The following is a 56,600-nucleotide window of genomic DNA, read 5'->3' as shown; positions in this document are numbered from 1 at the left end:
GTTGTCGTGCAGGCGAATTGAACCGCGGCGGCCGCATGTCGATAGCTGCAGACGCGCGACCCGGACGCTCGGCGCCCGGGCCGCACAGTCGCATAGCTAGAGCCGGAACGTCTTCACCGCATTGCCACGCTCCAACTGCTTGCTGGCTACGAACAAGGCTGCTTTTTCCTGCTCTTCGTGATCGGCGGCTATGAGCTCCAGAATGCTCTGAATCCTGCGGATTGCGGTTGCCTTGTTGCGATGCTGCGATCGCTCCTCCCGGCAGACAACGGTGATACCGCTTGGCACATGCGTCGCCCGCACCGCGCTGTCGGTGGTGTTTTGATGCTGGCCACCAGGTCCACCGGCCCGCAATGTCTCGAAGCGCAAGTCCTTGTGCTCGATCGTCGGCACCACGGCCGCATCGGCGCAAGGATCGAGGCGCCGAACGCCGACAAACCAGTTCTGACGTTGGTGGCCCTTGCGCACCGGGCTCTTGAAGACAAACCGGACCGTACCGCAATAGGCCTCGGCCATTTGCTCCGCCATCTTGCCGGACACCGTCACCACGGCCGACTTCGGACCGAACGCATCGGGTTGATCGCCACGGGTCTCCTCGAAGCTGCAGCCGCTCGTCTTTGCTTCCCTGGAAAGGATATCGATGAGCGCGGCGGCGGGCGATGCGGCACTCGACTGGACCGTTGCCCGCAGTCAGAAAGAGCATCACCTCACCCACGGCGCATCCTCCTCATCGTCATCCGCTCCCGTTTTGCCTTGTCCCAGTCGATCGCCTGCCGCTGGACGTTCTTGTAGGTTACCAGCGGCTTCATGGCGGCGAGCGGTTCTACGAGCCCGAATGCCTGGAGATCGCCGACGACTTTCGCGGCATCCTTGTAGGCACTCGCGGCTTCCTCGATCAGCAGGTCGCGATCGTCACAGATGGCAACGCCGCCCCAGCCGTTGAGACGAAGGGCATCACGCTCGGAGCGGTTCGCGCCGGCGCGGCCATGCATGGCCTTCCGGTCATACTTGCGCCCGGCGCCGTGCGAAATTCCCCAATGGGAGGCCTCTGCGCCGGCCAGCGCCCGCACGAGATAACTTCTCGTGGCGCGCGAGCCGGCGATCGGAGCAACGGTGCCTTCGCCGATGGCCGCCGTACCCTTGTAGTGCAGAAAGCCGGCCGATGTGCTTCGCACCAGATTGTGCGGCACGTCGGCAACAAGCGTCACGTCGGCACGCAAGGCCTGGGCCGCACGCTCGGCGACCATCTGCCTGTTGAGCGACGCCCATCGCACGCAGTCGGCGCTTCGTGCCAGCCACTGCCTGGCGGCAAGCGAATCTGCAGCCAGGCCGTCGCGCAGCGTTGTGGCTGCATCGAGCGTTTGGCCGAAGAGATCCGCTCCCGCCGAACGCGAGCCGGAATGAACCAGGAGATAGAGCTTCTGGCGATCGATGAGACCTCCGGTATCGTCATTCAGCATTTCGTCGACAGCCTGTATCTCGCAGAAATGATTGCCTCCGCCGATCGTGCCGAGTGAATGCGGGCACATATCTGACGAGAGATCATGTTCCGCGAGCCGTCCGGCCAGGTCGCCCGGATCGATCTGCTCCATTCCGCGCAACTGTTCGATCGCCCTCTCGACCTTGAACTTGCGCAGCGGCAGGGAAAGCTCAAAGAACGACATGCCGCAACCGATATCGTTGCCGATCAATTGCGGGTAAAGCCGCTCACAAAGAGCGACCATGCCGACCGGCCCGTATTTGCCAGGATGAAGGTCCGGAAAGCCGGCGACGGAAATCATACCTGCGAGCGCCGAGACTTCTCGCAGTTGATGAATTGCCGCGCCTTCTATCCAGCTGCCGGCGGTGAAATAGTGTGTGACGGTCGCATTGCGCGCGCCGCCTTCGGGGACGGTGTCCCCAAGATGAGTGCCCATGAAAATAAATCCAGAACAGGGTCAAGCAACCGGCGCGATGGCCGGCAGGACGGGTCTCACCAGCGCATCAACGCTGATCAGCCACGAAGCCCCAAGGGGCGTAAGGAAATGCTCTGCGTCATTTTCCGCTCCCGTTCTGAACAAATGGCCATGTCATGCATGGCCAACACCTGCCCGCCCGACAATATGCCGTGCGAACGGTGTGCGTCATGAACCGTTGGCCCGCACTTTGCAACCAGGAAATGTCAAGGCGATACTGAAGACGCCTTTCCGTTGCGCGACGGCAACAGCGTGAGCCGTTGCCGCTTTTTGCGCCTCACGCCTTGCCGTTGATCGCTGCCTGCGCCGCCGCCAGCCGGGCGATCGGCACGCGGAAGGGCGAACAGGAGACGTAATCGAGGCCGGCATCCTCGCAGAAGCGGATCGAGGCCGGATCGCCGCCGTGCTCGCCGCAGATCCCGAGTTTCAGGCCATTCTTGGTCCGGCGTCCACGCTCGGCCGCGATCTGGATCAGTTCACCGACACCATCGAAATCGAGCGAGACGAAGGGGTCCTGCTCGATGATGCCTTTCTGCTGATAGGTCGCCAGGAACTGCGAGGCGTCGTCGCGCGAAATGCCGAAGGTCGTCTGGGTCAGATCGTTGGTGCCGAACGAGAAGAAGTCTGCCGCTTCCGCGATCACATGGGCGCGGAGGGCCGCGCGCGGCAGTTCGATCATCGTGCCGACGAGATAGTCGATCTCGATGCCGGCTTCGCCGATCACCGCCTTTGCCACCGCATCGATGCGCGCCTTGACGTAGTCGAGCTCGGCACGCAGGCCGACGAGCGGCACCATGATTTCAGGCACGACCGGAGCACCGGTTTCGCGTGCGGCTTCGACCGCCGCCTCGAAGATGGCGCGGGCCTGCATCTCGGCGATCTCCGGATAGGAGATGGCAAGCCGGCAGCCACGATGGCCGAGCATCGGATTGAACTCATGCAGCTGGTCGACACGCTCGCGCAGGGCTGACGGATCGAGCGACAGGACGCCGGCGACGTCGGCGATCTCTTCATCCGTCTTCGGCAGGAATTCGTGCAGCGGCGGGTCGAGCAGGCGGATCGTCACCGGCAGGCCGTGCATGATGGAGAACAGCTCGACGAAGTCCGATCGCTGCATCGGCAAGAGCTTGGCAAGCGCGAGGCGTCGGCCGGCCTCGTCTTCCGCCAGGATCATCTCACGCATGACATTGATGCGGCCGTCCTCGAAGAACATGTGCTCGGTGCGGCAAAGGCCGATGCCCTCGGCGCCGAAGGAGCGGGCAGCGCGCGCATCGGCCGGCGTTTCGGCATTGGTGCGCACCGTCATGCGGCGGCTGGCGTCGGCCCAGGCCATGATCTTTCCAAAGTCACCCGAAAGCTCCGGCTGGAGCATGGCGATCGCGCCTTTGAGCACCTGGCCGGAAGAGCCGTCGATGGTGATGATGTCGCCCTTCTTAAGGGTCACACTCGGCGTGATCAGCAATTCGTTGCGCAGATCGACGCGGATGCCGCCGGCACCCGAAACGCAAGGCGTGCCCATGCCGCGTGCCACCACCGCGGCATGGCTGGTCATGCCGCCACGGGTGGTCAAGATGCCCTCGGCGGCGTGCATGCCGTGAATGTCTTCCGGGCTGGTCTCGATGCGCACGAGGATGACCTTGCGACCTTCCTTGTCGGCCTGAACGGCCTCTTCCGAGGTGAAGACCATCTCGCCTGTCGCAGCGCCCGGCGACGCCGGCAGGCCGGAGCCGATGATATCGCGGCGCGCGTGCGGGTCGATCGTCGGGTGCAGCAACTGGTCGAGCGAGGCGGGATCGATGCGCGCAACCGCTTCGTTCTTCGAGATCATCCCCTCCTCGGCCATATCGACGGCAATCTTCAGCGCAGCCTTGGCCGTGCGCTTGCCGGATCGCGTCTGCAGCATCCAGAGCGTACCGCGCTCAATGGTGAATTCGAGATCCTGCATGTCGCGATAGTGGCGCTCGAGCTTGTCGCAGATCGCGCGGAACTCGGCGAATGCCTCCGGCATCAGCTTTTCCAGCGACGGTTTGTCGGAGCCGGAGGCAATACGGGCAGCCTCGGTGATGTTCTGCGGCGTGCGGATGCCGGCAACGACATCCTCGCCCTGCGCATTGACGAGGAACTCGCCGTAGAGCTCGTTCTCGCCGGTCGACGGGTTACGGGTAAAGGCGACACCGGTTGCCGACGAATTGCCGAGATTGCCGAAAACCATCGCCTGAACGTTGACCGCTGTTCCCCAAGCCGCCGGGATCGAGTGCAGGTGGCGGTAGGTGATGGCGCGCGGGTTCATCCAGCTGGAGAAGACGGCACCGATGGCGCCCCAGAGCTGAATTTCCGGGTCCTGCGGAAACGGCTCACCGAGGGCTTCCTCGATCGCTTCCTTGTAGCGGGCAATGACATGCTGCCATTCGACCGCCGATAGCTCGGTATCCTGCTCGTGGCCGAGGCGCGCCTTCTCGTCTTCGAGGATCTCTTCGAAAACATCGTGGTCGACGCCCATGACGACGTCGCCATACATCTGGATGAAGCGACGGTAGCTGTCCCAGGCAAAACGCGCGTCGCCGGCGTCGTGACCGAGCGCGTGTACGGACTGGTCGTTGAGGCCAAGATTGAGAACAGTATCCATCATGCCCGGCATCGAGGCGCGAGCGCCGGAACGCACCGAAAGCAGCAGCGGACGGTTGGTATCGCCGAAGATCCGCCCGGTCACTTCCTCCATCCGGCGAATGCCTTCGCGGACCTGATCGTGCAAGCCCGCGGGTATTTCGCGGCCATTGTCGAAATAGCTGTTGCAGGCATCGGTGATAATGGTCAGCCCCGGCGGCACCGGCAGGCCGAGGCTGCACATCTCGGCAAGGTTCGCACCCTTGCCACCCAGCCGATCACGATCGCCCGCCCGCCCTTCGGCCTTGCCTCCACCGAAGGTGTAAACCCATTTCGTCATGCCTGCTCTCCACCCAGAAACAGTCTTTTGTGACGATTTACAGTATATGCTTCGGCCTGGAAATGCACCCGCCGAAGATTTATGCTGCAGCGCATCATTTTTGCGACAATCGAGTGCAAGGCGTCGCGAGCCGCGGCTCAGCGGATCGTCGCTCGTACCATCTCCCCCTTGATGCGAACCTGTGGCTTGGCGCCGGGGATAGCCGTTCGCGAACTGTCGACCCAGGACGCCGTCGCCGTCACCTGATAATCGATCAAACTTGCCGCATCGAAGCCAAGATGAATATCGAGCGCCTTTCCGGAGATCTCGACTGTCTCTGATTGCCGGGTCGTCTCGTAAATGAGCCGCGCCCGCAGGGCCTCCACGTCGAGCCTGACCTGTCCGACGTGCCCGTCGATCGAAACATCCGCCGCCTTGCCCTTGAGCGCGACACGCGAAAACTCCCCCTCAAGCTTGGCTTGAAACGCCGGTTGCTCGATAGAGACCGATGCTCCCTGTTTGAGGTTGGCGCGAAGCTGGGTCTTGCACTCCTCCAGTTCCGGCCAGGACGGGGCAGCCACGTCGACGTAGAGGGTGGTGCCTTCGACACGCATCCGGGTTTGCGATACGCAGTCGCTGTAAAACCAGCTGGAATAGAAAGGCGCAAACCAGCCGGAACGGCGGCTCTCGACCGACGCGCTGTAGGGCAAGCTCTCGTCGCTGGTGAGTTCGATTGCGCTTGCCTCGCCACGCGCGACAATTGCCGTGACACCGGTGATATCGATGTCGGTCGCCGATGTCTCGGCGGTGCTCGCCATGGCGACGAGAAGGATGGGGGCAAGGACCATTGCAGGCAGTGCGATCGACATGTGACGCTCCGTTCGTTGGATCCGGCACCATCGCCGGACGGGAACAGCTCGCCTGAAATCGACCCCAGCCGCGACCTTGATCGCGTTTCGGGTCGACCACGAACGCAATCGAGGGCATCATCGCAGCGTCAACACCTCCTCCGAAGAATTCATCCGCCCATGCTCTTTGTACCGCTACCCTTCATCGTCTCCCTCCTGTTGACGATCGTGATCGTCCGCATGCTGTCGCAACGGGACGAGACCATGACGTTCGAGCAACGCCTGTTCCTCCTGCTCGTCTGCGCCTATGCGCTGCAATCCGTGCTGATCGGCATCCGGTGGGGCTACGACATCCGCGCCATCCTGCCGGCTCAGGCGATGCTTGCGACGTTCAACGCGGCGCTCGCCTGGGTCTGTTTCAGCAGCCTTGCAAGCGACAGCCAGCCACGCCTGAGGCACATCGGCTGGCATCTCCTGCCGGCGTTCATCGTCGGGGTGATGATGTTTGCCTGGCGAGATGCAGTCGGCACCGCGATTATCCTGTTCTTTCTCGGTTACGGCACTGCTTTGCTGTGGCTTGCGCGGCTTGGACCGAACGCATTGGTCACGTCCCGCCTCGACGGTGTGCTTCGATCATACCGCTCGCTGCAGATCACCGGATGGGCGCTCGTCGCGTCAGCCCTCAGCGACGTCGCTATCGGTTTTGACCAGACACGCAACGGCGGCGCCTATTCCGGCGCGATCGTTGCGGCCGGCAACGTGCTCGCCCTGCTCATTCTTGGGTCCGCCGCCTCAATCGCCAGCCTCGACACGTCCACAGACAGCGAACGGCAGGAGGAAGAGCCGTTGCCCGAAGAGCGCGGCGCAAGCGAAGAGGACGCACAAATCGTGCAGAGCATCGACGCGTTGATGCACAAGAAGGCGCTCTACAAGGATCTCGAACTCAACCTCTCGCGGATCGCGCGCAAGCTCGGCGTACCGGCGCGGCGTATTTCCAACGCCATCAACCGCATCCACGGCATCAGCGTCTCGCAATACGTCAACAACTATCGGGTCGAGGAAGCCTGCCGGCTGCTTCAGACGACAAATGAGGCGATCACGCAGATCGCCTTCGAGGCGGGCTTCCTGACGAAATCCAACTTCAACCGCGAGTTCCTGCGCGTCACCGGCAAGAGCCCTTCCTCCTGGCGCGAAGAACATCGCATCAGCGAGCTTAGAAAAGCGGCATGAAGTGGAATGTATGCTTGCGTTGAAAGCTGAGCCCATCGCGCATCGCCGAGGGAAAGTCGACACCAAGTCCATTTACGTCGACACTTGGAATGACACAGGGGCAACCGAAGGAACGGGCGGCCTCATTTCTCGAATTCGAGCGACCGCCTAAACCACTTCCCTCAGCCGCTCTGCCGTCTGCAGGTCGACGGACACGAGTTGGGATACGCCTTGCTCCGCCATGGTGACGCCGAACAGGCGGTTCATGCGGGCCATGGTGATCGGGTTGTGGGTGATGATGACGAAGCGAGTTTCGGTCGAAGCCGCCATCTCGTCCATCAGGTTGCAATAGCGCTCGACATTGTGGTCGTCGAGCGGCGCATCGACTTCGTCGAGCACGCAGATCGGCGCCGGATTGGTGAGGAAGACGGCGAAGATCAGCGCCATCGCCGTCAGCGCCTGCTCGCCACCCGACAGCAGCGTCATCGTCTGCGGCTTCTTGCCCGGCGGGCGAGCGAGGATTTCGAGACCCGCTTCGAGCGGGTCGTCGCTCTCGATCAATTGCAGTTCGGCCGTGCCGCCGCCGAAGAGATGGGTGAAAAGCCTCTGGAACTGGGCGTTGACCACGTCGAAGGCAACGATCAGCCGCTCGCGCCCCTCGCGGTTGAGGTTCTGGATGGCGCTGCGCAGCTTGCGGATCGCCTCGATGACGTCGTCGCGCTCCTTCAGGAGCAGAGCGAGCCGGTCGGAAAGCTCCTTCTGTTCCTCTTCGGCCCGAAGGTTGACGGCGCCCAGGCGCTCGCGTTCGATCTTCAGCCGTTCCAGTTCGCGCTCGACATTGCGCATGTCCGGCAACGCCTCGTCGACGGCAAGTCCGGTCAGGCGCATCACCTCGTGCGGGGCGCAGGACAGCGCCTCCTGGATGCGGGCCTCGATCTCGACGCGACGCTCGCGAGCCGACACCAGTCGCTCCTCGGCGCGGCCGCGCTTTTCGCGCGACTCCGCCAACTCCGAAAGTGCGGTTGCGGCCATGCGGTCGGCCTCGCGCTGGCGGCCTTCTGCCTCGGCCAGGATGTCGGCCGCCTCGCGACGTGAAGCCTCGGACTTCTGCAGTTCGCTCATCAGCGCGCGCCGCTTGTCCTCGAACTCGTCGGGCGCGTCCATCAGGTCTTCGACCTCTTCGCGGGCTTCGGCCTCACGGTCCCTGAGTGTGGCGATATGTTCGTCGGCGCTGGCGGCTCTCGCCTTCCAGGTCTGGCGCTCACCTGCAATCGCCGCGATCCGGCGCTGGCGCGCCTCGTTCTCGCGCGCAAGACCATCGTGAGCGGCGCGCCTTTCGGCAACCGCTGCGCGGTCGGTTGCGACATCTGCCGTCTGCGTGCGCAGTTTCAGTTCGAGTTCGGAGAGATCGGGCGCATCGGCAAGCGCGTCGTTGGCCGTCTCAATCTGTTCGGCAACTTCTTCGAGCTGGTTTTCGAGCTGGCTCTTGGTTTCAGCAACAACGGCGCGGCGGCGCGAGAGATCGCCGGATGCGCGCTCGGCGGCGGCCAGCGCATCGCGGGCTTCGCCCAGCTGGCGGGTGATCATGCGCTGGGCGTCGCGGGCAAGCCGCAACCGTTCGTCCTCGGCGCGGATGCGCGAGCCGGCTGCGGCAAGATCAGCCTCGGCACGGCGCAGCGCCTCGCCGGCGTCGTCCGCTTCGGCATCGAGTTCGGCGAGGCGGTTCTTCTGGGCGAGTCTGAGCGCCGCAGCGCTCGGCGCCTCGGATCCGGTCACATGGCCGTCCCACCGCCAGACCGAACCTTGCTTCGTCACCAGGCTCTGGCCGGGCTTCAACAGCGGCATCAGCCGCTCGGCCTCGGCCTCGCTGTCGACGATGCCGATCTGGCTCAGGGCGCGTGTCAGTGCCTGCGGCGCGCGAACGTGCTCGATCAGCAAGCGTACGCCCGGCGGCAATGCGGCGTCATCGGATTGGTCGCCCGGGGTGCGCCAATGGGCGGGAGCGGCGCTATCGAGCGGCGAATCGAGATCGTCGCCAAGGGCTGCTCCCAGCGCCGTCTCGAAACCGCGATCGACCTTCATCTCCTCGACGACACCAGGGTAGTCGCCACCGCCGGCCGCTTCGAGCATGCGGCGGATGGTGCGCGCCTCGGTCTCGATACCGTTGAGAACGGCCCTTGCCCGATCGACCGGCGGGCGGGCTTCCGCCTCGGCGCGACGGGTTTCGGCAAGCGCCTCTTCGATATCGGCGACATTCGCCTCGGCCTCTTCAAGCGCAGCCTCGGCCACTTCCACCTGACCCTGCTTTTCGTGCGGGTCGGGCAGCGTCGACATCTGCCGGTCGAGTTCGTCGAGATCGCGGGCCTGGTCGGAAAGCTGGCGCGCCAGCCGCGCCTGCCGCTCCGAGAGATCGCGCAGCGCACGCTCTAGCTGGTTGCGGCCGGCCTGTGCCTCTGCACGCTCCGCCGTCAGCCGACTGAGGTCGGCTTCACTTGCGGACAGCTTTTCATTCGCCTCTTCCAGCCGCTCCCTGGCTTCGCTTGCCCGGTCGTCCGCCTCGGCCAAGAGTTCGCGCAATTCCTCGTCCTCTTCGTCGAGGCGAGCGATGATGCCGGCATTGTCGGCGACCAGGCGCTCCTCGCGGGCGATATCTTCGGCCAGTTGCGCCAGACGGCGCTGCAGCTCGTCGCGGCGGCGCAGGATACGACCGGCATCCTCCTCCAGCTGCGACCGGGCGATCTGCAGACGCTGCAAAGCGGCGGCAAGCTTCGCCTCGTTCTCACGCAGTTCCGGCAGCTTCAGGCTGGAAATCGCCTGATCCTTGGCCGCCTGCATCTGCGCCTGCGCCTTTTCGGCGACGAGGGCCGTCACCTGGTTGAGCTGGCTGGTCGCCTCGGCCTCGGCCTCCTTGGCCTGGACCCAGCGGATGTGGAACAGGATCGCCTCATGCTTGCGAATGTCGGCAGACAGCATCTTGAAGCGATTGGCCTGTCGGGCCTGGCGTTTCAGGCTCTCGATCTGGCTTTCCAGCTGCGAGGTCACATCATCGAGGCGCTCGAGATTGGTCTCGGCAGCCTTCAGCCGCAGCTCGGCCTCGTGCCGACGCGAATGCAGACCGGAAATACCGGCCGCTTCTTCGAGAAGCTGGCGGCGCGCCTGCGGCTTTGCCGAAATCAGTTCGCCGATGCGGCCCTGGCCGACCATCGACGGCGAACGGGCGCCGGTGGAAGCATCGGCAAACAACAGCTGCACATCCTTGGCGCGCGCTTCCTTGCCGTTGATCCTGTAGACCGATCCCTGCTCGCGCTCGATGCGGCGCGTCACCTGGATTTCGTCGCTGTCGTTGAAGGCGGCAGGTGCGGTGCGATCGCTATTGTCGAGGAAGAGACCGACCTCGGCGGTGTTGCGCGCCGGGCGATTGCCGGAGCCCGAAAAGATCACATCGTCCATGCCGGACGCACGCATGTTCTTGTAGGAGTTTTCCCCCATCACCCAGCGCAGGGCCTCGACGAGGTTCGACTTGCCGCAGCCGTTCGGGCCGACGATGCCGGTCAGTCCACGCTCGATAATGAATTCGCTGGGTTCGACGAAGGATTTGAAGCCGAGCAGGCGAAGCTTGTTGAACTTCATGCGGCCGACGCTGGCGCGAAACGCCCCTCGTCAGCTGACCATCGGGCATAAAAAACGGGCGCACGGCTGCTGCCGTCGCCCGTTTTCAGGAAAAGCGAAGGATCAGAGCTTGCTGTCGATGAGGGCCGACATAACGTCAACCGACATATCCCCAGAATAGTGCTCTCCATTGACGAAGAAGGTCGGCGTCGATTGTACGCCAAAGTCCTTTGCGCCCTTCTGCATAACTGCGTTCACATCATCCAGAAGTTTCTGGTTCGTCAAGCAGGACTCGAAGCTCTCCTGTGTAAAACCGGCAAGCTTGGACATCTGCAGCAATGCATCGCGGCCGTTCTGGGCGGCAGCCCACTGTTGCTGCTGCTTGAACAGCATCGAGATCATCGGGAAGTACTGGCCTTCCGGTGCGCAGCGCGCCAGCATGAAAGCGGCAGCCGCGCGCGGATCGAACGGGAATTCGCGCAGGACGAAGCGAACCTTGCCGCTGTCGACATACTTCGTCTTGATCGCTTCGAAGGTGTTGTTGTGGAAGGCAGCGCAATGCGGGCAGGTCATCGACATGTACTCGACGATCGTGACCGGCGCGTTGGCATCGCCGATCGCCATTTCCGGCAGCGCGCCCGGTTCCATCAGCTTGGCAGCGTCGACCGAACCTTCCGACGTCGGAAGCTCGACCTTGGCGGCCGGAGCGGCCGTCGTCTGAGCGACTTCGGTGCCGGCAGGCTTGGCTTCGGTCGTCGCCGGTGCAGTCGCCGTCGTCGACGCGGTGGTCATGGTATCGGCAGGCTTGGCATCAGCAGGCTTGGCATCGGTCTTGGCAGCCGTTTCCGTGGTTTCGGTCGGGGTCGCCGAAGCCTGCTCCTTCTTGTCGTCGCTGCAGGCGGCAAGCACGAGAGCAACGGTCGCGATGGCAACACCGCTAAGCAGGCGTTTGGAAAGGTTCATTGCGGAAGCGGACATGAATTTTACCCGTGTTCGGAGGGAATTGCAGTGCGGATTCGATATCTTGCCGCGCGCAGGGCGGCAAGGGGCAGCTTCTCAACAGAATTCAAAGAATTGTGACCGGCTGATGGTGCGGCCCTAAAGCTCGTCGCGCAAAAGTGCGGGACGGTTTTGCGATAACGCCATGCTCAAGAACAAGTGCCCTGGGCGCAGGCAGCGAATCCCGGAGAGCGCGTCAGCGCCGGCGTGGCGACATTACCGCGGTGCCCAGCCGCCGCAGTGCCGCCTTCAGTTCCTCGCTTTCGATGCCCTCGACCATGGTTTCGAGTTTGCGGGCAGGCTCGCCGGTCAGCGGGCGCGGGGTGCGATTGCGTTTGGGCGGCGGCGAGACCGGCTTTTGCACGATCCGCAGCTGGCCAATCGCATAAAAGCCGAAGAAGCCGTTGATGCGCTGGATCAGCTCGCCTTGGGCATGGGTCAGGAACAGCGCCCGAGCGCCCTCGCAAGCGACCGTGAGGACGCCGGGCTGGTGCCCGCCCTCGCCGGCAATTTCCGATGCGCGGCGCGGCCAAGCGATCTTTTCCGGCCGGGTGCAGTCAGCGAAATCAGCGCCGGCGATCTCGTCCCAGGAGCCGAGCAACATGGTGTTGATGCCGGCGCGCTTGGCGAGCACCGGATCGATCAGCCCATTTGCCACCTCTGCGATCTGGATCACACCCCGGCGGAACTTCTGTTCACTCACGAACGCGACTTTCTGTATGCAATGTCGATTGAGCCTTGATGCGCCGGCTCGCCTTCGCCAAGTATATGCCTGAAAAGGAACCTCCGGCAAATCATGGACAATACGATCACGGCGGCGAAGGCCGCCCCGCTCCTTCTTGAATGGTACGACCGGCACCACCGCGAGCTTCCGTGGCGGGTTTCGCCGTCGATGGCGCGACACGGCGTGGTTGCCAATCCCTACCATATCTGGATGTCGGAGGTCATGCTGCAGCAGACGACTGTGCAGGCGGTGAAGGCTTATTTCGAAAAGTTCCTCACCCTGTGGCCGACGGTCGAACATCTCGCCGCCGCCGACAATGAGGACGTGATGAAGGCCTGGGCGGGGCTTGGCTATTACGCCCGCGCCCGCAACCTCAAGAAATGCGCCGAGGCCGTGGCGCGCGATCATGGAGGTCGCTTCCCCGAAACAGAGGAAGGGCTGAAGGCCCTGCCCGGCATCGGCGACTATACCGCCGCAGCAGTTGCCGCCATCGCCTTCAACCGCCAGAGCGCTGTGCTCGACGGCAATGTTGAACGGGTGATCTCGCGGCTCTATGCGATCGAGACGCCGCTGCCAGCGGCAAAGCCGGAAATGCGCGGTCTCGTCGCCGCCCTGACGCCTGCCGACCGGCCCGGCGACTTTGCCCAGGCGATGATGGATCTCGGCGCAACGATCTGCACGCCGAAGCGCCCGGCCTGTTCGCTCTGTCCGTTCCGGCCACACTGTCTGGCGCTTTCTGTTGCCGATCCCGAGACCTTTCCACGCAAGGCGAAGAAGAAGGACAAGCCGCTCCGGCTCGGCGCCGCCTTCGTGGCGATCGATGCCCGCGACACGGTCTATCTGCGCAAGCGCGGCGAAACCGGCCTTCTCGGCGGCATGACCGAAGTGCCCGGCACCGCCTGGACCGCGCGGCAGGATGGCGACACGTCGGTCGCAGCGCAGCCCTTTGCGGCTACCTGGGAAGACTGCGGCACGATCACCCATGTCTTCACGCATTTCGAGTTGCGCCTGTCGGTTTACCGGGCCAATGTCGCGCGCGCCGAAACCGGAAACGACGGCTGGTGGGAGCCGGTCTCGTCGCTGAAAGCCCAGGCATTGCCGACGGTTATGAAAAAAGCGATCGCCCAGGCGATCCCGGATGCCTTCAAAGCCGAGCGCTGAGACGTTTAAAGAGGAACAGGTCGTGAGCAGCATCGAAATCCGCCACATCGTCTTCGACATCGGCAAGGTGCTGATCCACTACGACCCGAACCTGCCCTTCAGCCGCATCATTCCCGACGAGGCAGAGCGGCAGTGGTTCTTCGCCAATGTCTGCACCCACGACTGGAACATCGAGCAGGACCGCGGCCGTTCCTGGGAGGAAGCGGAAGCGCTGCTGATCAAGGACCATCCCGAACGCGAAGAGCATATCCGCGCCTTCCGCAAGCATTGGCAGGAGATGGTGCCGCACGCCTATGTCGAAACGGTTTCCCTGATGGAAAACCTGATTGCCGAAGGGCGCGACGTGACGATGCTGACCAACTTCGCATCCGACACGTTCCGCGAGGCGCAGCAGCTCTATCCGTTCCTGACGATGCCGCGCGGCGTCACCGTGTCGGGCGACGTCGGCCTGATCAAGCCGGATGTGGCGATCTACGAGACCCACGCCCGCGCCTTCGATCTCGATCCGCCGGCGACGTTGTTCATCGACGACAGTATGCCCAATGTCGAGGGCGCGCGTCTGGCCGGCTGGCATGCAGTGCATTTCACCGACCCGGAAAAGCTGAAAGCCGATCTCGCCGCCTATGGCATTCAGCGCTGATCCCTGGTCGTCGCAATGTCCCTCGATCCCTCCGCGTTGACCGCACGCTACCATGCGGCGATCAACGCGCTCGACTTTCAGTCGATAGGCGACGCTTTCGCCGCGAATGCGCGTTATGTCTCAAACGGCGTCGGCGCCCTTTCCGGACGAGCCGCAATCGTCTCCGCCTTTCGCGACTATTTTCTGGTTTATCCGGATCAGGTGGCTGAAGACAGCGTGATCGAAACGCTTTCGCCCTCGTCGGCGCGGGCCAAGTGGCATCTGACGGCAACGAGCGCCAAGACCGGCGAGAAGGTAGAGCGTTCAGGTGTCGAGCTTCTTCATTTCGACAGTGAAGGACGGATCGTCGCGATCGAGGTTTTCGACGACGACTGACAAATCCAAAAATACAAACGCCCGGAAACCTTTCGGCTTCCGGGCGTTTTAAAGCGTTCCTTCCGGGACTGAAGGTACAAAAACCGGTCAGAGCGCTTTCGAAGGACCTGGCGGAACTGGTTGATCAGTTCAGTTTTGCCAGGTCATTTCGAATGACGGTTCTGAGTTCGTCGATGGGCTTCAGGGTGTTCCCTTCTTCGAAATGCCAGAATGTCCATCCGTTGCAGGCATCGAGACCCTGGACCTTGGCGCCCAGGCGATGAATGGAGCCGGCCTCGCCGCCGGAAGCGAGCGTGCCGTCGGCGCGCACGATGGCGCTGTGACGCCGCTTGGCGTCGGTGAGCACGGTGCCGGGCTTGATCAATCCGCTTTCGATCAGCGTATTGAAGGCCACACGCGGTTCGGCCTTCTTGCCGGTCAGGACCGACAGCATGGCCTTGCCGAGCGGCTCGACGGCGTCGATGCGCGCCGATGCCGCGTCGATGTAATCCTGTTCGCGCTCGATACCGACGAAGTGACGGCCGAGACGCTTGGCAACGGCGCCTGTCGTGCCGGAGCCGAAGAAGGGATCGAGGACGACGTCGCCCGGCTTGGTGGACGCCATCATGATGCGGGCAAGCAGCGCTTCCGGCTTCTGGGTCGGATGCACCTTCTTGCCGTCGTCGCCTTTCAGGCGCTCGTGGCCCGAGCAGATCGGGAACAGCCAGTCGGAGCGCATCTGCACATCGTCATTGGCCGCCTTCATGGCATCGTAGTTGAAGGTGTAGCCCTTGGCGTTGGCGTTCGGCGTCGCCCAGATCAGCGTTTCATGGGCGTTCTGGAACCGGCGGCCCTTGAAGTTCGGCATCGGGTTGGTCTTGCGCCAGATGATATCGTTGAGGATCCAGAAATGCAGGTCCTGCAGGATGGCGCCAACGCGGAAGATGTTGTGGTAGGAGCCGATGACCCAGAGCGTTCCGGTCGGCTTCAGCACGCGGCGGCAGGCCAAGAGCCAGGCGCGGGTGAAGGCATCGTAGGCTTCGAAGGAAGCGAACTGGTCCCATTCGTCATCGACGGCGTCGACGACCGACTGGTCTGGGCGGGTCAGCATGCCGCCGAGCTGGAGGTTGTAGGGCGGGTCGGCGAAAACGACATCGACCGAATTGTCGGGAAGCGCATTGAGCGCGGCCACGCAGTCACCCTTGATGATGGAATCGAGCCAGCCCAGCGGGCGGGCGGCACGGGAGACTTCGGCAAGCGAAACAACTGATGACATGGACAACTCGCAAATACGCTTACTCGGGACGGACTATGGAGCTTATGGTTACCGAAGATGGTTACCAAAGCCTGAAGGCCGCCAGAAAAAATCCGAATTAACGATGCGGTGCCAATCGCTTCGCCTGCCGAGGGCCGTCAAGCGGCGTGGAAGGCGCGACTGTCGCTCGGCGCCTGATGCCGCTCGTTCAGGCCGTAGTCGCGCACGACCGATGCGATGCGCAGACGGTAGTCGGCAAAGACGCCATTGCGACCCGCCTCCTGGGCGGCGCGATGCTCGGCACCGTTGCGCCATTCCTTAACAGCGTCCTCATCGCGCCAAAACGACAGCGACAGCACCTTGTCGGGATTGGCGAGGCTTTGAAAGCGCTCGATCGAGATGAATCCGTCGATGCCATCGAGCAGCGGGCGCAGGTCGGCGGCGATGCCGAGATAGGTCTCGCGACAGCCTTCGGCCGGCAGCACTTCGAAAATGACGGCGATCATAAGCTCATTCCCCTCCAACGGGCGACGAAACGTTCTTCAGAAAAATGCGGTTCTCATTGAGGATAAACCGTTCCTTGTGCGCGAAGGCATAGTTTTCGCGGCCCAAGGGGTCGGCAAGGAGCCGGGCGCGATAGGCCTCGTAGGCCGCAAGGCTTTCGACATTGTAGACGCCGTAGGCCGTTGTCGCCGATCCTTCGTGCGGGCCGAAGTAGCCGATGAGATCGGCGCCACAGCGTGGGATGACCTCGCCCCAAGTGCGGGAATAGGCAGCGAACTCCTCTTTTTTGAAGGGGTCGATTTCGTAACGGATGAAACAGGTGATCATTTGCGGCTCCTCGTTGACGCGTTTCGATGAGCCACTATGCCCGCTTGCCGACCCTCAATGCTTCGACTACCATCGAAGTATGAAAGAAGGTCCAGACATCGCTCTCATCGGTTCGCTGATCGGCGATCCCGCGCGCGCCAACATGCTGACCGCCCTGATTGGCGGGCGGGCATTGACGCCGACCGAGCTTGCCGGACATGCGGGCATCACGCTGCAGACGGCGAGCTCCCATCTTTCCAAGCTCGAGAGCGGCGGGCTTTTGACCCAGCGCAAGCAGGGCCGTCACCGTTACTACCAACTCGCCGAAGACGAGGTCGGGCTGATGCTCGAAAACCTCATGGGATTTGCCGCCAGCCTCGGCATGAACCGTCATCGTCCCGGACCCAAGGACCCGGCTCTGCGCAAGGCCCGTGTCTGCTACAATCACCTCGCCGGTGACTACGGCGTGCGCATGCTCGACAGCCTGATCTCCGCCAAGCAGATCGAGATTGCAGGCGACGACCTCGCCTTGACCGATGCGGGCCAGATCCGCATCGAAGCGCTCGGCATCAACTACGCGTCCTTGAAAAAATCCCGCCGGCCGATCTGCCGGACCTGCCTCGACTGGAGCGAACGACGGTCGCATCTTGCAGGCTCGCTCGGCGAGGCGCTGCTGACGCTGTTCATCGACAAGGGCTGGGCAAAGCGCGAGAACAACAGCCGCGCCATCCGCTTCACCGATAGCGGCGAGAAAGCCTTTTCAGAGCTCTTCCCGCAGTAAAGACGGGTCCTCGGCTGCATGCACGAGGGCATTCCCGAAACCACCATCGGCAACGCTGCGGCAGAGGCCGGCCCATTCGCATTCGGCACAGGCCGCCGCAGTTCTCCCCTCGGCGAAGGCCGATCGCAACCGCCGCAGTCTGTCGGCATCGAGCACCAGCACCGAACCAGACTCGACGGACCTGTCGAGGACGTCCGCGACCGCCGCGAGCGCAAGACTGTCCCGTCGCGTGATGCTGTCTTCCCGGCAATGGGCGCCGGCTTCGCACAGCATTGGCGCACAAACATCGTCCGGGCCATCGACGACGGTTATGCTTTCACCGGCGGACAGGCGCTTGGCAATGCCGACATAGTTGCGGGTGAACGAGGGCGTATAGCCCTCGCCCACGAACGTCAGCAGACACAGCAGATGGTGCCCGCGCAGCCGGACGGTCAAATGAGGTCCTTCGGCTTCTGCGCATAGCGCTGGACGGCCTTCAGCACAGCTGCAGCAAGCGCCGACTTCAGCGCAGCGCCGAGCACGAAGGGCGCGGCACCGAGGGCGATTGCCTGCTCGAAACCGATCAACGTCGCAAGCCAGGCAGCGCCAAGAACAAGGCACAGCATGTTGGCGGCGAAATGGGCAGAGAAGCTCAACACGAGGCGATCACCGGTCCACCCGCGTTGCGCCAGCCAGCCGGCAAGGCCGGCGACCAGCGGGAAGGCCGCGAGATAACCGGCGGTGGGGCCTGCAAAATGCGCAAGACCGCCGGCGCCATTGGCCAGGACCGGCAAGCCCATCATGCCCTCGGCGAGCCAGGCAAGGACTGTGGCCATGCCAAGCCGCCAGCCATAGACGACGCCGATCATCGTCACGGCAAAAGTCTGCATGGTCACCGGCACCGGGACCATCGGCACGCTGATCTGCGAGGAGAGAGCAAGAAAACCCGTTCCAAGCAGCACGAACAGGGCCTTTACCGGCCAGGTTTTACCATCGAGGCGGAGCGGATCGAAGAGGGGCGCGTGGGCGGAAGCGAGATTGGGCATCTGGGTCTCCGTGGTTGTTTTCAAATTATAGATAATTTTTGATTCTATCTATAATATGACTCCCACTAGCGTCAGAAGGCGGGGCGGTCAATCCGCAGGCCGCGCGAAAACGGCGCACGAACTCGCACCAGCAAGCTCGCAACAGACTGCAGAATAGAGAAAAACAAAATTATAGATAATTTTCCAAAGGAGACCGCAGCCGGAACGTAACGGCTGCGCTGGAAGCCTATCCGACGATGGAAAACGCCTCTCGCGTCTCGCCCGTAGCGGTCTTGACCGGCGTTTTGCCGATCCAGCCGACATGGCGCTCGAGGATTTTCGCCGCCTCGTCGCCTCGACCTTCGCGCAAGGCGGCAAGGATCGCGCGATGATCGTGATCGGTGCGCGCTTCCCAGCTGCTCCGCCATGCCGAAAACAGAAAGCGGGCGCTCGCCGCATGCAGATCGTCGATCGAGGCCAGCAGCCGCGGCATGCCGCAGGGCGTAAGGAGCAACCGATGGAAAGCGCGATTGGCAGCCTCCCAGGAGCGGACGTCGCGCGACGTATCGGCCGCGACCGTGGCCGCCTCCGCCCGATCGAGGATGGCGGCCGTCAGATGCGGGATCGCATGGCGCAGCGCCAGCACTTCGAGAACCGCCCGCATTTCGGCGACCTCGCGGACCTCCTTCAGATCGAACGCTGCCACTCGAAAACCGCGACGCGGTTCGCTGACAGCAAGCCCTTGCGCCTCCAGCAGCCTGAACGCTTCGCGTACCGGCACGTGGCTTGCGCCGAATTCCTCAGCGATGTGGTCCTGGCGCAAACGCTCGCCCGGCGTCAGCGCACCCGAGATGATCCTCTCGGCCAGTGCCCGGCTGATGCGGCTTGCGATCGTATCGTCCCGTTGCTTGTCCATCGGCTACATCTAGAGGGGCCGGCAGGGCCTGTCGAGCAAGCGACAGCGGCCTTTCGACGATTTCCAAAGGTTGAGATTTCGGCCGCCATCGTATAAGCATTCCGCGTACAAAAGCACGCGCCGCGAAAGAGACCCTCCCCCTGCCTGCGGCGCCTCCTTCTCCCAGGGAACTGACTTAAATGAACGGTATCGATCTCATCATCTTCGATTGCGACGGCGTTCTCGTCGATTCGGAAATCATCGCCTCGGAAGTCGAAGCGGCCCTCTTGACCGAAGCCGGTTATCCGATCAGCGTCGAGGAAATGGCAGAGCGCTTCGCCGGCATGACCTGGCAGAACACGCTGCTGCAGATCGAAAAGGAAGCGAGCGTCCCGCTTTCGGCCCAGCTCATCAGCAAGGTTGACGCCATCCTCGACGAGCGTCTTGCGCGCGACCTCAACATCATCGACGGCGTCAAGCCGATGCTGGCGCAGCTCAAGCTGCCGCACTGCATCTGCTCCAACTCGACCTCGGCGCGGCTTGCCATGATGCTCGGCAAGGTCGGCATCAAGGACCACTTCGGCCGCCACATCTACTCCGCCCGCGATCTGGGAGCGGACCGGGTCAAGCCGAAGCCGGATATCTTCCTGCACGGCGCCAAGCAGATGGGCGTCGCCCCTTCCCGGGTCCTGGTCATCGAGGATTCGGTGCACGGCATTCATGGTGCGCGCGCGGCCGGCATGCGGGTCGTCGGCTTTACCGGCGGCTCGCACACCCACCCATCGCATGCCGACCAGCTGACTGAAGCAGGCGCCGAAACGGTGATTTCGCGCATGTCGGCACTGCCGGGCGTGATCGCCGCTCTTTCCGAATGGTCGGAATCGATGACGGCCTGAACCGGCACACGCGGGCGCAAGCCGCCTGCAGATCCCTTTCGCCCCGGACTATTTCACCGGGGCGGGAAAAAGCTCTCGGCCATCACGGCGGGCGTCGGATTGGGCGCCGAGGGACACGATGTCACATTGATGTGTGATCACTGTCCCTCCGAAGATCTCCCCGGTTTTCGCACCGCGCACGAGGGCCATATCAGCCAAGCCCCACAAGGGGTATTTCTAGGAGGAAACACCATGCGTCTTTCACTGTTGACGGGCCTGACCCTGGCAGCCAGCGTTGCCTTCGGGCCGCTCGCCTTTGCCGATATCACCGTTGGCGTCATCACGCCGCTGACCGGCCCGGTCGCGGCCTATGGCGAGCAGGTCAAGAACGGCGCGGAAGCGGCCGCAGAAGAGATCAACAAGGCCGGTGGCATCAACGGCGAAAAGATCGTCCTGAAGATGATGGACGACGCTGGCGACCCCAAGCAGGCCGTGTCGGTGGCAAACCAGGCAGCGGGTGAAGGCATCCGCTTCGTTGTCGGCCCGGTGCTTTCGGGCACGTCGATGGCAGCTTCCGACGTTCTCGCCGAAAACGGCATCCTGATGGTGACGCCGACGGCCACCACACCTGACCTGACCACCCGCGGTCTCTGGAACGTGCTGCGCACCTGCGGTCGCGACGACCAGCAGGCCGAGGTCGCAGCCGCTTATGTGGTCAAGAACCTCAAGGACAAGAAGGTCGCCGTGCTGCACGACAAGGCGCCCTATGGCAAGGGGCTGGCCGACGGCTTCAAGAAGGGCATCAACGCCGGTGGCATCACCGAAGTCGTCTATGAAGGCCTCAACCCTGGTGACAAGGACTTCAGCGCCATCGTCACCCGCCTGAAGGCCGAAAAGGTCGATGTCGTCTATTTCGGCGGCTACCATCCGGAAGGCGGCTTGCTCGCACGCCAGATGCGCGACCAGGGCGTGACCGCACAGATCTTCGGCGGCGACGGCCTGTCGAACACCGAGTTCTGGGCAATCGGCGGCGAAGCTGCTGCAGGCACGATCTACACCAATGCCAGCGACGCCACCCGCAACCCGGCGTCGGCTCCGGCCGTCGAGGCGCTGAAGGTCAAGAACATTCCGGCCGAAGCGTTTACCCTCAACGCCTATGCCGCCGTGCAGGTGCTGAAGGCCGGCATCGAGAAGGCTGGTTCCGCCGAGGATGCGACTGCGGTTGCGACCGCGATCAAGTCCGGCGAGGCGATCGACACGGTGCTGGGCAAGCTCACCTACGGCGAAGCCGGTGACCTGACCTCGCAGGCCTTCTCCCTCTACAAGTGGGAAGGCGGCAAGAGCGTCGCGGCCGAGTGATCGCTTAGCATCAAGACATGAAAACGCCGGGGCATGCCCCGGCGTTTTTCGTTTCAGGCAGTGGATACAGCCGCTTACTTCTTGCGCTTGGCCGGCGGACCTTCATCGAAGCCGACGTAGACCTTGGCATTGGAACCGGAACCAGCCGGCAGTGCGACGTCCGTCTTGGTGAAGACGAACTGGGTCGAACCGCTTGCGGGGACCTCGACCACGTGCTGGACCAACTCGGAATAGAGCGTCTTTTCTTCATCCGTTGCCGCTACGCGGATCGGCATGGTGACCTTGCCGGGGCCGCCGGCCGGACCGCTGACGACACGGCCTTGAACCACAACGGTGACCGTCATGGCAGTCTCACTCAGCACGCATTGCCGCGTCGTATCGGCAAGCGACACCTGATAGATGACCTTGGTTGGGTCGTCCTTACCGCCCTTTGCATAGGTCCGGAACGACGAGGTGCCGTCTCTCAGGATTACCTGCGGGCATGCGGCCTGGACAACGGCCGGTGTCGGGGCGGCGGCGCTGCCGCCCGCATCGATTGCTCCACCGGATTGCGTCTTGTTACAGCCGGCGAGGATCGCGAGAAATGATATTGCGAGGACAGGCCGGGATACTTTGCCAAACACGTTGAACAACCTCTACTGAACCGGTTGAAACTCCTTGACCGAAATCTCGGCCGGAAGGCCTTTCATGGCCTTCGGGCATCGTCTATAGCAGCGGCGAATTGAAAAATCGATTGGGTCAAACGCCTCGATCGGAATTTTCCGAAACGACGCTTGAGACCGGAAATTGCACGGGTGACAAGAATGCGTGGGGACTTTGTCAAGGACTGACGCAATAAGACAGACGCACCGCGGCCGGTTCGCATAGGGTCGCCGCGATCCGAAGGCAAGACGAAGGACTAGGATGGTGAAGTATATCTCGACGCGCGGCGAGGCCGCCCCCCTCGGCTTTTGCGATGCACTGCTTGCGGGCCTTGCGCGCGATGGCGGTCTCTACCTTCCCAAGGAATGGCCGACCCTATCCAAGAAAGAGATCCGGGCGCTGCGCGGCAAATCCTATCAGGACATCGCTTTCGCCGTCCTCGAGCCTTTCATCCACGGTGAAATCCCCTCGGCCAAATTTCGCGAGATGATCGACGAGGCCTATGCCACGTTCCGTCATCCGGCGATCGCCCCCCTCGTCCAGACCGGTCCCAATGCCTTCGTCATGGAACTGTTTCACGGCTCGACGCTCGCCTTCAAGGACGTGGCGATGCAACTGCTCGCCCGCCTGATGGACTATGTGCTTGCCGAGCGCGGCGAACGGGCAACCATCGTCGGCGCAACCTCGGGCGATACCGGTGGTGCGGCCATCGACGCCTTTGCCGGGCGCGAGCGCACCGATATCTTCATCCTCTTCCCGCATGGCAAGGTTTCGCCGGTCCAGCAGCGGCAGATGACGACCTCGAAGGCAGGCAACGTCCACGCCATCGCCGTCAAAGGCAATTTCGACGACTGCCAGGACCTCGTCAAAGGCATGTTCAACGATGTCGCCTTCCGCGACCGCGTCAAGCTTTCAGGCGTCAACTCGATCAACTGGGCGCGGATCATGGCCCAGATCGTCTATTATTTCACCACCGCCATTGCGCTCGGAGGGCCGGACCGCAAAATCTCCTTCACCGTGCCGACCGGCAACTTCGGCGATATCTTCGCCGGCTACGTCGCCAAGCGCATGGGCCTGCCGATCGACAAGCTTGTCGTCGCCACCAACGAAAACGACATCCTCGCCCGCACGCTGAAGACCGGCCGCTACGAAATGCGTGGTGTCAGGGCGACCACGTCGCCGTCGATGGACATCCAGATCTCGTCGAACTTCGAGCGGTTGCTGTTCGAAGCCAACGATCGCGACCCGGCTGAAGTCCGCTCCGCCATGGACAGCCTCAAGCAGTCCGGCTCCTTTGCCATCCGCGAAAAGGCGCTGAAGGCGATCCGCAAAGAGTTCCGCGCCGGCCGCGCCTCCGAGAAAGAGGTCGCCAAGACCATCGCCAAGACCTTGGAAGAGACCGGCTACCTGCTCGATCCGCACAGCGCCATCGGCGTCTTCGTGGCGGCCAAGCACGAGAAGGCTTCGGCCCCGATGGTGACGCTCGCGACCGCCCATCCCGCCAAATTCCCCGACGCCGTAAAATCGGCAAGTGGTATTGACCCGGCGCTTCCGACGTGGCTTGCTGACCTGATGAACAGGGAGGAGCGTTTCGATATCCTGGAAGCGGATCTGAAGAGCGTCGAGACCTTTATCGGCGAGCACACCCGCCTCCAGGGGTAAGAACGAGAAGAAACGTATGATGAAAGTTGAGTGCACCCGGCTCCCTTCCGGGTTGACGGTGGTAACCGAGCATATGCCGCATCTCGAAAGCGTGGCGCTCGGCGTGTGGATCAAATCGGGTTCACGCAACGAAACCGTGGGCGAACATGGCATCGCCATCTGCTTGAGCACATGGCTTTCAAAGGCACCGGCCGGCGCACCGCGCGCCAGATCGCCGAGGAAATCGAGAATGTCGGCGGCGAAGTCAACGCCGCGACCTCGACCGAAACGACCTCCTATTATGCGCGTGTTCTCAAGGACCATGTGCCGCTGGCGGTCGATATTCTTGCCGACATCCTCACCGAATCGAGCTTCGACGAGGAAGAGCTGCGCCGCGAAAAGCAGGTGATCCTACAGGAGATCGGTGCTGCCGACGACACGCCCGATGACGTCGTCTTCGACCGTTTCGCCGAAACCGCCTATCGCAACCAGACGGTCGGACGCCCGATCCTCGGCACGCCCGACACGGTGATGTCGTTCTCGGCAAACCAGATCCGCCAGTATCTCGGCCGCAACTACACCACCGACCGGATGTTCGTCGTTGCCGCCGGGGCCGTCGAGCACGAGGCTTTCGTGCGCCAGGTCGAGGAACGCTTTTCGACCCTGCCGCGCACACCGCTGGCAACGCCGGTTCTCGAGACGGCGATCTATACCGGCGGCGAGAGCCGCGAAACCCGCGACCTGATGGACGCGCAGATCCTGCTCGGCTTCGAAGGCAAGGCCTATCACGCCCGTGACTTCTACTGTTCGCAGATTCTCGCCAACATTCTGGGTGGCGGCATGTCTTCGCGCCTGTTCCAGGAAGTGCGCGAGCACCGCGGCCTCTGCTATTCGGTCTATGCCTTCCACTGGGGCTTCTCCGATACCGGCATCTTCGGTGTGCATGCGGCGACCGGCGGAGAAAACCTGCCGGAACTGATGCCTGTCATCGTCGACGAGCTGCGCAAGTCGTCGATGAACATCGAGCAGCAGGAAATCGAGCGCGCCCGCGCCCAGATCCGCGCCCAGCTGCTGATGGGCCAGGAAAGTCCGGCCGCACGCGCAGGCCAGATCGCCCGACAGATGATGCTCTACGGCCGTCCGATCCCGAACGACGAGCTGATGGAACGCCTCTCCGGCATCACCATCGAACGCCTGACCGACTTGGCAGGTCGATTGTTCTTCGACACCACCCCGACGCTGTCGGCGATCGGGCCGCTCGAACAGCTGGCGCCGATCAACGATATCCTGTCGTCACTGACAGGAAAGCCCACGGTCGCACACGCCGTCGCAAGCTGAACCGGCCACCGGGTTTCGACCGGGCGAACGATAGCGCCCGGTCGGCGAAGTGTTTGCGACTTTTCGTAAAATCGGATTCGATTTGTGCGCAAAGTTGTGCAACGCTTGGATTTGCGACAGCGCGAGGGGCACTGTGCGCCGGGCGGTCAGGAAACTCCGCGCGTTCAACTGGAAGGCCTCGGAGGCACATATGACACGATCGGTTTTTCGGTTCCTGTCGCGGCAGCCCGAGACGGTCGAGATCGCCAATCAGGATTACCTGCTCCGCCTCCCCCGTTACGCCGACTATCGCCAATGGTACCAGCTGAGAAGCGAGAGCCGCAGCTTTCTCGAGCCGTGGGAACCGAGCTGGCGCGCCGATGAGATGACGGAAAGCGCCTTTCGCAGCCGCGTCATCCGCAACGAGCAGGAATTCGCCTCCGGCCAGGCCGTGCCGCTCTTTCTTTTCCACAAGCCTGCCGAAACCCTGCTCGGCGGGCTCACCATCGGCCACATCCGCCGCGGCGCCGGGCAAAACTGCATGATCGGCTACTGGATGGGCGAGCGCCACGCCGGCCACGGTCACATGTTTGCCGCCCTCAAGCTTGCAATTCCCTACATCTTTTCGAGCCTTGAGTTGCACCGTATTGAAGCAGCCTGTATTCCGGAGAACTCAAGAAGCATCCGGCTCCTTGAAAAGGCCGGTTTTGAGCGTGAAGGCTACTTAAGACAGTACTTGAGGATAAACGGGCAATGGCGTGACCATGTGCTTTTCTCCCTCCTGTCCGATGATGCCGTACCGAACAGGAAATTGCCCCTTTGATGCCTCTAACCCGCTCGCCCTTCGCATGGTCAGCCTCGAAGCTGGCAGCGTTTCTGATCGCTCTCACGACACTTTTCGGCGCCTTTGGCGGCGTTGCCCATGCACTTGAGCCCGTCAAGATTTCGCGCGAAGACACCGCACTCGACCTGACCGCGACGACCGAGATCTATAGCGGTCGCAGCGAAGCCTTCCAGGTTTCGACGGCGCCGGGTGCCGACGGCATTGTCCGTCGCATCGAGGTGCGCTCCAGCACCGAGAACCACCAGGGCGACTGGGCCGTGTTCGCGCTCGCCAATGTTTCCGGCGAACAGCTCGACCGGGTGATCGTCGCGCCGCATTTCCGGCTGGTGAACTCCAAGCTCTTCTGGCCCGACCTCGGCTCGCAGCGCATCCTGTCGATCACGCCAAGCGAGGGTTTCGCACTCGAACGGTTGCCGAGCGACGATTCGGACGTGTTCCAGATCACCCTCAACCCGGGCGCCGTCATCACCTTCGTCGCGGAACTGGCGACGCCGGAACTGCCGCAGATCTATCTCTGGCAGCCGGACGCCTACAAGGACACGGTCAACGCGTTTACGCTTTATCGCGGCATCGTGCTTGGCATCGCCGGCCTCTTGGCGGTGTTCCTGACGATCCTGTTTGTGGTTAAGGGAACGTCAATGCTGCCGGCGACGGCAGCACTTGCCTGGGCAGTGCTTGCCTATATCTGCGTCGACTTCGGGTTCCTCTCCAAGCTCATCAGCGTGACGGCCGGCGACGAGCGAATATGGCGCGCGGGCACCGAAGTCTTCCTGGCGGCGGGCCTCGTGATCTTCCTGTTTACCTATCTCAACCTCAATCGATGGCACCAGCATCTGGGCTACGCGACGCTCGCGTGGATCCTCGGCCTCGGCCTGCTCTTCGGCGTTGCCGTCTATGATCCGGCCATTGCATCGGGCATCGCCCGCCTCTCCTTTGCATTGACGGCAACCGTCGGCATCGTGCTGATCGCCTATCTCGGCTTCAACCGCTACGACCGCGCCATCCTGCTGGTACCCGCCTGGCTGCTCATTCTTGTCTGGCTGTTCGGCGCCTGGCTGACTGTCACCGGCCAGCTGGCGAACGACATCGTTCAGCCGGCGCTTGGCGGCGGCCTGGTTCTCATCGTGCTCCTGATCGGCTTTACCGTCATGCAGCACGCCTTTGCCGGCGGCGCCTATCAACAGGGCCTGTTTTCCGATCTCGAGCGCCAGTCGCTGGCGCTTACAGGGTCCGGCGACACGGTCTGGGACTGGGACGTGGCACGCGACCGGGTGGTCACCATTCCCGACATCTCGCTGCAGCTCGGCCTCTCAATGGGTTCGATGCACGGGCCGCTTCGCAACTGGCTGCCGCGGCTGCACCCTGACGATCGCGATCGCTTCCGCGCCACCCTCGATGTCCTGCTCGAGCATCGCCGCGGCAAGCTCAACCACGAATTCCGCGTGCGTGCGGAGGACGGCCATTATCACTGGCTGTCGATCCGCGCCCGCCCGGTGCTGGGCGCCAATGGCGAGATCATCCGCTGCGTCGGCACGATCATCGACATCACCGAGCAGCGCAATTCGGTCGAACGCCTGCTGCACAACGCATTGCATGACAATCTGACCGGCCTTCCCAATCGGCAGGTCTTCCTCGACCGCCTGCAGTCGATCCTCCTGATGGCCGACAGCACGACGACGGCACGTCCGACCGTGCTTGCCATCGACATCGACCGCTACAAGCAGGTCAACGACCTGCTCGGCATTGCCGCCGGCGACAACATCCTGATCGCACTGACGCGCCGGTTGCGCCGGTTGCTGCGTCCGCAGGATACGCTCGCGCGCCTCGGCGGCGACCAGTTCGGGCTGATCCTGATGTCGGAACGGGATCCGGCGAAGGTTGCCGATTTCGCCGACGCAGTCAGCAAGGCGATCATGGTGCCGCTCAACTACGGCAACCGGGAAATCAATCTCACCGCCTCGATCGGCCTCGTCTCGTGGCTCGACCAGGAACAGAGCGCTGCCGGCCTGATCGACGATGCGGAGCTGGCGATGTTCCGCGCCAAGAAGGAAGGCGGCAACCGCGTCGAGCCCTTCCGCCCGGCCTTCAGGACTTCCGGCTCGGATCGCATGCAGCTTGAAGCTGATCTCAAGCGCGCGATCGAACGCAAGGAACTGTCGCTGGTCTATCAGCCGATCGTGCGGCTCAGCGACGCCGAGATCGCCGGCTTTGAGGCGCTGATGCGCTGGGACCACCCCAAGCGCGGCAACGTCTCTCCGACCGAGTTCATCCCGATCGCCGAGAATTCCGACCTGATCAACCAGCTCGGAATGTTCGCCTTCGACAAAGCAACCAGCGACCTCACGGAATGGCAGATCCAGACCGGCGACCTGCCGATCTTCGTGTCGATCAACCTTTCCAGCGCGCAGCTGCTCAACAACGAGCTCTATGACGACATTCGAGCCGTTCTCAACAAGAACCGTTGCGACCCGACCAAGGTGAAGATGGAACTGACGGAATCTCTCGTGATGGAGAACCCGGAACAGGCGCGGCTGGTGCTCGAGAAGTTGAAGGAGGCCGGGCTGAAGCTGGCGCTCGACGACTTCGGCACGGGCCACTCGTCGCTGTCCTATCTCACCCGGTTCCCCTTCGACACGATCAAGATAGACAAGGCGCTGGTGCGAGACCCGAGCGACAAACGCGGCATTCTGTTGCGCTCGGTGATCACAATGGCGCGCGAACTTGAAATGCAGGTGGTGGCCGAAGGCATCGAGTCCGAGGAAGACGCGATCCAGCTCGCGCAGATGGGTTGCGACTATGGCCAGAGCTTCCTGTTTGGCCCGCCGATCGGCTCGGAATCCATCCAGCGATTGTTGAAAGAGCGGTTTCCTCTGATGAAGCGGGCTTAAAGCATTTCCAGGAAAAGTGCGGAGCGGTTTTTCGTCAGGAAATGCGTAAAAACAGAGACATAGAGCGTTTCTGTGTTTCCGTCTAAATCGGAAACGCTCTAGGCCCGCAAAGGGCGGACCAACCGCGGGCTGCGGATAGGACGCAGCCCGATGGCCACACGGGCCAATCTGGTCGACGTGCAACACCTACATTGATTGTCGGTATCTCAGCGCCTGGCTTCAGGCGTGGCCGGCTTCGATCGACAGCATCGCCGGGCTGACGCCCATCAAAGCGAGAGCGCGATCGTATTTATCGCCAAGCGCCTTGTCGAAGATCAACTCGTCGCGCGCGGGGCAAGTCAGCCAACCGTTCTGGGTGATTTCCGCTTCGAGCTGGCCCGGCCCCCAGCCCGCATAGCCCAGCATCATCGTGGCGCGATGCGGCCCCTCTCCGCGCGAGATTGCGCGGACGATGTCGAGTGTGGCGGTCAGGCAGATATCGTCGCTGACAGGGATGCTTGAATCACTCAAATAGTCGTCGGAGTGCAGGACGAAACCACGTCCGGTCTCGACCGGCCCACCGGCCTGGATCTGGAAGTCACGCGTCATCGCCGGCAGGCGGATAGCCTCATCCTCGTCAAGGATGTCGAGGTGCATCAGCACATCCGGGAAGGTCAGTTGCTGCGGCCGATTGAGGATGAAGCCCATGGCGCCGTCGTCCGAATGGGCGCAGATGAAAATGACGGTGCGGGCAAAATTCGTGTCAAACATCCCAGGCATGGCGATCAGGAACTGACCGTCAAGGAAACCGCGTTCCCGTTTCTTCTGTGCCATGGTTATTGCCATAATGCAGATAGCCTACCAATTCGCCGCGAAATGAAAAGCGCTTCAACGTCGCGACCGCCAAATAATGCACGTAGCGCGTTTACCGTGCCCTGCCTGATCAAACATTTATGATCTCCGCGCCCAAAGGGGCGTCTGGAGCGCTGCCGGTAAAAGCGATATTGCTTTGGCCATGATCAAACGCCCCACATATGAGAACATGGTCCAGCGCATCGGCAGGGCAAGCCTTCTTGTTGCATTTTTTCTGCCCGTCGGCGCCCAGGCTGCGACAAGCGAATGGATGACATCGACAGGCGGCATGGTCCGTCTCGTCGCCGCTCCGCCGCAACAGGATGGCACGATCCCGGCAACGCTCGAGGTCAAGCTGAACCCCGGCTGGAAGACCTATTGGCGCGAGCCCGGCGCCAGCGGTATTCCTCCGCAGATCACCCTTGATCCAACCGAGGGCGTCGTCCTGGACAAGATCGGCTTTCCCGTTCCCAAGACATTCGACGATGGTGTCGTGCACTATGTCGGCTATGACAAATCCGTTGCCTTTCCGCTGACGCTGAAGCGCGTGCACGGTGACGGGGACGTGAACATCCGCGCCTCGGTGTTTCTTGGGATTTGCGAGGACATCTGCATTCCGGTGCAAGGCAAACTGGAGCTGACACTCAAGCAGGGCGACTTCGACAATCCGCTCGATGCCGCCCGCATCGATGGCGCGGTCGCTGCCCTGCCCGAGGCCCCGTCCGAGGATTTCAAGGTGACAACAGCCGTCTATGACGAGCAGAAGGCAACGGTGGAGCTGACGTTGCAACTGCCACCGGATAGGGGCAGCGATCATCGCGAGCTGTTTCTGGCTGGCCCTTCCGGCGTCGCCTTCGGCAAGCCCGTCGTCACCCAGACGAGTGGCGCCGAGCTTCGCGCCGAGATCCCCGTGCGGCTCTCGGCCAAGGACAAGACACTCAAGGGAAAGCCGGTCATCCTCACGGTTCGCGCCGGTGAGCGCAGCATGGAAACGACCCTTGCCTTTGATTGATGCAGCTCTATAGTCCAGGCGTTTCAGGTGGTTGCGTCTAACGACGACCGCCGGAGATAGCCGGACGCAAGACAACTCGAAGCCGCGACAACGCCTTTCCGCAATGAAGGTCTGGCCGTACGCGCAACGCAAGGAGAATGCCGTGACCATTGCCGTCGGAGACAAGCTGCCCACCGCAACCTTCAAGGAAAAGACCGCCGATGGTCCGGTGGAAGTGACGACCGAACAGCTCTTCAAGGGCAAACGCGTCGTGCTCTTTGCCGTTCCGGGCGCGTTCACGCCCACCTGCTCACTCAACCATCTCCCCGGCTATCTGGAAAACCGCGACGCGATCCTCGCACGCGGTATCGACGATATCGCCGTGGTCGCCGTCAACGATCTTCATGTCATGGGCGCCTGGGCGACGACGTCGGGCGGCATGGGCAAGATCCACTTCCTCTCGGACTGGAATGCTGCCTTCACCAAGGCGCTGGGCATGGACATCGACCTCTCGGCCGGCACGCTCGGCATCCGCTCGAAGCGTTACTCCATGCTGGTCGAAGATGGCGTGGTCACGAAGCTCAACCTCGAAGAAAGCCCGGGCCAGGCGACCGTATCGGGGGCTGCGGCGATCCTGGAACAGCTCTGAGAGCAGATACCAGCAAATGGAAACGGGCCCTGACGGCCCGTTTTTTTATTTTACGAGAAGAGAATCCGAACGACGCCCCTTCTTGAAGGGCTCCATGCCCTTGCGGGCGAGTTCGTCGGCACGTTCGTTTTCAGGATGGCCGGCATGGCCCTTGACCCAGTGCCAGGTCACCTTGTGACGACGGTTGGCGGCGTCCAGCGCCTGCCAGAGTTCGCCGTTCTTCACCGGCTTCTTGTCTGCCGTCTTCCAGCCGTTCTTCTTCCAGCCGTGGATCCACTTGGAGATGCCGTCCATCACATATTTGCTGTCGGTGTGCAGATCGACCTCGCACTCGCTCTTCAGCGCGTCGAGCGCCGAGATAGCTGCCAGAAGCTCCATGCGGTTGTTGGTGGTTTCCGCCTCGCCGCCGCACAGATCCTTTTCCACATCGCCATAGCGCATTACCGCGCCCCAGCCGCCCGGCCCCGGATTGCCTGAGCAGGCACCGTCGGTGAAGATATCCACGTGTTTCATACGGAGGCCTCTTCGATCCGCAGACCATATTCGGCGCTGGAAACGATCGCGCGGTGAAAGCGGATCTTCGTCAGGTATTCGAGCGGATCCTTCTTGACGACCAGTGCGCCGGCCGGCGTCATCAGCCAGTCGTACAGGCGCGTCAGGAAGAAGCGCAGCGCCGAACCGCGGCAAAGCAGCGGCAGGGCTTCAACCTCCTCGGCCGTCAGCTTGCGCACGCTCTCGTAGCCCGAAAGCAGCGCCATGCCCTTGGTGATATTGTAGGAACCGTTCTTCTCGAAGCACCACGAGTTAAGGCAGACAGCAACGTCGTAAGCGAGGTGGTCGTTGCAGGCGAAATAGAAGTCGATCAGGCCGGACAGCTGGTCGCCGAGGAAGAAGACATTGTCGGGAAACAGATCGGCGTGAATGACACCGTCCGGCAAGCTCTTCGGCCAGTGGTTTTCGAGATGCGCGAGTTCGGCGGAAATCTCGTCCTTCAGACCAACCTGTACCTCATCGGCGCGCGCCTCGGAATTGAGCCAGAGCGGCCGCCAGCCACCGACCGAGAGCGCGTTGGGGCGCTTCAGGTCAAAGCCTTGGCCTGCCAGATGCATCTCGGCCAGTGCCTTGCCGACCTCGCGGCAATGCTTGGCCTCGGGCTTGCGCAGCCACATGCCTTCAAGGAACGAGATCACGGCGGCCGGACGACCGGACAATTCGCCCAGAAGCTCGCCATCGGCGCGCGGCAAGGGCAGCGGGCAGGAAAGCCCACGATCGGCCAGGTGATGCATCAGCCCGAGGAAGAACGGCAGATCACCGGCATTCACGCGCTTTTCGTAGAGCGTCAGGATGTAGGCGCCCTTCGTCGTGTGCAGCAGGAAGTTGGAGTTTTCGACGCCCTCTGCAATGCCCTTGTAGGACGTCAGCTGACCGACGTCATAGGCCTCCAGAAAGGCGCTCAGGTCGTCTTCCGTGATATCGGTGTACACTGCCACGGCTATTCACTTTCAAAGATGGGCGGGCAAGATAGGTGGATTATTCGCCGTTGACGAAGGCCATATCCGCCGCGGTCAGCGGCACATGGCGGATCTCGCGGTTGACGAGGAAGTTCTCGTTTTCCTCGACCGTGTCGGCAAGCTCGACGACGGCATCGTAGCGCTCGCGGAACGCCTCGATGATCTCGTTGACGATCACCTCAGGTGCCGATGCTCCGGCGGAAAGACCGACGGTCGAGATGTCGCCGATCGTCTCCCAATCGATTTCGGCCGCCCGCTGAACGAGGACCGACTTCTTCGCGCCGGCCTTCAGCGCCACTTCGACCAGGCGCTTGGAGTTCGACGAATTCGGCGCGCCGACCACCAGAAACAGGTCGCAGCCGGGTGCCGCCTGCTTGACCGCCTCCTGGCGGTTGGTGGTGGCGTAGCAGATCGAATCCGCAGCGGGCGCTGTCAGGTTGGGGAAGCGTTCGTGCAATCGCTTGATCACGCCGGCGGTATCATCAACGGAGAGCGTGGTCTGGGTGACGAAACCGAGATTGTCGGGGTCGGGCGGCATGTAGACGTCGGCATCCTCGATGGTCTCGACCAGGGAGACGGCGCCTTCCGGCAGCTGGCCCATCGTGCCGATGACTTCGGGATGGCCGGCATGCCCGATCAGTACCACGTGGCGGCCGAGCCGATTATGACGCATGGCCTGCTTGTGGACTTTCGAGACCAGCGGACATGTGGCGTCGAGATAGAAGAGATTGCGTGTGTCGGCATCCGCGGGCACCGATTTCGGCACGCCATGGGCGGAAAACACCACCGGCTGCTTGCGATGTTCCGGCGGGATTTCGTCAAGTTCCTCGACGAAGATCGCGCCCTTGGCCTCAAGCCCCTCGACAACATAACGGTTGTGCACGATCTCGTGGCGAACATAGACCGGCGCGCCGAATTCCTTCAACGCCAGGACGACGATCTGGATCGCCCGGTCGACACCGGCGCAGAAACCGCGCGGCCCGCAGAGGCGAATGGTGATCGGAGATTTTGCCGCGGATGATGCCATGGATCAGGATGCCAGTAGAACGAAAACAAGGGCTGCAATGGCCGGACCGCCCTGGATCAGCAGGATGCGCGGCTTGACCGACCAAGCGCCATATATAGCGGCAACGATCACGCACACAAGGAAGAACACCTTCAACTCGAAGGCAAATGCCGCATCCGGCTGTATGAGAGACCACAAAAGTCCAGCTGCGAGGAAGCCGTTGTAAAGCCCCTGGTTCGCGGCGAGCACCCGGGTCGCCTCCGCCTGCTCCGCGGTCATGCGGAAGACGGAACGCCCCTGCGGCTTTGTCCAGAGAAACATTTCCAGCACAAGAAAGCCGAGATGCAACAGCGCTGTCAGCGCGATCAGGATCGTTGAAATCAAAGCCATTCCCTATATCCCCCAACTGCGTCGGTCAGGGATAACATGGCGTCGAAGGACCGCCTATGGCTTGCGCCTGAAGACGAAGACACCGCTGACAACCACCAGCGCTGCGGCAAGGCCATACCAGGTCAGAGCATATTGCAGATGGCTGTTGGGCAGATCGAACTGCGTGACGCCGCCGATCGGCAGACCGCCCGGATTGGGCGACGCATCGGCGTCCACGAAGAACGGCAGGACCTTGTCCGCGGGAAGCCCGACCGACGACGCCATCGCGTCGAGGTCCTTCCAGTAGAAGATGTTCTTGGCGAGATCATTGTCCGGAACGATCGATGACGGCTTTTCGCTGAGCTTCGGCCGGGCGAGGCCGTTGATGGCAACGGAGGCCGGGAGCTCCCCGGCGAGCCGGGTCGACGACTCCTTCTGCTCGAACGGGACGAACCCGCGATTGACGAACAGAAAACGACCGTCATCGAGCCTCAATGGCGTGAAGATGTAATAGCCAGTGCGGCCGTTATAGGTCGCGAAGAAATGCCGCTCGCGGCTGTGGTCGAATCCGCCGGGAACCGAAACCGTGCGGTAATCGATATCCCCGCCTTCAGCCAAAATCTTTTCGATACCGGCAATTGTCACCGGCGGCGCCGACCGGCGCTCGGCGATCGCGGCGAGCAGGCCCTCTTTCCAATGCAGCCGCTGCATCTGCCAGGTGCCGAGCGAGATGAGGATCGCGAAGGTTGTCGCAAGCAGGACGAATGCGCCGATGCGCCCGACAAGGCTGCCTTTCTTTTTGGTCAAGACTTCAGCCACGATCGATCTCGCCAGGCCGCGCGTTGTTGCGATATTGCAGGTTGATGAGGATACCCTTCAGCAAGCGCGTCAGGCCGAGGCTGAAGGCGATTGCCAGCGGTATCCAGAGCAGGAAATGCAGCCACAGCGGAGGATTGAGATTGACCTCCGTCCAGAGCGCGGCGCCGACGACGATGAAGCCGACAATCAGAATGACGAAGACAACAGGACCATCACCGGAATCGGCAAAACGATAATCAAGATCACAGCTCGTGCAGGCCGGCTTGACCGTCAGAAAGCCGTCGAACAGCTTTCCGTGGCCGCAGCGGGGACACAGGCCCTTGATGCCTGCCATGACCGGCTCGACCGGCGGATAGAGGGCTTTGTCGTCACTCACGGATTGATCTCGATCGGGGTGCTGTTGGGAACCATGTCCCAGATTTCGTCCATTTCGGCATTGGTAACCGCAATGCAGCCATCCGTCCAATCGAACATCTGCGTCATAAACGCCAGCCAGCCGAAATAATTGCGCTGGCCGTGGATCATGATCATGCCGCCGGGATCGACGCCTTTGGCTGCCGCTGCAGCGATGTCTTCGGGTCGGGGATAGGAGACGTGTATCGACAGGTGATAGCCGCTCTTGTCATTGCGCCAGTCCAGCACATAAAGGCCCTCCGGCGTTCGCCGATCGCCTTCGCGCTCCTTATGACCGATGGGATTGCCACCAAGGGCGATCGAATACTCACGCAGCATCTCATCCCCACGGTAGAGCTGCAGGATGCGTTTTTCCTTGTGCACCACGACGCGATCGGCAACGTCGCCGGCCAGCGCAGAAAAACACCCCGCCAGGAGCCATGCCATTGCCACGGCAACCATGCGCATTTTCATATCCACCGCCCTCCCGCTACAACCACAAGACACATAAAAAATAAGGCGGCTGCATGGCTGCAGCCGCCCTATTGAAAAGAGCGTGCGCTCTGTTCTTCTTACATGTGCGCGATCGGCGCGCCCCAGCCACCCCAGATATAGATGGAGAAGAAGAGGAAGAGCCAGACGACGTCAACGAAGTGCCAGTACCAGGCGGCCGCTTCGAAGCCGAAGTGCTGCTTCGGCGTAAAGTCGCCACGCAGCGCGCGCAGCAGGCAGACGAGCAGGAAGATCGTGCCGACGAGAACGTGGAAGCCGTGGAAACCGGTCGCCATGAAGAAGGTCGCGCCGTAGATCGAGTCCTTGAAGGCGAACGGAGCGTGAGCGTATTCGTAAGCCTGAACGTAGGAGAACAGCACGCCGAGGACGACGGTCAGCGACAGGCCGTAGACCAGGCCCTTGCGGTCATTGTGGAGCAGTGCGTGGTGCGCCCAGGTGACCGTCGTGCCGGAAAGCAGCAGGATGACGGTGTTGTAGAGCGGCAGGTGCCAGGGGTCGAGAACCTCGATACCCTTCGGCGGCCAGACACCACCGGTAAAGGCGGTGCGGGTTGCCTGGATGGCTTCGCCCGGGAACAGGCTCGCGTCGAAATAGGCCCAGAACCAGGCAACGAAGAACATCACTTCCGAAGCGATGAACATGATCATGCCGTAGCGCAGGTGCAGCGAGACGACGCGGGTGTGGTGACCCTCGTGGGCTTCCTTCACCGTGTCCGACCACCAGCCGTACATGGTATAGAGAACGACGGCGAGGCCGATGAAGAAGACCCACGGATTGGCGAGCTCAGCGCCGAACAGCTTGAAGGAGCCGCCCGAGAGATAGCGCATGTAGCCGACACCGCCGAACGCCATGACGAATGCGCCGATCGAGGCAAGCAACGGCCAGGGGCTCGGGTCGATGATGTGGTAGTCGTGATTCTTCTGATGCGCATCGGCCATGTCAGTAATCCCCGATAGGTCTTTCTCTTGTCGCCCTTCCGGCTTAGCCGAAACGGGCCTCCAGTCAAAGTTTGTTCTCAGTTTCGCCCGTCTTCACCTGTGCGACCGGCTTTGACGGCTCGCGCGGGTAGAAGGTGTAGGAAAGCGTCAGTGTCTTGATGTCCTTGGTCTCGACCGCGTTGACCATGTCCGGATCGACGAAGAATACCACCGGCATCTCCATCTCCTCTCCCGGCTGCAGGGTCGTCTCGGTAAAGCAGAAGCATTGGACCTTGTTGAAGTAGGCACCGGCCTGCATCGGCGTGACGTTGAACGTCGCCTGGCCCGTCGTCGGCTTCGACGAAAGGTTCTTGGCGCGGTACATGACCTGCACGGTCTCGCCGATACGGACGTCGATGTCGCGCTGCACCGGCTTGAATTCCCAGGGCAGGCCGCCCGAGGTGTTGGCGTCGAAGGTAACCTTGACCTTTTCGTCGAGGATGACGTCCGATGCCTGCTCGACGCGCTGTGTCGTGCCGTTATAGCCGGTGACGCGGCAGAACATGTCGTAGAGCGGCACGGCCGCATAGGCCATGCCGGTCATGCCGACGACGAAGGCGACGCAGGTGCCGACGATGACGCCGTTGGAGCGCTGCTTCTGCTCTGGGTTCTGAGAGGTCGTCATGCTGCGGCTCCTCAGTTGACCATGCCGTTGCCGAACTTGATCAGCGTGACGACGTAGAAGAGGACGACCAGACCAGCCAGGACGACACCGAGCGCGATGTTGCGGCCGCGGCGGGACTTCTTCTGGGCTTCGTTGAGCTTGACGGTTTCCATCAGGCAACACTCCCGGCATTCAGCCAGATATTGACGATCAGGTGATCCGCCATCAGGGCGGAGAAGATCACGAACAGATACATGATCGAGAAGGCGAAAAGCTTCTTGGCGGGCAGCATGCGCTCATCCGTTTCGGGCATGCGCAGCACGCCGATCGAATACCAGACGAAGCCAAGACCAAGTGCCGCTGCAACCGCGCCGTAACCGATGCTCGCAAAACCGAGCAAGGTGGGACAGATGCCGATCAGCGCCGTCAGAACCGCATAGATGACGATCTGTTTCTTGGTGGTCGCCTGGCCGCAGACGTTGGGCAGCATCGGCACGCCGACGGCGCCATAGTCACCCATCTTGAACAGTGCGAGCGCCCAGAAATGCGCAGGCGTCCACAGGAAGGTGATGAGGAAAAGCACGATGCTCTCCACCGACACGCCGCCGGTCACACAGGCCCAGCCGATCATCGGCGGGAAGGCACCGGCAGCACCGCCGATGACGATGTTCTGCGGCGTCGAGCGCTTGAGCCACATCGTATAGATGACGGCGTAGAAGAAGATGGTGAAGGCGAGCAACCCGGCTGCGAGCCAATTGACGGCGAGCCCAAGGATGATCACGGAAAAGGCTGACAGTGTCAGGCCGAAGGCGAGCGCTTCCTCGGGCAGGATCTTGCCTGCCGGGATCGGGCGCTTGGCCGTGCGGGTCATGACCGCGTCGATGTCGGCGTCATACCACATGTTGAGCGCGCCGGAGGCGCCAGCACCAACGGCGATGCACAGGATGGCGATGAAACCGATGAAGGGATTGATGTGTCCGGGTGCAAGCACAAGGCCCGCAAGCGCGGTGAACACGACGAGCGACATGACTCGGGGCTTCAGAAGCTCGAAATAATCGCGCGCAGTGGCCTCGGACAGGCGCGGCGCGCCATCCATGCCCATTGCTTCGTGATTGTCGATGACCGTCATGTCTCGTCCTTGATCGTCTTTTGCCCATAGGGGCCGTCTTTTGCCGGTTCTCCGGCGGGGTGAAGCCGCCGGAACCGGCGGCTTCTGTTTATTTCCCATCACTTGATGCGCGGGAGCTGTTCCCACTGGTGGAACGGCGGCGGCGAAGACAGCTGCCATTCGAGCGTGTTCGCACCCTCGCCCCACGGATTGTCGCCAGCGACGCGCTTCTTGGCGAAGGCTTCGGCGACACAGAAGAGGAAGATCAGTACGCCGACGGCTGCGATGTACGAGCCGTAGGACGACACCATGTTCCAGCCGGCATAGGCATCCGGATAGTCGATGTAGCGGCGCGGCATGCCAGCGAGACCCAGGAAGTGCTGCGGGAAGAAGATCAGGTTCACACCGATGAACATGACCCAGAAGTGCAGCTTGCCGAGGAACTCGGAGTACATGTAGCCGGTCATCTTCGGGAACCAGTAGTACCAGGCAGCGAAGATCGCGAACACGGCGCCGAGCGACAGAACGTAGTGGAAGTGAGCAACCACGTAGTAGGTGTCGTGCAGCGAACGGTCGAGGCCGGCGTTGGCGAGCTGAACGCCCGTGACGCCACCGACGGTGAACAGGAAGATGAAGCCGATCGCCCAGACCATCGGGGTCGTGAAGCGGATCGAACCACCCCACATCGTCGCGATCCACGAGAAAATCTTCACGCCGGTCGGAACCGCGATAACCATCGTCGCGAAGACGAAGTAGCGCTGCGTGTCGAGCGACATGCCGACGGTGTACATGTGGTGTGCCCACACGATGAAGCCGACGGCGCCGATCGCGACCATGGCGTAGGCCATGCCGAGGTAGCCGAAGATCGGCTTGCGCGAGAAGGTGGAAACGATGTGGCTGACGATGCCGAAGCCCGGCAGGATCAGGATGTACACTTCCGGGTGACCGAAGAACCAGAACAGGTGCTGGAACAGGATCGGGTCGCCGCCTCCTTCAGGCGCGAAGAAGGCCGTGCCGAAGTTGCGGTCCGTCAGCAGCATGGTGATGCCACCTGCCAGAACCGGCAGCGAGAGCAGCAGCAGGAAGGCGGTGATCAGAACCGACCAGGCAAACAGCGGCATCTTGTGCAGCGTCATGCCCGGAGCGCGCATGTTCAGGATCGTGGTGATGAAGTTGATTGCACCGAGGATCGACGAAGCGCCGGCAATATGCAGGCCGAGGATCACGAGATCCATCGCCGGCCCGGGCATGCCTGACGTCGAGAATGGTGGATAGATCGTCCACCCGCCCCCTGCACCATAGGCGCCAGCCGGACCTTCGACGAACATCGAAAGCAGCACCAGCAGGAAGGCCGGAATGATCAACCAGAACGAGATGTTGTTCATGCGCGGGAACGCCATGTCCGGCGCGCCGATCATGATCGGAACCATCCAGTTGGCGAAGCCGCCGATCAGCGCCGGCATGACCATGAAGAAGATCATGATGAGCGCGTGCGCGGTCGTGAATACGTTGAACATGTGCTTGCCGCCGTCGATGGCAGCGTCGCCCTCGAAGCCGTAAACCATCTGCGCCAGACCGTGGAAGATCTGAATGCCCGGTTCCTGCAGCTCGGCGCGCATGAAGATCGACAGCGTGCCGCCGATGATGCCCGCGAAGATCGCGAAGATCAGGTAGAGCGTGCCGATGTCCTTGTGGTTGGTCGACAGAAACCAGCGCTGAAAAAAGCTCAAAGGCTTGTGCGCGTGATCTGCGTGACCATGATCGGAATGATCATGGCGTTGGTCGTGATGAGCGGCTGTTCCAGCCATGGGTCGAGCTCCCCTTACCGATTACTGTGCGGCGTTGGCAGCGACGTCAACGGCCTTCGCCGCGCCGTCGATGGACGCCATGAGCGCCTTGTTCGCATCGCCGATATTGGTTGCGGCGGCAGCGAGCCAGGCGTCGTATTTTTCCTGCGAAACAACGCGGACGGCGATCGGCATATAGGCGTGGTCCTTGCCGCAGAGCTCGGAACACTGGCCATAGTAGAGGCCTTCACGGTCAGCCTTGAACCAGGTTTCGTTCAGGCGGCCGGGAACGGCATCGATCTTAACGCCGAAGGCGGGCATCGCGAAAGCGTGAATGACGTCGGCAGCCGTAACAAGCAGACGAACGGTCTTGCCGACCGGAACGACGACTTCGTTGTCGACAGCGAGAAGGCGCGGATATTCGACCTTGTCTTCCTTGCCGAGGCTCGCACGATCTTCTTCCTTCATCAGCAGGCTGTCGAAGGAGAGCGGGCTTTCACCGACTTCATATTCATAGGACCAGTACCACTGGTTGCCCGTCGCCTTGACCGTCAGATCCGGATTGGCCGGCGGCGTCAGCTGCGCGGTCAAAAGCTGGAAAGACGGAATGGCCAGGAACAGCAGGATGATGACCGGACCGACGGTCCAGACAACCTCGATAGCGGTGTTGTGGCTGGTCTTGGAGGGCACCGGATTGACGCTCTCACGGAATTTGACCACCACGACAATCAGCAGCAGGAGGACAAAGAGAGTGATCGGAATGATGAACCACAGGGTGTAGTGTTCAAACCACGTGATTTCTTCCATAATGCCCGTCGCCGCCGCCTGAAAGTTCGTCTGCCAATCGACAGGCTTGTCAGCGTAGGCGCTCGAAGCAAAAAGCAGACAGGCAAGCGCTGCCATAACTGCATAGGCCTTGTTTTTCACAATATGTCTCCCCAATGCGCTTGATCAGGATCAAACCGAAACGCAGAATCCCTGCGATACTGCTGCGCTTCAAACCACAGTTTGCCCAACGCCGCAACATCTGTGCAATCAACCCCATGCGGCATTTTTGCACAAATGCGACTTTTCTCACAGGCACCCCTCGGAAGCCTCAACGAATCGACTTATATGCCTCGATCTGCGCCACTGTTGGCGCTCTCACGCCACGTCAGCGCGACAATGGTGTTCCGCAAGCCCAATTTCCGCCATATGGCGCTGGAATGTACCCCGCAGGGCTTTTCATTTCTCCCCGCGCGCTTCAAGAATAGCCCTGATGATTCGACGTTTTGAGGTTTACATGGGCCTGCCCCTCTTCTCCCGACTGTCGGCTCTTGCCGCTCTCGGACTTGCCGTTCTCGCCCTTCCTGTGGCGAGCGCTGCCCAACAACCTGCTGGCGCGCCCGGAACGGTCAAGTCCAACCACGGCGCCTGGTCGATCGTCTGCGATCAGCCGGCAGGTGCATCGACCGACCAGTGCGCCCTGATGCAGAACGTCATCGCCGAAGACCGACCGGAAGTCGGCCTCTCCGTGGTCGTGCTGAAGACCGCCGACCGCAAGGCGAAGATCCTGCGCGTTCTGGCGCCGCTCGGCGTGCTTTTGCCGAACGGCCTCGGTCTCAATGTCGACGGCAAGGATATCGGCCGCGCCTATTTCGTGCGCTGCTTCTCGGACGGCTGCTATGCCGAGGTCGTGCTCGAGGACGAGCTGTTGAAGACCTTCCGCTCTGGCGCGACGGCGACCTTCATCGTCTTCCAGTCGCCGGAAGAAGGCATCGGCATTCCTGTTGATCTCAAGGGTTTCGGCGAAGGCTACGACGCCCTGCCCTGATGGCACTTGCCACTGCGTGTTTCCCAAAGCCGCGCCTCGTGCGCGGCTTTTTCGTTTCAACCATCAAGCGGCAGGCAGCAAAAAGCCCGGATGTTCGTCCGGGCTTCCAAGCTTCGAAGGCGCTCTCTCGGTTCAGCGTCAGATAATGTCAGTCGCGGCGATCTTGATGCCGAAGCCTTCGAGACCGACATAGTGGCGTTCGCGCGAGGCGAGCAGCCGGATCGAGCTGATGCCGAGATCCTTGAGGATCTGCGCGCCAAGGCCGATCTCCAGCCATTCGCTTTCGCGGGCCTGCGCCTCGTCATGGGCTTCGCGATCATGCTTGCCCTTGCGCGCCGTGTGCGACACGCCAACGCCGACCGAGCCTTCACGCAGATAGACGATGACGCCCCTGCCCTCTTCGGCGATACGCTTCATGATCCGGTCGATCTGGCAGTCCTTGCCAAAAACGTCGGCTCCGACATTTTCAAGGTGCAGGCGAACCGGAATGTCAACGCCGTCACGGATGTCGCCGAAGACGACGGCAAGATGCTGCATCGGATCCCAGGGCAAGGAATAGGAATGCCCCTTGGCCTTGCCGTAGGGCGTCTCGATGTCGAAGGAGCCGCCCTGCTCGATCAACGTTTCCTTGCGCTGACGATAGGCGATCAGGTCGGCGACGGAGACCTGCTTCAAACCGTGCTTTTCAGCAAAGGCGCTGACCTGCGGGCCGCGTGTGACGGTGCCGTCATCGTTGACCAGCTCGCAGATGACGCCGATCGGCGGCAGGCTTGCGAGCTTGCAGAGATCGACGGCAGCTTCCGTATGGCCGGAACGCATCAGGACGCCGCCTTCGCGGGCGACCAGGGGGAAGATATGGCCGGGCCGCACGAAATCGGTCGGCCCGACATTGGGGTTGGCGAGGTTGCGCACCGTCAGTGTGCGATCGTCAGCCGAGATGCCGGTGGTGGTTCCGTGCTTGAAATCGACCGAGACGGTAAAGGCCGTGGTGTGCGCCGAATCGTTTTCCGCCACCATGGCATTGAGATTGAGGCGCTTTGCCTCTTCGCGCGGCATCGGCGTACAGACGATGCCCGAAGTATGGCGCACGATGAAGGCCATCTTCTCCGGCGTGCAATGCACGGCGGCGACGATCAGGTCGCCTTCGTTCTCGCGGCCGTCGTCGTCGGTGACGACGACGATCTCGCCCGCTTCGAAGGCACGGATGGCATCAACGACACGCTTCTGGTCATAGGACATCTTGTTCTTCCCGAACTATTTGAGCCGGCCGGTCTGGCCGCGGTCACGCAGGTAGTGATCTGCAATGGTGCAGGCAACCATCGCTTCGCCGATCGGCACGGCGCGGATGCCGACGCAAGGATCATGACGCCCCTTGGTGCGCACATCCACTTCGTTGCCGTCGCTGTCGATCGAACGACGCTCGGTCAGGATAGAAGAGGTCGGCTTGATCGCAAAGCGGGCGATGACCGGCTGGCCGGTCGAAATGCCGCCAAGAATGCCGCCGGCGTTGTTGGAGAGGAAGACGGGCTGACCGTCAGCGCCGATACGCATCTCGTCGGCATTTTCCTCGCCAGTGATTTCGGCTGCACCAAAGCCGTTGCCGATCTCCACGCCCTTGACGGCGTTGATCGACATCAGGTTCGAAGCGATGTCCTGGTCGAGTTTGGCATAAACAGGCGCACCGATGCCGGCCGGCACGCCTTCCGCCACCACTTCGACCACGGCGCCGATGGACGAACCCGATTTGCGGATGCCGTCCAGGTATTCCTCCCAGACGGTCACGATCGCCGGATCCGGCGCGAAGAACGGGTTGTTGTTGACCTCGGCCCAATCCCAGTTGGCCCGGTCGATCTTGTGCTTGCCGATCTGCACGAGCGCTGCGCGCACGACCAGCCCCGGGACAACCTTGCGGGCGATACCACCGGCGGCAACGCGTGCTGCCGTTTCGCGCGCCGACGAACGGCCACCACCGCGGTAGTCGCGAATGCCGTATTTGACGTCATAGGTGTAGTCGGCGTGCCCCGGGCGATAACGCTTGGAGATTTCCGAATAATCCTTCGAGCGCTGGTCGGTGTTTTCGATCAGCATCGAAATCGGCGTGCCGGTCGAGATCATCGTCTCGCCGTCCTCATCCAGCATCACGCCGGAGAGAACCTTGACGAGATCGTCCTCACGGCGCTGCGTGACAAAACGCGACTGGCCGGGCTTGCGCTTGTCGAGCCAGGCTTGCAATTCGGCGAGCGTGAAACGAATGCCGGGTGGGCACCCATCCACCACGCAGCCAAGTGCTGGCCCATGGCTTTCGCCCCAGGTGGTGACGCGGAAAAGATGACCGAAGGTATTGTGCGACATGAGGCAACCGAACTCTGAGAAGCAACGGACGTACATGTTTCATGTACGGGCGCCACTCTCTTAGTGGAAAGCCGGGACAGGGGAAAGTGTTTCCGATAGGCAGGCGAGATTTGCAATCGCCTCAGGAGGCGAGCCTCAATCCGCGCTCCGTTGCGAATGCCAGGAAGTTCTCTGCGCTCAGCGGTTTCGAGAAGGCGTAACCCTGCAGCAGATCGCAGCCGAGAATGCCGAGCATCTCGGCATGCGCCATGGTCTCCACGCCTTCTGCCACCGTTTCGATGCCGAGCGAGCGGGCGATATCGATGATCGACCGGATCAGCGCCTGTTCGGTACGGGCGCTGAGAACCGGAACCACGAGCTGCCGGTCGATCTTCAGCCGCTTTGGCTTGATCTTCAACAGGCTGACGATCGAGGTATGACCCGTGCCGAAATCGTCGATTTCGATGTCGATACCGAGCCTTTTAATGCCCTCGATATTGGCCGTGACGATATCGTCGCTTTCGTCGAGGAAGATCGATTCCACCAGTTCGAAGGAAAGCTGCCCCGGCGCGATGCTCAACCCCTCGAGCGAGGCGAGCAGCCGCTCGTCCTGCAGGCGCTTGGCCGACACGTTGACGGAGATCTTCGGGACTCTCAGGCCGGCCGCTGCCCAGCGCATCTGGTCGGCCAGCGATTTTTCAAGCACGAGCCGGTCGAGCGCCGCGGTGACGTTCAGGTCATCGGCGATCGCCAGGAACCTGTCCGGCGTCAGAATGCCGTGGCGCGGATGGCGCCAGCGTATGAGCGCCTCCACACCGGAAAGCGCCAATGTCGAGGCGTCGAATTGCGGCTGGTACCAGGGAACGAACTCGTCGCGCTCGATGCCCTCGAGGATCTCGTCGGCGACGCGTTTGGCGGTGACGACTTCGGCCTGGAGGATCTGTGTGAAGAACTGATAGCGGTTTCGGCCATTCTCCTTCGCCCGGTAGAGCGCCATGTCGGCATTGACGAGCAGCTTGCGCGCGTCGCCATGCGCCTGGCGCGCCACGGCGACCCCGATGCTGACGCCGAAGCGGCAGGGAAATCCGTTGTAATCGACGGGCTGGCGCATCTCCGCGATGATCCGGTCGCACAGTGCCGCAAGCGCCACATCGCCCGGCGCACCGGTTACGACGACGACAAACTCGTCGCCGCCGATGCGCGCCACGAGGTCACCCGGCCCAATGTTGGAGCGCAGGATCTCCGACGCATGGACCAGCATCGCGTCGCCGGCCGCATGGCCGAGCGTATCGTTGATCTGCTTGAAACGATCGAGGTCGATATGAAGGATGGCAATGTTTTGCGGCTTGTCGGCCCCCGCACCGGTCAGGCGCTCCAGCGCCTTGTCGAGCATCCGGCGATTGCCGAGCCCCGTCAGCGGATCGTGCAGCGAATTGTGCTCGATGCGGATTCGCGCCTGCTCCAACTCGGCGTTCTTGGCGTCGGTCATTGCCTTTGCCGCGCGCAATTGTTCTGTCATCACGACGTCATCGGTCACATCGAGCGCGATGCCGACCAGTTTCCTGCGTCCCTCCGGCGACACATGCAGCTTGCCGACTGAGCGAATGTGTCGAACGGCGCCCTCGGCCAGAACCACGCGCGCCTGGTGGACATAGGTTTCGCGCGCGCCGATCGCCGTGTTGACGGCCAGAAGTGCAGAGCCACGATCTTCAGGATGAAGGGCACCGAGCCAGATTTCCTCGTTGGTAGCGCCATCGGTATAGCGCAGCCCGTAGAGCTGGTGCATGCGCTCGTCCCAATAGGCGACGTTGTTGTCGAGATCCGCCTCCCACATGCCGCAACGATAGCTGTCGAGCGCGAGGTCGAGCCGGCGCGACAGCTTCTCGAGTTCCTGCTCGCGCTCGTAAAGCCCCTTCAAAGCCCGCTCGAGTTCCAGGTTCTGCTGATCGACCTGAGCCTTGGCGGCGCCCAGACGTTCGTTCTTCAACACGTCATCGGTCACATCCCAGCTGATGCCGGTGATCTTCGAGCGACCGTCGACACCCTGATGGCCGGAACCGACATTGCGGATGTGTCGTATGTTGCCGTCGGAGAGGACGACGCGATATTGAGAACGGTACTCCAGCCCCTCGTCGAGGCTGCGAAAGAGAGTGTTGGCGGCAATGCCGGCATCATCAGGGTGGACGGTCGAGCGCCATTCCTCGTAGGTCGGCTCGTCGTCATGGACGGGCAACCCATGCAGGTGGAACATGCGGTCGTCCCAGGACCGCTCCTGCGTTGCCTGATCGATTTCCCATATGCCGATCTTGGAGGCCTCGAGCGCCAGATTGAGACGATGCGAAAGCGTCATCACCTCACCTTCGCGCGCCCTGAGCTTGGCGATGTTGCGCTGGCGCTCATTGACCAGACCGCCGGTCAAAAGAATGGGAATGACGACAACCGCGACCGCCGCGGCAATGGCCAGGCGCAGGTCGGTGCTGTTTTCCGGCAGTTGGTCCCAGCCGCCGATCGGTGTCGCCGCGAGCTCCCACACGCCGCCGGGCAGGACGAGTTGGCGCATGGCCGGAGCCGCCCGAAAAACGCTGTCGCTACCGAAGAAGGCATCCTGGATGCGTTCCGGTTCCGACACGTCTCGGATCGCGAGATGCACGTCGACATGGCGATGATCACCGGTCGATTCCGGTGTTTCAACACCGTCCTCAAGCAGGCGGGCGGCGCGATAGAGAGCCTTTTCGTCAAGGATCGCCTCGACATAACCCCAGCGCTCCATGCGCCCCTGGATCTTGGCGAAGACAGGCAGGAAAAGCTCAAAACCGTTGCGCCCGCTTGGCAGGCGAATAGGGCCGATCATCACGGGCTTGACGGTGGACGAAGCCCGCTCCACGGCACGCCGCGTCGCACCGAACTTGTTGAAATCGGTGCCGACGAACCATTGCTGGCTTTCGCGGGGAAAAGCGATGCGCACCACGCCGCCGGGAGCGGCCGACGCCCGCACCATCTGCGGGTTCTGCAGCAGCAACTTGGTCGACATGACCGTGAAATCGTCCGCGGTCATCTCGGGATGAACGCCGATGCTGTTGGCGAACCCGTTGAGGGCGGCAATATTGGTGTTGACCTCCGACTGGAGGCGATTGGCGATGAGGTTCAGCTCATTCTCGACGTCGATCCTCAGATCGCTTCGGAAGTTTTCAAGGTTCTGGCGCTCATAGATGTGGCCGCCGCTGAACACAACGATGCCCGCGATCGCAGCCGGTATCAGCGACGGCTTCGCAAATCTGGCTGCGGCCCGAATGCGCTGGCGCAGAACGTCAACAATCTTCACTCTATTCCCCTCGATCCCCAACCGAAGGTAGCGAGCGAGTCTTAAGATTGGCTTTCGTGACATTTCTTTGGAAAACCCCATAATTCATGGGGATACAATGCGGAAGCGTCGCCGATCCCACCGGCCGAACGCTTGAAAACTGCACGTTTGGCGTTCAGTCTCCCCCAACCGGCCGGGCAATCCCCAAACGAGGGAAAATGCCTGTCAAAAGCGACGGTACAAGGCAATTTTTGCCACAATCGGGGATCAAATGGTGATGACAAGAAGAATCGCAGATACATTGAAGAGGGCAAGAAAGATGCGTTTTGTCATTGCCGCGCTCATGGCCACCGCCGGCTTGCTTTCGCCTCTATCGGCCCTTGCCGAAAGTGCCGACGTAGAGGCTGTCATCACCGGCGTCGATACCGATCGCCTCAGCCTCCAACTCGACGACGGCAAGAGCTATCAGGCACCTGAAGAGTTCAACTTCGAAGGCCTCACCGCTGGCGTGAAAGTTCTCGTGTTCTATACAGAGGTCGATGGCAAGCGTGTGATCAACGACCTGGAAATCGTCCAGTAAGACTTTTGAGAGCCACGTCCCGCCCCATGGGGGGCGGGTGCCCTGATCCGGCGTTGCCGAAGCATTTCCAGGAAATGCGTGAAGACAATGAGAGAGCCGTTTCCACGGCTTCGCTCAGGCGCGATGCGCCAAAACCTCAGATCCAGCCGATGGTATTACCGGCAATCCGCAACAAACGATCCTGAGGGATGGCGGCGGAAGCCGCCTCATCTTCGTCCATCTCGCCAAAAAGCTTGAACAGCGCGCGGATGACGCCGCCATGGCTGACACAGACCGTCGGCCTGTTGACGTCCTTGAGCCAAGCCGCAATCCGCCAGGACAGGATCTCGTAGCTTTCGGCATCATCACCGGGCGGGATGAAATCCCATTTCACCTTGCGTCGCTCGGCGATACGCTCTGGCACGGAGCGCTTCAACTCCGGAAGCGTAAAGCCTTCCCAATCGCCGAAGGAGACTTCCTTCAACCGGTCGTCGGTGCGGTAGAGGGTGGGGTCAAGCCCCATGGCACGGCGCAGGCGCTCCATGGTTTCACGGGTGCGGCCGAGCGGGCTTGCGACGAAGTCGAACTGCGCCGCGTCGCCACCGAGGATGGCTGCGAGCGCCATCCCGTTTCCGGTCGCCTGCTGGCGGCCGGTATCGTTGAGAGGGATGTCCTTCTGCCCCTGGAGGCGGCTTTCCGCGTTCCAGTCGGTTTGTCCGTGACGGATCACATAGATCAGCACAACATTTCGCTCCGGGCAGAAGGCTGTTCGGGCCGGTCGGCGGCGCCGATCAATCCTTGATGACGGAGATATCCGGGGCGTCGACGGCCTTCATGCCGACGACATGATAGCCGCTGTCGGCATGGTGGACTTCACCCGTAACCGAGCGCGACAGGTCGGACAGCATGTAGAGGCCGACATCGCCCACTTCCTCGATGGTGACAGTGCGACGCAGCGGTGCGTTGTACTCGTTCCACTTGAGGATGTAGCGGAAATCGCCGATGCCGGAAGCGGCCAGCGTCTTGATCGGGCCGGCGGAGATCGCGTTGACGCGAATGTTCTTCGGCCCGAGATCGACCGCCAGATACTTGACGCTCGCCTCAAGTGCAGCCTTGGCAACGCCCATGACGTTGTAGTTCGGCATCACCTTCTCGGCGCCGTAGTAGGTCAGCGTCAGCATCGAGCCGCCGTCCGTCATCAGCTTTTCAGCGCGACGGGCAACCGAGGTGAACGAATAGACCGAGATCTGCATCGTCTTGGCGAAGTTTTCCGGCGACGTGTCGACATAACGGCCGGTCAACTCGTCCTTGTCGGAGAAGCCGATCGCGTGAACGACGAAGTCGATCTTGCCCCAGTGCTTTTCAAGCGCGGAGAAAACCTCGTCAATGGACGCCTCGTCGCTGACGTCACAGTGGCCGGCCATGAAACCGTCGATTTCAGCCAAAAGCGGCTCGACGCGCTTCTTCAGTGCATCGCCCTGATAGGTCAGCGCAACTTCGCCACCCTGGGCATGGATCGCCTTGGCGATCCCCCACGCGATCGAACGGTTGTTCGCGACGCCCATGATGACGCCACGCTTGCCCTTCATCAAACCCGATGCCTGAGCCATGCATTGTCCCCAATACTATCTGCCGGCATCGATGACGGCCGACGCCAGACTTAACAAAATTCAAATACGCCAAGCCGGCGCTATCGGCGCACGTGCGGCAAATTGTCGAGAATTGCCTATGGCATAGCCGCTCCGGTGGTTCAAGCGCGGCCGAGATCAGGAACTGTTAGTCCCCGTAATATTGGGTCAATGTGTCAGCAAACCGTCACAAATAGAGGCCATCGCGCAGCGATTTCATCAGGTCTGTAACCTTGTCATCAGGCGTGTCACGCAAGACGAGCCGCAGTTCGACCAGCAGATTTCCCCGCGCGCCATAGGCACCTGGCAGCCCGAAACCTTCGACGAGGATGACCTTGTCCGACCCGGACCAGGCAGGAACGACGACGGTCACCTCGCCGATCGGGGTGGAAATGACATGCTCGCAGCCAAGCACCGCGCTCTGAAGGTCGACAGGCAAGGTCGTCAGCAGGTTCAGTCCATTGGTTCTGAATGCACCGCTCTGGTCGACACGCAAGGTCACGACGACATCGCCGCGTGTCATGCCGGTGACGCGATACCCCTGCTCTGCCAACCGGACCGTCTGCCCGTCAACGGCGCCCGGCGGTATCTGAACCTTGACGGTTTCGCCATCGGGCAGCTCAAGCGACAGGCGCTGACGATCGATCAGATCCTGGATGGTGACGGTCAGATCGACAGCAAGATCAGGGACCTTGTCGGCGGTCTTGGCCGCCCGGCCGCGAATGCGGCGGACAATAGCGGCCACAAGCTCGGCGGCGGGTGCGGCGGCGCGCTGCATCAGCGGCGGCTCCGTCTTGGCAACCGCCTCCTGCTTCGGCTCGCTGACCGGCTCTGGCTTCGGTTCGGGGGGCGCGGCGGGTCTCTCCGGGGCCCGTGCCGCTGCCGGCTTGGCGGCAGGCCTTGTGGTTCTTGCCCGCGTGTCCGCACCAAAAATCTGCGAGACCGCCTCCTCGGCGGTTTCGGCGTCGACCGGCTGCTCTTCCGGTTCGGGGCCGCGCATCTTTGCCTTCATCGCCTCCATGCGACGCAGTTCGGCTTCGCGACGGGCATAGTCGTAGCGGCTTCTCAGCTTCGGGTCGCGAAGCAGCTCATAGGCCTTGCCGGCCTCGGCAAAGCGCTCGGCAGCGGTCGGATCGTCCTGATTGTGATCGGGATGGATAGCCTTGGCGACCGAACGCCACGCCGCCTTGATTTCATCCTGACCGGCAGTGCGCCGGACGCCGAGGACTGCATAGGGATCACGCATGGTTTGCTACCATCTTCTCTGATCGGCGGCTTCTCCCGGATGCCCGCCTTATGCCTCAAACCGGGGATCACGCGCAGTGGTGGCATGTCCCGTTCGACGCCGAGGATGGGCAGAACTTGCTAAAGATCGGTTAGCCGCGGCGACGATGAAGCAGGCCAGGACCGCGATCGAGACGTTCCGTCAGCGGTTTGCCGAAATGTGGTTAACACAGGATTTCAGGCACGCGGCCCAAAGCTGGTGAGGTACCACTCGCCATCGCCAAGCTTGCAGGTGCTGCCGTCGAACTTGGCGATGCCTTCATAGGAATGGCGGGTCGTGGTGAAGCGGCGGCACAGCATGCCGCTGGCATTGTCTTCCTGAATGCTGCTGATGACGCCGGCGCTGCCCGACGACGAATTCGCCCAGGGAATGGGGTTGAGCGACTCCTGCCCGAGTTCGGCTGAGGTGACGGCATTGCGCACCAGGACCGCATCGGAAAGACCATCGGAGGTTTTGGCAACGGGAACGGTACCGGTTGAGACGGTGCGATCGACACTGCTGCCGAACAGGTCGAGACCGGCTCCCATGCAACCAGACAGGATGAGCACCGGCAGGCAAATTGCCGCGCCGCGCATCACCGCGAAGGAATACCCCTTCTTGCCATCGATCCACTTTGCTATGTCTTGCACGGCAATCCTGTCAGACTCGCAAGAGCCGCACGTTTCCCGAGGAAGTCAACAAGCAGGCTCTGACATTTTCGATGCGGAAACACCGCTCGGGCTCATCCCGAAGCGTTTCCGCGCCAGACATCACGGCGTTAGAAGGCAATATGGCGGTGAATGAGTTAACAAGCGGTGACTTCACACAAGCAAATGAGCCCTTTTCCCTTTTCGGCACATGGCTGAAGGACGCGGAAGGCAGCGAGATCAACGACCCCAACGCCGTCGCGCTGGCAACTGTCGACCCCGACGGACTGCCGAATGTGCGCATGGTTCTGCTCAAGGATTTCGATGAGCGTGGCTTCGTCTTCTATACCAATTTCGAGAGCCAGAAGGGCCGCGAGGTTCTGAGCGCGCGCAAGGCCGCCATGTGCTTTCACTGGAAGTCGCTCCGGCGTCAGGTGCGGCTGCGCGGGCCTGTCGAGATCGTCTCGGATGCCGAGGCGGACGAGTATTTCAAGTCGCGGCCGCGCGGCAGCCGCATCGGCGCCTGGGCGTCGAAGCAGTCCCGCCCGCTCGAAAGCCGGTTCGCGCTGGAAAAGGCAGTTGCCGAATACACGGCCCGCCATGCGCTCGGCGAAATTCCCCGTCCGGAATACTGGTCCGGCTTTCGCATCCGCCCGACCTCCATCGAGTTCTGGCATGACCGGCCGTTCCGCCTGCACGACCGCCTGGAGTTTCGTCGCGAGACACCGGAAGGCGGCTGGGAGAAGGTGCGAATGTACCCCTGACGGGCGCGTTCGGGCGGCTAACTGCGGGCAAGCCGGAACGGAATGCCTGAGGCAAGGGCCGAAACGTAGCGGGCGCGCTGGAAATGACCGTTGAGCGAAATGCGCGGCAAGGCCTGTAGCGGCGCTGCCGCCGCTAGCGTGCCCGGCATGGTGGTGACGGCGACCGTAAATCCCAGATCGGCGACAAGCTGGTGATCGCGCGGCGAGACAGCCGGGCGGTCCCCATAGGGATAGGCGAAGCTGCGCGGTCTTTTGCCCGTGATCGCTTCGACGCGGACGGCGGATGCCTCGATCTCCCGGGCTGCCTGTTCGTCGCCGAGCCGCGCGACCGCACGATGGCTGATCGTGTGCGCTCCGAGGCTGGCGAGCGGACTTCCGACAAGGCGGCGTAGGCCGGCTTCGTCAAGCGTCAGCGCTTCTGTGATGGCCAACGCATCGATCCCGTGCTCCAGCGCCGCTGCATTTAACGCGGCAACCGCGGCACTTTCATTGCGACGATGGATGTAGTCGGCCATTCTGCCAAATATCGCCTGCTTTTCCGCGGCACTTTCAGTGTCCAGCGTTTCCATTCCGCCGCCGAAATCGAACCGGAAACGGCTAGTTGCCGATAGCAGATCGGCGAGCGTTTCCCACCACAGCGTATGGGTGCGATCGACGAAGCCGCCGGCAACAAAAACGGTGAACGGCACCTCATGCCGCGCAAAAACCGGCAGGGCGTGATCAAGATTGTTGCGGTAACCGTCGTCGAGGGTGAAGCAGGCGAAGGGCCCGCGGTCCCTGTCGGCAAGCGCCTTTGGCAAATCGTCCAGCGCGATGAAGCGATAGCCGTCCCGCTTCAACTGCACGATGGCTGTATCCAGAAACTCCGGGGTGATTTCCAGATGGGCGTTCGGATCGAAGTCCCTGACAGCCCTCGGGCGGACGTGATGCAGGGTGAAGATAGCGCCGCGTCCGCGCGCATCCGGCATCAGGCCGGCTCGGCCTAGACCGCTTGCCAGTTCAAGCCCGCCGGAAATCGCGGCGCGTCGCACTCTCGTCTTTATCCTTGCCGTGATGCCGCCCGCCATATCAGTCCGTCCAAATCAGCCTTCGACAATCACTGAAGAACGCCTTGGACCTCGATCGATTTATCGAGGAGATCGTGTGGAGGCTTCAAGCGCTGGTGTGTGCTTCATGCGCCCTGTCAGACGCACCACCATGAAGGTTAACGGCGCGAGCGTTAAACCTTGCTGAAGGACGGTGGCGTTCATTTCTGGTTTACCACCCCGACGAAAGTCGCAGGAAAAAATCGCATTCTGCCTCAAAGTTGCAGCAAAGACACGGCCTTGTCGCAAAACGACACAGCTGCGCGCCTGCCCGACGGCGCTTTTCGATGGGGACCGACATGAAAACTATCCGCCGCCTGCTGCTGGCGATGTGCGCTCTCGCCTTGGGGTCTGCAACGGCTTTTGCCGGCAGCGCTTCCCTGGTGCTCGATGCGCGCACGGGCAAGGTTCTGTCGGCGGAAAATGCCGATACGCTGAACCATCCGGCGTCGCTGACCAAGATGATGACGCTCTACCTCACCTTCGAAGCGCTCCGGCGCGGCGATATCAGCTGGGACAGCAAGATCAAGGTGTCGAAGGCGGCCGCCGCCAAGCCGCCGATGAAGCTGGGCCTGAAACCGGGCAGCACGATCACGGTGCGCGAGGCGGTCTACGGCATGATCGTTCGCTCGGCCAATGACGCAGCCGCCGCGATGAGCGAAAGGCTCGGCGGCTCCGAGCAGAATTTTGCGAAAAAGATGACGGCGAAGGCGCGCCAGCTGGGCATGAGCCGCACGGTCTTCATCAACGCCTCCGGCCTGCCGGCAAGCCAGCAGGTGACGACGGCGCGCGATATGTCGACGCTCGCCATTGCGCTGATGCGCGACTATCCTCGCGAATACCGGCTGTTCGCGACCCCGAGTTTCACGTTTCGCGGCCGCAAGATCCGCGGCCACAACAACCTGATGCATCGCTACGAAGGCATGGACGGCATCAAGACCGGCTACACCAATGCGTCCGGCTTCAATCTGGTCAGCGCCGTCAGGGATGGCAACCGGCGGATCATCGGCGTTGTCATGGGCGGACGCACCGCCCGCAGCCGCGACGATAAGATGGCGGCATTGCTGAACCGCCATCTCGGTAAGGCATCCACTGGCCGCCAGTTGGTGGCCTCCGCCAAGACGCGCAACGCCGCCCCCGCGGAGGTCGAGGTCGCGTCAGCCGCAACGATGTCGGACGTGCCCATGCCCTACACGGCACCGCATCGCGCCAAGGGCGATAGCGTTGCCGCACTGATCGCTCAATCGTCGACTTCAGTCGTTCCGGCAGAACGGCCGACAGCAATGTTCGAAGTCGAAAATACCGCCGCCACTCCGGCTACCGGAGGCTGGCAGATCCAGATCTCGGCAGCCCCTTCTGCTGACGCGGCCCGTGCCCTCTTGGCACAGGCGCAGGCGGCCGGCGGCGACGTGCTGGCGCATGCGTCTCCCTACACGGAAGCGGTCGGCAAGGGTGCAGGCACCGTTTACCGCGCCCGCTTCGTCGGCTTCACGAGCCGCGATGCGGCAGCATCCGCCTGCAACGCATTAAAGAAGCGCTCCTACGACTGCGTGCTGCTGCCTTCGAGGGGGTGATCAGTGCTTGTCCCTCGAAACGCTCAGGCGGAAACGCGGCGAACGTAGAATTTTGAATCGATCGCCATGAGGGGAAAGGCTGCAGGCAAATCGTACCGGCCGATCTCGACGAAGCCATTCTTCTCATAGAAGCGATGGGCAGCCACGAATTTGTCGGTGGTCCCGAGATAGACCGCACGGATCCCGGCTGCGCTCGCATGGGCAAACAGCGCCTCGAGCAGGCGCAAGGCGGCGCCATGTTCGCGCCCGCGATAGTCGGCAGCAACAAACATCTTGCGAAGCGCCGCATTACCGTTGCCGATATCCTTCAGGCCCAATGTGCCGACGATATCGTCGCCGGCGGTCGCCACCCAGAAGCCGCCCTTGCCCGACTGATAGAAGTCCGGGATTTCCCGCAGATCCGGCTGGTCATCTGCCGTAATCGCGATACCGAATTCGACACTCTGGATTGGCACTATGACGTTTATGACGGCCTGCTCGTCCACTGCAGCAAACGGCCTCACACTCAACCCCATTGCCGGCCGTTCACTCATGCAACTCACCCACGTCCTCTGCGCCAACCATCCGTGTTTCACCCACCCCGAGATCGACATCGATCTCGGGGTAAGACTGTGCAGCAAGTCCAAAGCGGCAAGGCGCCGACGTTCGGTGGAGACTTCGTCGGGATTTGACGAAGAGGCCTTAGGCCTGCGTGCCGCCGACGGTGATCTGGTCCATGCGCAGATGCGGCTGGCCGACGCCGACCGGCACCCATTGCCCGGCCTTGCCGCAGTTGCCGATACCAGTGTCGAGCTTGGTGTCGTTGCCGACCATGGTCACGCGCTTCATCGCGTCGGGGCCATTGCCGATCAGCATCGCGCCCTTTACGGGTGCCCCGATCTTGCCGTTCTCGATCATGTAGGCCTCCGTGCAGCCGAAGACGAACTTGCCGGAGGTGATGTCCACCTGGCCGCCGCCGAAGGAAACGGCATAGATGCCCCTCTTCACGGAGGCGATGATCTCGTCGGGCGTCCTGTCGCCTGACAGCATGTAGGTGTTGGTCATGCGCGGCATCGGCACATGGGCATAGCCCTGGCGCCGGCCGTTGCCGGTCGGCTGCATGCCCATGAGGCGGGCGTTCTGGCGGTCCTGCATGTAACCAACGAGCTTGCCGTCCTCGATCAGCACATTGTAGCCCGATGGCGTTCCTTCGTCGTCGATCGAGATCGAGCCGCGACGCGCCTCGATCGTGCCATCGTCGACGACGGTGACGCCCCTGGCTGCCACCTGCTCGCCGAGCAGGCCGGCAAAGGCGGAGGTCTTCTTGCGGTTGAAGTCACCCTCAAGGCCGTGGCCGACGGCTT

Annotated in this window: 55 protein-coding genes and 1 pseudogene (2 of these 56 only partly in view); 18 read left to right on the top strand and 38 right to left on the bottom strand. The window is 62.1% G+C overall.

Features of this window, described 5'->3' with window-relative positions:
- Window positions 1-21: the 3' portion of a hypothetical protein gene (locus tag AC1Q80_RS04630; protein WP_173419256.1), read on the top strand. Its footprint begins 261 nt before the window's first position; only the last 21 of its 282 coding nucleotides appear in the window; its start codon lies off the left edge, out of view; its stop codon occupies window positions 19-21.
- Window positions 22-96: 75 nt separating this feature from the next.
- On the opposite strand, the gene prfH is transcribed toward AC1Q80_RS04630, so the two are convergent.
- From prfH to AC1Q80_RS04610, 4 genes are all read right to left on the bottom strand, one after another.
- Window positions 97-636 carry a peptide chain release factor H gene (gene prfH, locus AC1Q80_RS04625; RefSeq protein ID WP_492359866.1) on the bottom strand — a complete coding sequence of 180 codons (540 nt, stop codon included), beginning with the start codon at window positions 634-636 and terminating at the stop codon, window positions 97-99.
- Window positions 637-707: 71 nt separating this feature from the next.
- The gene (locus tag AC1Q80_RS04620) at window positions 708-1,916 is read right to left on the bottom strand and encodes an RNA ligase RtcB family protein (protein ID WP_492359738.1); all 1,209 of its coding nucleotides are present in this window, start codon (window positions 1,914-1,916) and stop codon (window positions 708-710) included.
- Window positions 1,917-2,232: 316 nt separating this feature from the next.
- A complete protein-coding gene (gene ppdK / locus AC1Q80_RS04615; protein ID WP_492359737.1) occupies window positions 2,233-4,899 on the bottom strand; it encodes a pyruvate, phosphate dikinase in 2,667 nt (888 codons plus the stop codon).
- A 137-nt stretch (window positions 4,900-5,036) separates the two neighbouring features.
- Window positions 5,037-5,747, bottom strand: a complete 711-nt coding sequence (locus AC1Q80_RS04610; protein WP_209787175.1) for a hypothetical protein — start codon at window positions 5,745-5,747, stop codon at window positions 5,037-5,039.
- 159 nt (window positions 5,748-5,906) lie between these two features.
- Here AC1Q80_RS04610 and AC1Q80_RS04605 point away from each other — a divergent pair, with 159 nt between their 5' ends.
- Window positions 5,907-6,956: a helix-turn-helix domain-containing protein gene (locus tag AC1Q80_RS04605; protein ID WP_492359736.1), complete on the top strand. Its 1,050-nt coding sequence runs from the start codon at window positions 5,907-5,909 to the stop codon at window positions 6,954-6,956.
- A 147-nt stretch (window positions 6,957-7,103) separates the two neighbouring features.
- On the opposite strand, the gene smc is transcribed toward AC1Q80_RS04605, so the two are convergent.
- The 3 genes from smc to AC1Q80_RS04590 all read right to left on the bottom strand — a co-directional run bounded on the left by smc (window position 7,104) and on the right by AC1Q80_RS04590 (window position 12,246).
- The gene (smc, locus tag AC1Q80_RS04600; protein WP_492359735.1) at window positions 7,104-10,565 is read right to left on the bottom strand and encodes a chromosome segregation protein SMC; all 3,462 of its coding nucleotides are present in this window, start codon (window positions 10,563-10,565) and stop codon (window positions 7,104-7,106) included.
- Window positions 10,566-10,667: 102 nt separating this feature from the next.
- Window positions 10,668-11,522 (bottom strand): DsbA family protein, encoded by an 855-nt coding sequence (locus tag AC1Q80_RS04595; RefSeq protein WP_492359734.1) that lies wholly within the window; start codon window positions 11,520-11,522, stop codon window positions 10,668-10,670.
- 217 nt (window positions 11,523-11,739) lie between these two features.
- Window positions 11,740-12,246, bottom strand: a complete 507-nt coding sequence (locus AC1Q80_RS04590) for a DUF721 domain-containing protein (RefSeq protein WP_492359733.1) — start codon at window positions 12,244-12,246, stop codon at window positions 11,740-11,742.
- A 93-nt stretch (window positions 12,247-12,339) separates the two neighbouring features.
- Here AC1Q80_RS04590 and mutY point away from each other — a divergent pair, with 93 nt between their 5' ends.
- The 3 genes from mutY to AC1Q80_RS04575 are packed head-to-tail and all read left to right on the top strand — an operon-like array spanning window position 12,340 to window position 14,443.
- Entirely contained in the window at window positions 12,340-13,428 is a 1,089-nt protein-coding gene (mutY, locus tag AC1Q80_RS04585) for an A/G-specific adenine glycosylase (RefSeq protein WP_492359732.1), read from the top strand.
- 22 nt (window positions 13,429-13,450) lie between these two features.
- The gene (locus tag AC1Q80_RS04580; RefSeq protein WP_173419247.1) at window positions 13,451-14,068 is read left to right on the top strand and encodes an HAD family hydrolase; all 618 of its coding nucleotides are present in this window, start codon (window positions 13,451-13,453) and stop codon (window positions 14,066-14,068) included.
- A 15-nt stretch (window positions 14,069-14,083) separates the two neighbouring features.
- Window positions 14,084-14,443, top strand: a complete 360-nt coding sequence (locus AC1Q80_RS04575) for a nuclear transport factor 2 family protein (protein WP_173419246.1) — start codon at window positions 14,084-14,086, stop codon at window positions 14,441-14,443.
- A gap of 124 nt (window positions 14,444-14,567) precedes the next feature.
- Here the strand turns inward: AC1Q80_RS04575 and AC1Q80_RS04570 are convergent, their stop codons facing one another.
- The 3 genes from AC1Q80_RS04570 to AC1Q80_RS04560 all read right to left on the bottom strand — a co-directional run bounded on the left by AC1Q80_RS04570 (window position 14,568) and on the right by AC1Q80_RS04560 (window position 16,508).
- Window positions 14,568-15,698: a site-specific DNA-methyltransferase gene (locus AC1Q80_RS04570; protein ID WP_173419245.1), complete on the bottom strand. Its 1,131-nt coding sequence runs from the start codon at window positions 15,696-15,698 to the stop codon at window positions 14,568-14,570.
- Between the two features lie 137 nt (window positions 15,699-15,835).
- Window positions 15,836-16,183: an antibiotic biosynthesis monooxygenase family protein gene (locus AC1Q80_RS04565; protein ID WP_173419244.1), complete on the bottom strand. Its 348-nt coding sequence runs from the start codon at window positions 16,181-16,183 to the stop codon at window positions 15,836-15,838.
- A 4-nt stretch (window positions 16,184-16,187) separates the two neighbouring features.
- Window positions 16,188-16,508, bottom strand: coding sequence for an NIPSNAP family protein (locus tag AC1Q80_RS04560; protein WP_173419243.1), 321 nt, complete (start codon window positions 16,506-16,508; stop codon window positions 16,188-16,190).
- A 79-nt stretch (window positions 16,509-16,587) separates the two neighbouring features.
- Here AC1Q80_RS04560 and AC1Q80_RS04555 point away from each other — a divergent pair, with 79 nt between their 5' ends.
- A complete protein-coding gene (locus tag AC1Q80_RS04555) occupies window positions 16,588-17,268 on the top strand; it encodes an ArsR/SmtB family transcription factor (protein ID WP_492359731.1) in 681 nt (226 codons plus the stop codon).
- Here AC1Q80_RS04555 and AC1Q80_RS04550 read toward each other — a convergent pair.
- The 3 genes from AC1Q80_RS04550 to AC1Q80_RS04540 form a co-directional block, all read right to left on the bottom strand.
- Window positions 17,248-17,703, bottom strand: coding sequence for a DUF1284 domain-containing protein (locus AC1Q80_RS04550; protein WP_492359730.1), 456 nt, complete (start codon window positions 17,701-17,703; stop codon window positions 17,248-17,250). The two genes, AC1Q80_RS04555 and AC1Q80_RS04550, sit on opposite strands and share 21 nt — an antisense overlap.
- Entirely contained in the window at window positions 17,700-18,293 is a 594-nt protein-coding gene (locus AC1Q80_RS04545; protein WP_492359729.1) for a biotin transporter BioY, read from the bottom strand. The genes AC1Q80_RS04550 and AC1Q80_RS04545 overlap by 4 nt, the downstream gene beginning before the upstream one ends.
- 226 nt (window positions 18,294-18,519) lie before the next feature.
- On the bottom strand, window positions 18,520-19,188 hold the full coding sequence (locus AC1Q80_RS04540; protein ID WP_173419239.1) for a GntR family transcriptional regulator: 669 nt from the start codon (window positions 19,186-19,188) through the stop codon (window positions 18,520-18,522).
- A gap of 179 nt (window positions 19,189-19,367) precedes the next feature.
- Here AC1Q80_RS04540 and AC1Q80_RS04535 point away from each other — a divergent pair, with 179 nt between their 5' ends.
- Both AC1Q80_RS04535 and AC1Q80_RS04530 read left to right on the top strand, forming a co-directional pair.
- Window positions 19,368-20,063 carry an HAD family hydrolase gene (locus tag AC1Q80_RS04535; protein ID WP_173419238.1) on the top strand — a complete coding sequence of 232 codons (696 nt, stop codon included), beginning with the start codon at window positions 19,368-19,370 and terminating at the stop codon, window positions 20,061-20,063.
- A 231-nt stretch (window positions 20,064-20,294) separates the two neighbouring features.
- Window positions 20,295-21,401: an ABC transporter substrate-binding protein gene (locus AC1Q80_RS04530; protein ID WP_173419237.1), complete on the top strand. Its 1,107-nt coding sequence runs from the start codon at window positions 20,295-20,297 to the stop codon at window positions 21,399-21,401.
- 74 nt (window positions 21,402-21,475) lie between these two features.
- On the opposite strand, the gene AC1Q80_RS04525 is transcribed toward AC1Q80_RS04530, so the two are convergent.
- Entirely contained in the window at window positions 21,476-22,024 is a 549-nt protein-coding gene (locus tag AC1Q80_RS04525; RefSeq protein ID WP_492359728.1) for a hypothetical protein, read from the bottom strand.
- Between the two features lie 280 nt (window positions 22,025-22,304).
- Here AC1Q80_RS04525 and thrC point away from each other — a divergent pair, with 280 nt between their 5' ends.
- The 4 genes and pseudogenes from thrC (at window position 22,305) to AC1Q80_RS04505 (ending at window position 28,733) form a co-directional block, all read left to right on the top strand.
- Complete coding sequence (gene thrC, locus AC1Q80_RS04520) at window positions 22,305-23,705, top strand: threonine synthase (RefSeq protein WP_492359727.1); 1,401 nt, start codon at window positions 22,305-22,307, stop codon at window positions 23,703-23,705.
- A gap of 16 nt (window positions 23,706-23,721) precedes the next feature.
- Window positions 23,722-25,022: pseudogene (locus AC1Q80_RS04515) on the top strand (M16 family metallopeptidase).
- Between the two features lie 190 nt (window positions 25,023-25,212).
- On the top strand, window positions 25,213-25,824 hold the full coding sequence (locus AC1Q80_RS04510; protein WP_209788464.1) for a GNAT family N-acetyltransferase: 612 nt from the start codon (window positions 25,213-25,215) through the stop codon (window positions 25,822-25,824).
- Window positions 25,824-28,733 carry an EAL domain-containing protein gene (locus tag AC1Q80_RS04505; protein WP_173419233.1) on the top strand — a complete coding sequence of 970 codons (2,910 nt, stop codon included), beginning with the start codon at window positions 25,824-25,826 and terminating at the stop codon, window positions 28,731-28,733. The genes AC1Q80_RS04510 and AC1Q80_RS04505 overlap by 1 nt, the downstream gene beginning before the upstream one ends.
- Window positions 28,734-28,952: 219 nt before the next feature.
- Here AC1Q80_RS04505 and AC1Q80_RS04500 read toward each other — a convergent pair whose 3' ends face one another.
- Window positions 28,953-29,546 carry a YqgE/AlgH family protein gene (locus AC1Q80_RS04500; RefSeq protein ID WP_412728311.1) on the bottom strand — a complete coding sequence of 198 codons (594 nt, stop codon included), beginning with the start codon at window positions 29,544-29,546 and terminating at the stop codon, window positions 28,953-28,955.
- Window positions 29,547-29,727: 181 nt separating this feature from the next.
- Between AC1Q80_RS04500 and AC1Q80_RS04495 the strand changes: the two genes are divergently transcribed.
- A complete protein-coding gene (locus AC1Q80_RS04495) occupies window positions 29,728-30,576 on the top strand; it encodes a protein-disulfide reductase DsbD domain-containing protein (RefSeq protein ID WP_492359726.1) in 849 nt (282 codons plus the stop codon).
- 142 nt (window positions 30,577-30,718) lie between these two features.
- Window positions 30,719-31,204, top strand: coding sequence for a peroxiredoxin (locus AC1Q80_RS04490; RefSeq protein WP_112808529.1), 486 nt, complete (start codon window positions 30,719-30,721; stop codon window positions 31,202-31,204).
- Window positions 31,205-31,249: 45 nt separating this feature from the next.
- On the opposite strand, the gene rnhA is transcribed toward AC1Q80_RS04490, so the two are convergent.
- The 13 genes from rnhA to coxB form a co-directional block, all read right to left on the bottom strand.
- Window positions 31,250-31,717 (bottom strand): ribonuclease HI, encoded by a 468-nt coding sequence (rnhA, locus tag AC1Q80_RS04485; protein ID WP_492359725.1) that lies wholly within the window; start codon window positions 31,715-31,717, stop codon window positions 31,250-31,252.
- A complete protein-coding gene (locus tag AC1Q80_RS04480) occupies window positions 31,714-32,694 on the bottom strand; it encodes a homoserine kinase (protein ID WP_173419230.1) in 981 nt (326 codons plus the stop codon). The genes rnhA and AC1Q80_RS04480 overlap by 4 nt, the downstream gene beginning before the upstream one ends.
- Before the next feature lie 40 nt (window positions 32,695-32,734).
- Window positions 32,735-33,742, bottom strand: coding sequence for a 4-hydroxy-3-methylbut-2-enyl diphosphate reductase (ispH, locus tag AC1Q80_RS04475; RefSeq protein WP_173419229.1), 1,008 nt, complete (start codon window positions 33,740-33,742; stop codon window positions 32,735-32,737).
- 3 nt (window positions 33,743-33,745) lie between these two features.
- On the bottom strand, window positions 33,746-34,111 hold the full coding sequence (locus AC1Q80_RS04470) for a DUF1304 domain-containing protein (RefSeq protein WP_492359724.1): 366 nt from the start codon (window positions 34,109-34,111) through the stop codon (window positions 33,746-33,748).
- A 54-nt stretch (window positions 34,112-34,165) separates the two neighbouring features.
- On the bottom strand, window positions 34,166-34,897 hold the full coding sequence (locus tag AC1Q80_RS04465) for an SURF1 family protein (protein WP_492359723.1): 732 nt from the start codon (window positions 34,895-34,897) through the stop codon (window positions 34,166-34,168).
- A 4-nt stretch (window positions 34,898-34,901) separates the two neighbouring features.
- A complete protein-coding gene (locus tag AC1Q80_RS04460) occupies window positions 34,902-35,285 on the bottom strand; it encodes a DUF983 domain-containing protein (RefSeq protein WP_492359722.1) in 384 nt (127 codons plus the stop codon).
- Window positions 35,282-35,776 carry a L,D-transpeptidase family protein gene (locus AC1Q80_RS04455; RefSeq protein WP_492359721.1) on the bottom strand — a complete coding sequence of 165 codons (495 nt, stop codon included), beginning with the start codon at window positions 35,774-35,776 and terminating at the stop codon, window positions 35,282-35,284. The genes AC1Q80_RS04460 and AC1Q80_RS04455 overlap by 4 nt, the downstream gene beginning before the upstream one ends.
- Before the next feature lie 98 nt (window positions 35,777-35,874).
- Window positions 35,875-36,753 (bottom strand): cytochrome c oxidase subunit 3, encoded by an 879-nt coding sequence (locus tag AC1Q80_RS04450; protein ID WP_209787219.1) that lies wholly within the window; start codon window positions 36,751-36,753, stop codon window positions 35,875-35,877.
- A 64-nt stretch (window positions 36,754-36,817) separates the two neighbouring features.
- On the bottom strand, window positions 36,818-37,417 hold the full coding sequence (locus tag AC1Q80_RS04445; RefSeq protein WP_077498060.1) for a cytochrome c oxidase assembly protein: 600 nt from the start codon (window positions 37,415-37,417) through the stop codon (window positions 36,818-36,820).
- Between the two features lie 11 nt (window positions 37,418-37,428).
- Window positions 37,429-37,569, bottom strand: a complete 141-nt coding sequence (locus AC1Q80_RS04440; protein WP_053250651.1) for a cytochrome c oxidase system small membrane protein — start codon at window positions 37,567-37,569, stop codon at window positions 37,429-37,431.
- Window positions 37,569-38,525 carry a heme o synthase gene (locus AC1Q80_RS04435; protein WP_492359720.1) on the bottom strand — a complete coding sequence of 319 codons (957 nt, stop codon included), beginning with the start codon at window positions 38,523-38,525 and terminating at the stop codon, window positions 37,569-37,571. Before AC1Q80_RS04435 ends, AC1Q80_RS04440 begins: the two co-directional genes overlap by 1 nt.
- A gap of 98 nt (window positions 38,526-38,623) precedes the next feature.
- Window positions 38,624-40,312, bottom strand: coding sequence for a cytochrome c oxidase subunit I (ctaD, locus tag AC1Q80_RS04430; RefSeq protein ID WP_173419222.1), 1,689 nt, complete (start codon window positions 40,310-40,312; stop codon window positions 38,624-38,626).
- 21 nt (window positions 40,313-40,333) lie between these two features.
- Window positions 40,334-41,218: a cytochrome c oxidase subunit II gene (gene coxB / locus AC1Q80_RS04425; protein WP_173419221.1), complete on the bottom strand. Its 885-nt coding sequence runs from the start codon at window positions 41,216-41,218 to the stop codon at window positions 40,334-40,336.
- 355 nt (window positions 41,219-41,573) lie between these two features.
- On the opposite strand from coxB, the gene AC1Q80_RS04420 reads away from it, so the two are divergent.
- Window positions 41,574-42,104: an invasion associated locus B family protein gene (locus tag AC1Q80_RS04420; protein WP_173420964.1), complete on the top strand. Its 531-nt coding sequence runs from the start codon at window positions 41,574-41,576 to the stop codon at window positions 42,102-42,104.
- Between the two features lie 138 nt (window positions 42,105-42,242).
- On the opposite strand, the gene ribB is transcribed toward AC1Q80_RS04420, so the two are convergent.
- From ribB to AC1Q80_RS04405, 3 genes are all read right to left on the bottom strand, one after another.
- Window positions 42,243-43,343, bottom strand: coding sequence for a 3,4-dihydroxy-2-butanone-4-phosphate synthase (gene ribB, locus AC1Q80_RS04415; protein WP_173419220.1), 1,101 nt, complete (start codon window positions 43,341-43,343; stop codon window positions 42,243-42,245).
- Between the two features lie 15 nt (window positions 43,344-43,358).
- Window positions 43,359-44,456, bottom strand: a complete 1,098-nt coding sequence (gene aroC, locus AC1Q80_RS04410) for a chorismate synthase (RefSeq protein WP_492359719.1) — start codon at window positions 44,454-44,456, stop codon at window positions 43,359-43,361.
- Between the two features lie 121 nt (window positions 44,457-44,577).
- Window positions 44,578-47,757, bottom strand: coding sequence for a bifunctional diguanylate cyclase/phosphodiesterase (locus tag AC1Q80_RS04405; RefSeq protein ID WP_492359718.1), 3,180 nt, complete (start codon window positions 47,755-47,757; stop codon window positions 44,578-44,580).
- Window positions 47,758-48,055: 298 nt separating this feature from the next.
- Between AC1Q80_RS04405 and AC1Q80_RS04400 the strand changes: the two genes are divergently transcribed.
- The gene (locus AC1Q80_RS04400; RefSeq protein ID WP_053250645.1) at window positions 48,056-48,316 is read left to right on the top strand and encodes a DUF1344 domain-containing protein; all 261 of its coding nucleotides are present in this window, start codon (window positions 48,056-48,058) and stop codon (window positions 48,314-48,316) included.
- Window positions 48,317-48,452: 136 nt separating this feature from the next.
- Here the strand turns inward: AC1Q80_RS04400 and AC1Q80_RS04395 are convergent, their stop codons facing one another.
- From AC1Q80_RS04395 to AC1Q80_RS04380, 4 genes are all read right to left on the bottom strand, one after another.
- Window positions 48,453-49,037 carry a histidine phosphatase family protein gene (locus AC1Q80_RS04395; protein ID WP_173419217.1) on the bottom strand — a complete coding sequence of 195 codons (585 nt, stop codon included), beginning with the start codon at window positions 49,035-49,037 and terminating at the stop codon, window positions 48,453-48,455.
- 49 nt (window positions 49,038-49,086) lie between these two features.
- Window positions 49,087-49,905 (bottom strand): enoyl-ACP reductase FabI, encoded by an 819-nt coding sequence (gene fabI, locus AC1Q80_RS04390; RefSeq protein WP_077498066.1) that lies wholly within the window; start codon window positions 49,903-49,905, stop codon window positions 49,087-49,089.
- Window positions 49,906-50,110: 205 nt separating this feature from the next.
- Window positions 50,111-51,169: a DnaJ C-terminal domain-containing protein gene (locus tag AC1Q80_RS04385; RefSeq protein ID WP_492359717.1), complete on the bottom strand. Its 1,059-nt coding sequence runs from the start codon at window positions 51,167-51,169 to the stop codon at window positions 50,111-50,113.
- A 215-nt stretch (window positions 51,170-51,384) separates the two neighbouring features.
- The gene (locus AC1Q80_RS04380) at window positions 51,385-51,837 is read right to left on the bottom strand and encodes an RT0821/Lpp0805 family surface protein (RefSeq protein WP_492359716.1); all 453 of its coding nucleotides are present in this window, start codon (window positions 51,835-51,837) and stop codon (window positions 51,385-51,387) included.
- 140 nt (window positions 51,838-51,977) lie between these two features.
- Here AC1Q80_RS04380 and pdxH point away from each other — a divergent pair, with 140 nt between their 5' ends.
- Window positions 51,978-52,598, top strand: a complete 621-nt coding sequence (pdxH, locus tag AC1Q80_RS04375) for a pyridoxamine 5'-phosphate oxidase (protein ID WP_492359715.1) — start codon at window positions 51,978-51,980, stop codon at window positions 52,596-52,598.
- A gap of 17 nt (window positions 52,599-52,615) precedes the next feature.
- Here pdxH and AC1Q80_RS04370 read toward each other — a convergent pair whose 3' ends face one another.
- Window positions 52,616-53,665, bottom strand: a complete 1,050-nt coding sequence (locus AC1Q80_RS04370) for a polysaccharide deacetylase family protein (protein ID WP_492359714.1) — start codon at window positions 53,663-53,665, stop codon at window positions 52,616-52,618.
- Window positions 53,666-53,991: 326 nt separating this feature from the next.
- Between AC1Q80_RS04370 and AC1Q80_RS04365 the strand changes: the two genes are divergently transcribed.
- A complete protein-coding gene (locus AC1Q80_RS04365) occupies window positions 53,992-55,257 on the top strand; it encodes a serine hydrolase (protein ID WP_492359865.1) in 1,266 nt (421 codons plus the stop codon).
- A 23-nt stretch (window positions 55,258-55,280) separates the two neighbouring features.
- Here the strand turns inward: AC1Q80_RS04365 and AC1Q80_RS04360 are convergent, their stop codons facing one another.
- Both AC1Q80_RS04360 and tldD read right to left on the bottom strand, forming a co-directional pair.
- Window positions 55,281-55,790 (bottom strand): GNAT family N-acetyltransferase, encoded by a 510-nt coding sequence (locus AC1Q80_RS04360; RefSeq protein WP_492359713.1) that lies wholly within the window; start codon window positions 55,788-55,790, stop codon window positions 55,281-55,283.
- Window positions 55,791-55,938: 148 nt separating this feature from the next.
- Window positions 55,939-56,600, bottom strand: the 3' end of a protein-coding gene (gene tldD / locus AC1Q80_RS04355; protein ID WP_173419213.1) for a metalloprotease TldD. The gene runs 754 nt beyond the window's last position; only the last 662 of its 1,416 coding nucleotides appear in the window; its start codon lies beyond the right edge, outside the window; the stop codon is at window positions 55,939-55,941.

The sequence above is a fragment of the Ensifer sp. GW823-FHT05D09 genome (genome assembly GCF_058795755.1).
This window is presented reverse-complemented; position numbering and strand designations above follow the sequence as displayed.

Bases quoted from the DNA above. Each gene is read 5' to 3' on its own strand.
- AC1Q80_RS04620 (WP_492359738.1), bottom strand. From the start codon at position 1,916: ATGGGCACTCATCTTGGGGACACCGTCCCCGAAGGCGGCGCGCGCAAT.
- ppdK (WP_492359737.1), bottom strand. From the start codon at position 4,899: ATGACGAAATGGGTTTACACCTTCGGTGGAGGCAAGGCCGAAGGGCGG.
- AC1Q80_RS04610 (WP_209787175.1), bottom strand. From the start codon at position 5,747: ATGTCGATCGCACTGCCTGCAATGGTCCTTGCCCCCATCCTTCTCGTC.
- AC1Q80_RS04605 (WP_492359736.1), top strand. From the start codon at position 5,907: ATGCTCTTTGTACCGCTACCCTTCATCGTCTCCCTCCTGTTGACGATC.
- smc (WP_492359735.1), bottom strand. From the start codon at position 10,565: ATGAAGTTCAACAAGCTTCGCCTGCTCGGCTTCAAATCCTTCGTCGAA.
- AC1Q80_RS04595 (WP_492359734.1), bottom strand. From the start codon at position 11,522: ATGTCCGCTTCCGCAATGAACCTTTCCAAACGCCTGCTTAGCGGTGTT.
- mutY (WP_492359732.1), top strand. From the start codon at position 12,340: ATGGACAATACGATCACGGCGGCGAAGGCCGCCCCGCTCCTTCTTGAA.
- AC1Q80_RS04575 (WP_173419246.1), top strand. From the start codon at position 14,084: ATGTCCCTCGATCCCTCCGCGTTGACCGCACGCTACCATGCGGCGATC.
- AC1Q80_RS04570 (WP_173419245.1), bottom strand. From the start codon at position 15,698: ATGTCATCAGTTGTTTCGCTTGCCGAAGTCTCCCGTGCCGCCCGCCCG.
- AC1Q80_RS04565 (WP_173419244.1), bottom strand. From the start codon at position 16,183: ATGATCGCCGTCATTTTCGAAGTGCTGCCGGCCGAAGGCTGTCGCGAG.
- AC1Q80_RS04560 (WP_173419243.1), bottom strand. From the start codon at position 16,508: ATGATCACCTGTTTCATCCGTTACGAAATCGACCCCTTCAAAAAAGAG.
- AC1Q80_RS04555 (WP_492359731.1), top strand. From the start codon at position 16,588: ATGAAAGAAGGTCCAGACATCGCTCTCATCGGTTCGCTGATCGGCGAT.
- AC1Q80_RS04545 (WP_492359729.1), bottom strand. From the start codon at position 18,293: ATGCCCAATCTCGCTTCCGCCCACGCGCCCCTCTTCGATCCGCTCCGC.
- AC1Q80_RS04540 (WP_173419239.1), bottom strand. From the start codon at position 19,188: ATGGACAAGCAACGGGACGATACGATCGCAAGCCGCATCAGCCGGGCA.
- AC1Q80_RS04535 (WP_173419238.1), top strand. From the start codon at position 19,368: ATGAACGGTATCGATCTCATCATCTTCGATTGCGACGGCGTTCTCGTC.
- AC1Q80_RS04530 (WP_173419237.1), top strand. From the start codon at position 20,295: ATGCGTCTTTCACTGTTGACGGGCCTGACCCTGGCAGCCAGCGTTGCC.
- thrC (WP_492359727.1), top strand. From the start codon at position 22,305: ATGGTGAAGTATATCTCGACGCGCGGCGAGGCCGCCCCCCTCGGCTTT.
- AC1Q80_RS04510 (WP_209788464.1), top strand. From the start codon at position 25,213: ATGACACGATCGGTTTTTCGGTTCCTGTCGCGGCAGCCCGAGACGGTC.
- AC1Q80_RS04505 (WP_173419233.1), top strand. From the start codon at position 25,824: ATGCCTCTAACCCGCTCGCCCTTCGCATGGTCAGCCTCGAAGCTGGCA.
- AC1Q80_RS04500 (WP_412728311.1), bottom strand. From the start codon at position 29,546: ATGGCACAGAAGAAACGGGAACGCGGTTTCCTTGACGGTCAGTTCCTG.
- AC1Q80_RS04495 (WP_492359726.1), top strand. From the start codon at position 29,728: ATGATCAAACGCCCCACATATGAGAACATGGTCCAGCGCATCGGCAGG.
- rnhA (WP_492359725.1), bottom strand. From the start codon at position 31,717: ATGAAACACGTGGATATCTTCACCGACGGTGCCTGCTCAGGCAATCCG.
- ispH (WP_173419229.1), bottom strand. From the start codon at position 33,742: ATGGCATCATCCGCGGCAAAATCTCCGATCACCATTCGCCTCTGCGGG.
- AC1Q80_RS04470 (WP_492359724.1), bottom strand. From the start codon at position 34,111: ATGGCTTTGATTTCAACGATCCTGATCGCGCTGACAGCGCTGTTGCAT.
- AC1Q80_RS04455 (WP_492359721.1), bottom strand. From the start codon at position 35,776: ATGAAAATGCGCATGGTTGCCGTGGCAATGGCATGGCTCCTGGCGGGG.
- AC1Q80_RS04450 (WP_209787219.1), bottom strand. From the start codon at position 36,753: ATGGCCGATGCGCATCAGAAGAATCACGACTACCACATCATCGACCCG.
- AC1Q80_RS04445 (WP_077498060.1), bottom strand. From the start codon at position 37,417: ATGACGACCTCTCAGAACCCAGAGCAGAAGCAGCGCTCCAACGGCGTC.
- AC1Q80_RS04440 (WP_053250651.1), bottom strand. From the start codon at position 37,569: ATGGAAACCGTCAAGCTCAACGAAGCCCAGAAGAAGTCCCGCCGCGGC.
- AC1Q80_RS04435 (WP_492359720.1), bottom strand. From the start codon at position 38,525: ATGACGGTCATCGACAATCACGAAGCAATGGGCATGGATGGCGCGCCG.
- ctaD (WP_173419222.1), bottom strand. From the start codon at position 40,312: ATGGCTGGAACAGCCGCTCATCACGACCAACGCCATGATCATTCCGAT.
- AC1Q80_RS04420 (WP_173420964.1), top strand. From the start codon at position 41,574: ATGGGCCTGCCCCTCTTCTCCCGACTGTCGGCTCTTGCCGCTCTCGGA.
- ribB (WP_173419220.1), bottom strand. From the start codon at position 43,343: ATGTCCTATGACCAGAAGCGTGTCGTTGATGCCATCCGTGCCTTCGAA.
- aroC (WP_492359719.1), bottom strand. From the start codon at position 44,456: ATGTCGCACAATACCTTCGGTCATCTTTTCCGCGTCACCACCTGGGGC.
- AC1Q80_RS04400 (WP_053250645.1), top strand. From the start codon at position 48,056: ATGCGTTTTGTCATTGCCGCGCTCATGGCCACCGCCGGCTTGCTTTCG.
- fabI (WP_077498066.1), bottom strand. From the start codon at position 49,905: ATGGCTCAGGCATCGGGTTTGATGAAGGGCAAGCGTGGCGTCATCATG.
- AC1Q80_RS04385 (WP_492359717.1), bottom strand. From the start codon at position 51,169: ATGCGTGATCCCTATGCAGTCCTCGGCGTCCGGCGCACTGCCGGTCAG.
- pdxH (WP_492359715.1), top strand. From the start codon at position 51,978: ATGGCGGTGAATGAGTTAACAAGCGGTGACTTCACACAAGCAAATGAG.
- AC1Q80_RS04370 (WP_492359714.1), bottom strand. From the start codon at position 53,665: ATGGCGGGCGGCATCACGGCAAGGATAAAGACGAGAGTGCGACGCGCC.
- AC1Q80_RS04360 (WP_492359713.1), bottom strand. From the start codon at position 55,790: ATGAGTGAACGGCCGGCAATGGGGTTGAGTGTGAGGCCGTTTGCTGCA.